Below are 55,885 nucleotides of genomic sequence, written 5' to 3'. Positions count from 1 at the left end.
CGTCCATGTAGGCGGACCAGTCGGCGGGCAGAGGTTCGATGGTCGGGCTGATGCCGCCCAGCACGTCCAACAGCTGTGCGAACAGCTCCTCGCTGCGCTGCTGCGCATGGAAGTGGATCCGGACGATGGCGCGGGGGCGGTAAACCGGCGGTGTGCTGCTCAACCCGCGCTCCCTTGGCTCCGGTGGCCCAGGCGGGTGAGGTCGGCGGAACGGGTGCCGGCGGGCTGGAGATCCGCGTAGGGGTGGAGCCGCGCCCCGGCGGTTCCGTCGGGGATCGTGCGTGCTGGTGTCGGCTGGGCGGGTGTGGGTGCGGGGGTCTGGCCGAGGATGTCGAGGACGGCCTGGGGCCCGTGGGTGGCGCGGGTGGTGGCGAGGGAGTCGAGGTCCCAGGCCATCTCGCCGACCACGGTGCGGCGGGGACCGCGGGCTTCGACGGTGCCGCGGACGAGGAGCAGTCCGTTGTGAAAGATGGTGTGGGCGCACTGCTCGTGGGAGTCCTCGAAGAAAGCGAGATCGACCAGGCCGGAGCCGTCTTCGAGGGTGACGAAGATGATCCTTTTCCCGGACGCGATGGGTGGGGTCTGGGTGGAGGCCCGTACGCCGGCGACGAGGACTTTCTGTCCCGGGTGCATGGCTTTGAGGTGGGCGGCGTCGGTGGCGCCGATCTCGCGCAGGAGGCGGTGGTGGTCCTCCATGAGGTGGCGCGAGACGTCGATCTTGAGTACGCCGAGCTCGGCCTCCAGTTTCTCGCGGGCGGTCATCTCTCTCAGCCCGGCCGGCCCGGCGGTCACCAGGGTGGTGTCAAGCGGGAGTTGGCCGGTGCCGGGGCGGGTGCGGGTCTGGCGGTGCAGCTCGGTCGCCTGCAGCAGCAGGTCCCGCCGTGACGCCTCTCCCTTGAACTGGTCGAGTGCGCCGATCCTGATCAGGCGTTCGACGGTCGGCAGCTTCGGCCGGGCGCGGGCCCAGAAGTCCTGGAGCGAGGTGTAGGGCTGTGCTGCGGCGATCCTGACGACCTCCTCTTCGCTGATGCCGTGTACCGAGGACAGGGAGATCCGCACGCCCCAGCTGTCCGGCGTCTCCTCGACCGTGTACGCGGGCTTGGAGTGGTTGATGTCGACGGGGAGGACGGGGACGTTGTGGCGGCGGGCGTCGGCGACGATGACGCGCAGCGGCCACATGCCGGGGTCGTGCTCCAGCAAGCCGGCGTAGAGGGCGGCGGGGTGGTGGGCTTTGAGCCACGCGGACTGAAGGGCTGGGACGGCGAACGCGACGGCGTGGGCGCGGCAGAATCCGTATGCTCCGAACGACGAGACGATCTCCCAGACTTCGTCGAGAACGCTGTGCGTGTAGCCACGGGCGCCGGCCAGTTTCCGGAACCACGACTCGATCTTCGGCAGGCGCTCTTCGTCGCCGAGGGCGCGGCGGGCGACCTCGGCGAGGGCTCTGTCGCAGCCGGTCATGACGGCGAAGATGTCGATGATCTGTTCATGCCAGATCGTCACTCCGTAGGTATCGGCGAGGACCGGCTCGAGGTCGGGGTGGGGGTAGGTGGGTTCGGCGCCGTGGCGGGCGGCGATGTAAAGGGCGGGCATGCCGCCGGCGACCGGTCCCGGACGGAAGAGGGAGATGTCGGCGATGACGTCCTGGGGGCCGCGGGGCTGCAGGCGGCCGACCAGGTCCTGCTGGCCGGGCGACTCGAGCTGGAACATGCCGACGGTGTCGCTGGCCTGGATGAGCGCGAAGGCGAACCGGTCGTCGAGGGGGGCGTGGTCGGGGTTGTCGAGGTCGATCTGCCGGCCGGTCGTGCGGCGGATCTCCTTCACCGCGTGGGCCATCGCGGACTGCATCCGCACCCCCAGGACGTCGAGCTTGAGCAGGCCGAGGTCCTCGACGTCTTCCTTGTCGGCCTGGACCATCGGGTACTCGCCACCGGGCGTGGGCTGCACGGGCAGGCGGTTCAGCAGGGTGGAGTTGGAGAGGATGACGCCGCAGGGATGCATGGCGATCCCGCGCGGCAGCTTGTCCAGGCCCTCGGCGAGCTCCCACAGCGGGCCGAAGTTCTCGGCTTCCGCGGCCAGGCCGCGCAATTCCGGGAGTTCTGCGAGTGCTCCGCGGATGTCGGCGGCGCGGATGTGGGGGAAGGACTTCGCGATCCGGTCGACGGTGGCCGGCGGCAGGCCGAGTGCGAGGCCGGTATCACGCAAGGCGTGGCGGGCGCGGTAGGTCTCGGGCATGCCGGTGACTGCGACGCGTTCTGTGCCGAAGCGGGCGATGATCCGGTCGTAGACCTCCAGTCGGCGCGCGGATTCGACGTCGATGTCGATGTCCGGGAGCGAAGCTCGCCGCTCACTCAGGAAACGCTCAAAAAGAAGAGAGTGCGACAAAGGGTTTGCGGTCGCCACAAAAAGCGCGTGGTTGACCATCGAGCCGGCACCGGAGCCGCGCGCGGCGACCCGGATGCCCATCGCGCGGACGTCGGCGACGACCTGGGCGACGGCGAGGAAGTAGGCCTCGTAGCCGAGCCGTCCGATGATGCCGAGCTCGTAGTGCAGCTGGTCCATTGCGCGCCGGTCGAGGTCGAGGCCGCGAGCGACCATCCCGGCCTCGCACCGCTGCCGCAGCAGTCGCATCGCGCCGCCCGGCACCGGCTCCGCACCCACCACTTCGGGCTCGGGAAAATGCGGGGTGCCCAGCCCGAGGTCCCGTACGGCGTCCAGGGTGCAGGCGTCGGCGACGGTAAGCGTGTCGGCGATGAGGCGCTCCGACCGCCGGCCGTCGGCACCGGCTGCCGCCGCGACCCGCTGTGCGATCGCCGTCATGTCGCCGGCGGGCTTGAGCCAGCGCTCGCCGCAGTCCAGCCGTCGCCGGTCCACAGGGCGTAGCAGCCGCGCGGCGTCCAGCACGTCCGCGATCCGGTGCTGGCCCGCGTCGGCGTAGCGGACGGCGTTGGTCAGGACGGCCGGGATGGCGAGGCGGTCGGCAAGCATGAGGGTGTGCGCGGCAAGGCGTACGGAGCCGGGTCCGGTCCCAGGCAGGCCCCAGCACACGACCTCCAACCGCAGACCTTCGCCCGCGGCCTGCCGCCACGGCTCCAGGAGCTGTTCGGCGATGTCCGCACGGCCTGCAGAGAGGGCGCGCAGCGGTTCGGAGGCAGGGCCGAGCATCACCACCAGGCCGCTGCCCGCGTACTGGCGCAGGTGCTCCCACGACGCCGCCGGCGGAGCGCCGGCGGCAAACGCGGCGGCGTGAGTGGCGGACACCAGCCGGCACAGCCGCGCCCACCCGTCGGGGTCCTGGGCCAGGAAGGTCGCCCGGAACGGTGCTTCGGCTACGTGCGCGCCGCCCCGCACCGGAGTGCGGCGGCGGGCGGCCGGAGCGGCGGGAGTGCAGGCGGCGACCCCGAGGTCCACACCGAACAGCGGGCGGATCCCCTCGGCCGCGGCGGCCTTCGCGAAACGGACGGTCCCGGTGACCATGTCCCGGTCGGTCAACGCCAGCGTCCCGATGCCGCGCTCGGCGGCCCGGGTGGCGAGATCGCTTGGATGTGAGGCGCCGTAGCGGGCCGAAAACCCGCTCGCCACATGCAGGTGAGGAAGCCCTCCGCGCATGCCACCCTCCGCCCGAATACCCCCAAACCGGTACTAACCGACTCTCTCCGCTTCGACTCTATCGAACATTAATTCGAACATGCGAGTTTCGGACACCGCGGACCAGCCATCTGGCTGCCGCGACAGGAGGCCGGCTCGGGTGAAGGCGGTGCCGAGGCCGCGGCGGTGCGGCCGCCGCGATAGGGCTCTTGGGCCTGCGGCAGCGTGCTCCCCGGGCCTCGCCCGCCCCGGCTGGGCCCCGCCGAGTACCCCTGCCCGAGGCGGTCATCGGGGACAGACTGTGCGCGGGCGAGCGGGGTGCGAAGAGCGTAGGACTGGACGGGTGCACCTTTCACCGCCGGTCGAGCCGATGCTGGCACGCTCCGTGACGACTCTGCCGCCGTCCGGGCCCAGGCCCATGCTCTTCGAGCAGAAGGCCGACGGGTTCCGTGTCCTTGTGTTCACCGGTCCCGAGCCGTACCTCCAGTCCAGGCGAGGCGCCGACCTTCGCCCGGCCTTCCCGGAGATCGCCCGTGCCGCGGCCGCGCTCGGGGTCGAGGCAGTCGTCGACGCCGAGCTGGTGGTCTGGCGCGACGGCAGGCTGGACTTCACGGCCCTTCAGCACCGAGCCCGGCTCCGCGGGCCCCGGGCAGAGCGCGCCGCCCGCGATCAGTCCGCCCACCTGATCACCTTCGATCTGCTTGAGGTCTCCGGCGCCGTCCTCATGGACCAGCCCCTGCATCAGCGCAGGAGGGCACTGGAGAGCCATTTCGCATCCCTGGAGCTCGCAGCGCCCTGGGTGCTGTGCCCACAGACCGCCGACGCCGCAACGGCCCGCACATGGCTGGATCCGGCCTGGGGAGCAGCCGGCGTCGAGGGCCTCATGATCAAGGATTCCGGTTCCCGGTACCGGCCTGGGGAGCGCGGGTGGCTGAAGCTGAGGACGCGCATGACGGCGGAAGGGATCATCGGTGCGGTCACTGGCACCGCGCACGCCCCCCTCAGCCTCTTGCTCGGCCGGCTCGACGCGACCGGCCGTCTCCGGCTGATCGCCCGCTCCACACCGTTGTCCCGCACGGCGGCGATCGAGCTGGGTGCGGTCCTGCGCCCGGCGGGAGCCGACCACCCTTGGTGGGGCCGGGAGTTCTCGGCAGGATGGGGAACGAAGGAGCTGCTGGTCTTCCAGCCCGTCGTGCCCGAGCACATCGCCGAAGTCGACACCGACACAGCGCTTGACCTGGGCCGACACCGCCACCCGGTGCGCTACCTGAGGCTGCGGGACGACATGGCTCCCGGCGACATACGGGAGTGAGCGCCGCTCGCCGGAACGCTCTCGTGCTGCGCCGTCGGGTCGGAGAGTGAGAGCCGGGTCACAGCCGTAGCGCCCAATCGTGGACTATGGCGCGCCTCTCACCTGGTCATGATCAGAACTCCACTCGCGACCAGGAGGAGTTCCGCTGTGCCGGTCCTGCGCCAGATCACCACATGCACCGCGCCGTCGACCGTCGTCGTCGAACGCCGCACCCGGGCACGGGACCGGCCGGTGGACTACCGGCTTGAGGTCTGCCATCGCCACCGGTGGCTGGCGAGCAACTGGACCGGGCGGCGCGGTGCCGACGGAGCGGGAGGCAGGTGTGGCACCGTCACGGACTACCGGGCTTTCGACACGATCGTGCAGTCCCACGCCGACCTGTGGCTCCGGGCGTTAACCACGAATGGTCCCGAGGACCACGACGGTGACCTCGCGGCCGCGCTCCGCGCGGGCTTCGAGTGGCTGACCGCACACAGGGAACCGACCGGCGTGGCGATGGCACTGGAGCACGCGGCCCGGGTCGCCGAGGCGACCGCGGCCGGCACCCTCAAGCTGGCAGAGGGCCAGGTGCAGGTCCTGGCCGCGCTCAGCCTGGCGGAAACGCTCGACGCCGGCTCACGGGGAGCATGAGCCGGCGGCCGTACGACGGAACGTGTCATCGGTTCCCGCCGGGCCCGGCGCTCAGGGCAGGGGACCCGTGGAGGCGGGCCGGTGGGGGTCGTCGCGGCGGGCCGTAGGGTCGAAGCCGACCGGCCCGTCACGGGGAGGCCGGGCTGCACGTAGGAGTCTCCTTTGTCCGTCCTCAGCGTTGCCCTGATCGCCGCCGTCGGAGCGCTGGCCGGCGCTGCGGCACGCCCGGTGGTCTTCGCCCGCTCCGTCCCGGCGGCCGCGTCCGCACGCAGTGACTGCCCGCACTGCGGCAGCGGCGTCCTCGGACGCCGGCTCCCGGTGCTGCCTGCCTCCGGGCGCTGCCCGGCGTGCGCACAGGCGATCGGACCGCACGCCTTCACGCCGGAGGCGGCAGCCGCCGTGGCGTTCGCCGTGATCGCGGCGGGCGGCGCGAGCGGCTGGTTCGCCGCTGCCCAGTACTGGATCGCCGCATGCGGTGTCGCACTCGCCCTGATCGACGTCGCCGTGCAACGGCTCCCTGACGTGCTCACCCTTCCCGCCTTGTGCGGGACGTTCCTCCTGCTCACCGCGGCCCAGGTGGCGGGCGAGCCCGGGAGTCTGGGCCGCGCGGCCGCCGCTGCTGCCGTGCTCACCGCCGTCTTCCTCCTCATCGCGTTCACCGGCGCCATGGGGATCGGAGACGTCAAGCTCGCACCGGCCATCGGGGCGCTCCTGGGCTGGAGCAGCTGGACAGCCCTGTTCTGGGGAGCAGCCGCGGGCTTCGTCGTCGGCGCGGTCCTGGAGGTGGCGCGGATGGCAGTCGGCCGTGCCCGCCGCACGCACGTGTCTTTCGGCCCCTACATGGTCATCGGGGCCCTCGCCGTTTCGGTCACTGCGGCCTGACCGCGCTGCGCATTCCCGGAAATACCGCTTCCTGTAATTCCTTTTCCTGCACACCGCGTTCCGGAACGGCTCATACCTGACCCCGCCGTTCCGGAACGCGGATTCACGGAATAAACCGAGCCTGGTCAACTCCTCGGCGCAGAAAGAAGATCGAGTCCGGAACGAAGACGAACCTGTCACGTTCCCGATCTTCTTCGCCCTCCTCACTGTCTATCAGCACCGCGATGAGGAAGTCAGACGGGCGAGGAATTCCGGCCGACGACACCAGGAAGAGCCGCACATGCACACCCTCACCCGCCGCGTAGCGACCGTGGCAACCACCGGCGCTCTGCTCCTCGGCGGCGCCGTCGCCACCGCCTCCACCGCCAGCGCCGCGACCGTCGGCAGCGGAGCCTGCACCCACCAGATCAAGCTCAACACCGACGTGTACGCGACGGTGAAGTTCCGCACCGGCCCGGGCACCGGCTACACCGCCACCGGCCAGCTCTCCAAGGGCACCGACGTGTACTGGCAGTGCAACAAGGGCGACAACGGCAAGCCCGGCGCCTGGGGCTACGTCACCGTGAAGTCCGGTGCCCACAAGGGCAAGAAGGGCTGGGTCGCCGCCCAGTACATCAACGTGCCCATGCAGCTGGACTGAGCCCCATCCCCGGCCGGCAGAGACGACCTGACCCGAGCTCTCCCGGCCCCTCCCACGCCTGAGCCGTCACTTCGTACAGGCTCAGGACGACGCGACGGCGGCCCGGCCCACTGTGACCCCGGGCCGCCGTCGGCGTACCCGCAACCGGAACCCGGCACTCACCCCGCCGCTGGCCTGGCGCCACCCCCGCTCCGCCGGCCCGGCCCCGAGAGCCGCCGCCCGGGCGATCGAGCCCCAGGACAGGCACCTTGAACCTCACTTCCTCGTCACCCGGCGCCCCGGCATCCCGCCTCGAGCAGGCCCTGGCCAACGCCCGCGGACAAGGCCGGGCCGCCCTCGCCGCCTACCTACCCGCCGGCTACCCCACGCTCGATCAGAGCCTCGACGCCCTGCACCTGCTCGCAACCACCGCCGACGTGATCGAGATCGGCCTGCCGTTCACCGACCCCCTCATGGACGGTCCGGTCATCCAACGCGCCGCCGAACAAGCCCTCCGGGCCGGATTCCGCACCGAGCACCTCTTCACAACCGTCCGCGAGCTCGCTGCGGCCTCCAGCACCGCGCTCGTCGTCATGACCTACTGGCAGCCCGTCCACCACTACGGCCCGAGCCGATTCGCCCAGCGCCTCGCCGCAGCCGGCGGGGCCGGCGTCATCATCCCCGACCTGCCCATCGAAGAAGCCGCCGACTGGCTCAGCGCCGCCCACGAACACCACCTGGACACCGTGTTCGTTGTCGCGCCGAACGCCACCGACCAGCGCCTGGCCAGCGTATGCGCCGCCGCCAGCGGCATGGTCTACGCCCCCGCAACCACCGGTGTCACCGGCAGCCAAGGCCCCCTCCACCCCGGCCTACCCGCCTTCGTCGACCGCTTGCGCACCCTCACCCACCTCCCCGTCGGCGTCGGCATCGGCGTCTCCACCGCCCAACAAGCGGCCCTCGTCGGCACCTACGCCGACGCCGTCATCGTCGGATCCGCATTCATTCGCGCGATCGAGGCCACTCCCGGACCCGCCGGCGCCCTCCAGGCCGCCCTCCTCGCCCAGCACCTCGCCGACGGGCTCCTGCGCTCACGGCCCGCCGCAGCCTGACACCCGCGCCCTGACGGACCACCGGATAGTGCTGCCAAGCATCCCGCCACCTGCCAGCACGGCTCATACAACGATCCGGACCCAGAGCACATAGAACGTGTACCTACCAGGCAGTAGACGTCTAAGGTGCGGACGGGACACCAGACTGCCGACCGCTCACGGACGAGCACACAGGAGCGGACCGCATGCTCACGATGCGCCCAGCCATTCCGGACGACCAACCCGGCCTCGCCACGATGATCCAGGCTCGCTCCGACTGGATGAAGGCTAACCAGCTCCCCGGCTGGCGCAACTGGGGAAAGCACGTCCACGAGCTGGCCGACAACTGCACGCGCCACCCAATCGAGATGTGGGTCCTGACGGAATACGGCGACCGGATCCTGGGCTGTACCACGATCCTCCGGACATCCGCGCCCTGGACCTGGACCGCGGCCGAAGCCGCCGACACCGCCTACTACCTCAACGGCACCGTCACCGACCCCGCCGAACGCCACCGCAAGCTCGGCACACTCATCGCCGACTGGGCCGTCGACCGCGCGGCACGCGAGGGCATCAGCCGCGTACGTCGCGACTGCAGCTCCCCCGCTCTCGCCGAGTACTACCAGCAGCAGAACTTCCAGCTCATCCGAAAGGTCTCGACCCCCGGAGGGCACACTTCGTACGCCTTAGAACGCAAGGCAGAAGAAATCCCCGAGCTCGCCAGCTGGCTTATCCCCGACATTGCCCCTCCGGGAATCTCTGGAAGGTGGAGGACGCCTCTCGCCGAGAGCGCGAGATCGAATATGGCGGGAGCAATGGGATACTTCTCACGCTCGTTCCGCGGTGCGGCCGAAGTATCCCTTTCGGTGTAGGACGCTCCACTGCAGTGAGGCAGTTGAAACGAGAGCGGCCTGTCTTCCCTGCGATGTCGGCAGAGAGGGCAGGCCGCAATTTCTCTCACCGGGGTTGAGGTTCGCTTCAGTGAGATGCAAAGCGGCCGAACACCTGGGTGAGGCCGCCGTCTACTCGCCCTTCGGCCGCCCTGCGGCCAGCCCAGGGGCAAGCCGCGCGCAGCGGGCTGCGTAGGCGGCGAGATGCCGGGCTTCGAATTCCGTGGCATCCCAGTCATCCACTCGTACATCGCCTCCAGGCCATATGTACGCCCAACCCCACCGCCCGTTGGACAGCGGCAACTCTCGCAGCTCGTATCGAGCGTCCTCGAACGCGTCGAGGATGCGCCACTCCTGGTTGCTCAGGTCGGTCAGGACCACCCCGGAGGCAACGTCGGCGGACGTTCCAGCGACGAGGCCTGGGTAGACGCGGCCTTCGAGCGCGGCAGCGCGGTAGCCCGGCGCGGATGCCGGAGACTGCTGCGGGACTCGGCCCAGCAGGGCCCGGAGGACGGCGTCGAAACGGAGCGTGCCGTAGCAGAACAGCACGTCGGGGCGTTGCGAGAGTCGGTCCCGGCGCCCAGTGGCTTCCGGGGCCGAGGTGGTTATGGTTTGCGTCATGTGCTTTCCGGTCTTAGTGGGAGGTCAGGTACATCGCGTCGTAGACGGGTGATTCTGGGGCGTGCTTGATCTGGCCCAGGATCGTGTACCCCCACCGGAGATAGGCACTGCGTGCGGGCTCATTGTCCTCGATGCACGTCAGGGCTGTGACGTTCTCCTCCCGGCCGGAGATGACCGTGTCGTGGATCTGCCGTCCGAGACCGCGATTCTGGTGCGCGGGCAGCACCATCAGCTCCCGCAGCCAGAAGATGCCGCCAGAGTCGGCGAGTTCCTGCAGCCAGGCTGGGCGCTGGGTGCCGAGGGACGTCCACCAGGGCTTGTCGTGGGGCAGGGTGGCACCGTGGACGTATCCGACGATTCGACCGTCCAGCCGGGCTGTCACCGTCTCGAAGCCTTGGGTGTCGAAGGCAGCCTCGAGTCGGCTCCGGAAGGAGTCGACGGAGAAGAAGGGGTCACCGATGTAGGGGGGCGTGTCGTACACCGTGGCGTAGACGTCGACCAGTTCGGTGAGTATCGCCTTCGCTGACTGCGCATCGTGCCGCTGGAACTCCGGGTCCACCGTCTGCACTCTCCTTTGCTTGCTCACGCGACGTGAGTACGGATCTGTTCGAGTAGGTCCCCCACGCCGCGGGCGCGTCGATGGGGAATCAAGCCGTCATGAACGATCGTCAACTGCGCGGTCGTTCGCGTGGAAGACATCCCGCTCTCCACGAGTCGGAGTGCCTGTGTCGCGGCGGCCAGACCGTGGTCGACGTCGCCGTTCTGTACGGCCGCAACCGAGAGCCGGCCGAGGCACATTCCGCGGTTCCTGGAGTGGGCGACATCCTGAAGCGCCTCAGACCGTGCGAGAAGGTCTTGGGCTCGGGCCACCTGGCCGAGGTCGAGCCGGCACATGCCCTCCAGACACGTCAGCTCGGCAAGGTTGAGGAAGTGCGCCCAGTCCGGGTCCAGTTCGTGGTCTCCGTGCTCCCATTCCTGCCAGGCGCGTTTGATGGCGGCCTCGCAGTTGAAGACGTCCCCGACGCGTGCGTGTCCCTGAGCCTCCCGGATAGCCAGAAGTGCGGTGACGCGGCTGGGTGCGTTCCAGAGTTCGGCGTGCCGCTGTCCGAGCTTGGCGAAGCGCACGGCTTCGCGTCCCTTGTTCAGGTCGACGGCTTGTCTGGCCATGTTGCTGAGGGTGCGGCTGGCCAGCACGTCGTCGCTGGTGTAGTTGGCCGCGTTGAGGGCCTCGGAGAAGTACTGGCGGGCCTGGGTCTGCAGCCCCGCGTCGTAGCAGAACCATCCGAGCGACGTTGTGAGCTTCCCGGCGAGTGCGTGCAGCCGCTGTCCCAGAGCGTCGTCGTAGATACCGCGGTCGATCATGTGATGGGTCCAGAGCAGATGAGCCCGGGTCGGTCGCCATAGTCGATTCGCGCCGAACTGCTGGTCGATCGCATAGTTGTCGTCGGCGGCGCCAGACAGCAGTTCGACTTCCTCCGGCGAGATTCGCCACTCGCCGGCGCGGTTGGCGCTCGTGGTCGTCTCGGCCAGCCATGGGGGCGGCGCCTCGTCGGTGAGAGGACTGGAGCCGGCCGCGACCAGGAGGGGGCCAGGTGACGCCTGGCTGATCATGGGCACCGGTGTGAGAACCAGAGGGCCGCCGCGGTCCCCATCCGTTGGAGGGCGGAACCCCAGTTCCTCGACGGGGCACTTCCAGTAGGCGGCCAGCACCGCCCGACTGTCGGGGTGCGGCCAGGGCGGAGGTTCGGCGTTCTCCCACTTGGAGTACTGGCGGAGCGTGAAGGTGGGCGCCTTGCTCAAGCGTCCCTCTGCATGAAGGCGTCGGGCAAGAGCGGAGAGTTCCTGGACGACCTCTTCCTGCGTGCGGTTCGCACGGGTGCGTAACCGCTTGAGTTCACGCATGGCCACCTCCTCACCGTCTGGATGGCCTCACGGTAGCGACTTCGACGGCCTTGCGTGTGGGTTCGTCAACTGAATGCCCTGGTCAGAGGGAAAGGGCTGGCGAAAGGGCGGCCAAAGGGCATGTAAGAGGCGGCCAGAGTTCCGGGTAAAAGACCTGTTCACCGCTCCAGCCCTTCGCTGCACTAGGTCACGTTGCAGACACCCTGCGTTTGGTCGTGATGCTGGAGGGCTCATGGAGACCGGCGAGATGGCTGACGCCGAGAGCGCGGCTCTGTCCGTGTGGTTCTCCGCGGCTACGCCGTGCCCGGCTACGTCGACGGGCTTGTGGCGGACGAACCCGCACCTTCCGCGACGACTTGAGTGCGGCGTCACCTTCGACATCGTGCTGGCGGACCGGCATCTGATCGAGGCGGCCTATCGGCTCCTTGCCGAGTACGAACAGCCTCTCGGGCCCGCTGTGGCGTTCACCAGCCTTCGCTCTGCCGCCGTGCTCGTGCCGTGCGGCACGAGCGAGAGCTGGAGCAGTTTGATGGCGGCCTCCCAGTGGCCGGGCAGGCTTCCCCGGCCGGCCTGCCTCGGCAAGCGCCACGCCATTCTTGTACCCGCCCCGGCCCCACGATCGGGAGCCGGAGTCGCACGATGGCTTGTCCCACCCGATGACGAGCAGGTGATCGGCGGGACGCCGCTGCTGACGAGCCCTGCTCCCCTCGCCCGCTGCCTTGCGGAGGCTCTTGCCCTTCATCTGCCTTTGGAGCGATCGCCTCTGAGCCGTGCCATGACAGCGGTCAGGTCCGTGCTGCCATCAACCAGGAGGCCGTGATGGCGACGGCACTCGCGCACGTGCTGCGCGCGGCTCCATTCGGGCAAGTGACTGGGAAGCAGGACGGCTCAGGGGCGCTCGTCTGCTCGCTTCCAGTAGTTCCGAAGCATGTCAGTGGGCCATTTCGGCTGGTGCACGGGTCCGCGGGGCAGCATCTCCTGGAAGACCGGCGCCAGGTCGATGACGGGAGTCCCAGCGTCCGCGTCCAGGTCCGTGACGTGCAGATCCCGTCCCTCGACTCGCAGCAGTCGCGGGTAGGAGATGCCGATTCGGGCCGGCCGCCTGTGATTGCGGTGGACGAGTCCTCCGGTGGCCGGCCAGTCCGGATTTCCGCGGGGGCTCCGCGGCTCAAGCTCGACGTCGTTGTCCGACCCAAGGCTGAAGTGCCAGACGACCTCCAGGTGGCTGAACTCCTCGATGCCCTGGAGGGCACTCTCCGGGATGCTCGGCACGAGACGGATGATCGACTCGACTCCGCCTTTGTAGTCGTCAAGTCGGCCGGTCTGGCCTCCTACGACCGTGGCGATCACCGGCAGCTGGATGTGCTGGTCGAACACGCTTCCCCTCTCGTGGGTCTTCTCCCTCGACGCCGAGAGATGGGCTCTCTGCGCCGGATTTGCTTACCGTACGGGTCACTTGTCCGCGAGGACCGCTCGGGCTCGCGCGTCGAGGTCTGCGGCTGGCCCACCGCCTCGGCGGAGGACGGGACTCAGTGCTCGGCGCATCTGCACGACGGTCTGCCGTGCCCGCCCGGACTGGACGCCGGTCATCGTGTCGAGCGCTTGGTGCCACGTCGCGCAGGCCGCATCGAGTTGCCCTTGCCGGACCTGAACCTCACCCAGGTATCCCAAGGTCACGGAGTGAGTCCTCTTGAACTGCCTCCGACGGGTGCGGACACTGCGCTTGAACTCGCGTTCGGCGCCCTTCAGGTCGCCCAGATCCCGCAGCGCTGCTGCGGTTTCATGGGCGAGACTTGCCTCTCCGAAAAACCACACCCGGGCGGGCTCGTTGCCGCTGTCGCTGGCGCGGCCCAGGTCGGACTCCGCGCGGTTGAGCGCGACCGCGGCCCGCTTCTTGTCGCCGGCGGCGGCAAGCCCTCGAGCGTGGACGACACCCAGCAGGGCTTTCTCCCGCCAGCAGGCTTCGGTGTAACGGCGGCTGGAGAGGGATCCTTCGGCCAGGCGTACGGCTTCCGCCGGCTGGTGCAGGTCAACAGCCTGGTGGGCCATGGCCCGCAGTACGTGCCCGGCGAGCGGCGCGTCGCCGGCCTCCTCGGCCAGCTGCGTTGCGAGGGTCAGCCACCGCAGCGCAATGGGGTGCTCCCCGGCGTCGAAACTCGTCCAGCCCGCGAGGTAGGCCAGTTCGGCAGCGGCCGACGTCATGTCCAAGCGCAGACTGTCGGAGGGGAATCGTGCGGCCAGGAGCTCGGCAACGTCGGTGCGAAGGTAAGCGACCAGGGCGGCGCGTCCCACACCGCGGCCGCCGCGCTGCTGGTCCCGCTGAGACAAGAAGGCCGTCATCTCGCGCACGCTTGCGACGTCCTCGGCCGTGACCGTGTGCTGCGACAGCGGCTTGCGAGTGCGTGCGCGATCGGCGGCCTCCTGCCACCAGGTCTCGGAGGGCAGGGCCAGGCCGGCGACCGAGTAGGCCGACTGTGCCAGCACCTGGCGCCGAGCTATGTCCATGTCCGTGCTCCCGAGGGTCGCCAGCGTCGCGAGTGTGTCGACGCTCCACGCCGGCGCCTGCGGGTCGGCGGCGTCGTCCGGTGCCAGCCCAATGTCGGTCAGCGTGATGGTGCGACCGAGGCCGCGGGAGAGCGTCTCGGCCAAGATATGCGCTGCTCGGCCCTCCGGGATGGCGCCGCCGATCCAGCGAGCGATGCGGGACTGGTCGTAGCGCAGAAGTTCAGTTGCACCGTTCTCCGCGGCGACAGCCCGGAAGCGAGCAGCCAGTTGCCGCTGCGACACGCCCCATTCCTGGATGACGGCTTCCAGCCGGGTGTTGCGTGTGCGCCCCATGGGTGTGCGCCCCCATCCCCGAAACGATCTTGCATCACGTGCATCGCTTTGCCGAGCCTGCCTGCATTCCCACCGGCCCCGGCGCGCGGTTGTCTCGTGAAGACGATATTCCTCCAACTCCCAGGCGGCGTACCGGAATCGGCCACGTCATGCCCACGATCTCGGACGGTGACCGGAATTGGCCCCAGCCGGGGCCGGGAAAGGCAGCTGATGAACGTGCAGTACCCGATGGGCGGCCTTCGTGGGGCGCGCACCATTTCGGTGGTGCGCGGCGGCCGGAAAGCGATCGCCCCTCCGTCCGAAAGCGACAGCACCCCGACCTGCCGGACCCGTGACTTCCAGATGGCGACAGAGATCCCAGCCCAGGCGGAGGCCGTCGCCGGAGCGCGTCATCAGCTCGGCACGCTGCTCGAGCGCTCCGGACTGTCCGAATGCGCTGACACAGTCATGCTCGTCACCCAGGAACTGATGGTGAACGCCATGGTCCACGGGTGCGGAAACAAGCCGGCGCTCCGATTCGCCGTACGGGCCACGCATGGGCACGGATGTCTGCGGGTGGAGGTGGAGGACCCCTCGATCGAGCAACCTCATCCGCGGCCGCCGTCTGCGGATGAAGAGGGCGGCCGCGGGCTGCACCTGGTCGATTCCCTGGTCACCCGATGGGGAACCGACAGCTCCGCGCCGGGGCCTGGCAAGACAGTCTGGTTCGAGCTGGACCTGGCTCCCGAGGAGGCCGCGTCGTGAGTCTCCTCCGCCTCGGCCGTCGCCCGGCCTCCTCCCCCTCCGTCAGTCCCCGGTCGGTGATCGCCGCTGCGGAGGAGACGTTGTCGATGGTGTTGTCGGACGGCGCACCGACTCCCGAGACCGACCAGGACATTCACGACTTGATGCTGCGGCTACGGGGTCACCTCATGCAGCTGGGGGCGATGGCGCCCGACCGGTCCCGTGCTGTGGCCGAGGTGATGAAGATGGCCCGACAGCGTGAGGTCGAAGTGCCGGACAGCTGCGCCCGGGCCCTGATGCCCCTGGCGAAGTTCGCGACGGCCGTGCGCACGGTGCTCTGGACCCTTCGAGCAGAAGGGGCGTTGTGCGAGCACTCGACCCCGTGCCCGCCGGCCAGCGCAGCCGATCACCTGGCGGCAAGCGTCTTGATCGGCCACCCCGGGGCCGGCTGGAGTGTGCTGTGCAACGGCGTGATCCTTTTCGAGGACACGGGATGCCTCCTGCCAACGGGCGGCGCTGTCGGCCCGCGACGGCCTCTACCAGGTGGGGCGGTGACGACATGACCCCGTCACCCCCGTCCCCTGTCCAGCAGCTGGACGTACGGATTCTCCCCGCGACGGCCGCCTGCGACTACGAGTTCTGGGAGGCCAGACTCATCAGCCCCCATCTCCTGCGTGACGCGGTGGCCGTGGCGCTGCACCGCCTCCCGCTACTGGCAGTACCGGTCGGCGCAGACCGCCGCAGTGGTCACATGGACATGCTCGACCCGGGCTTCGCCCAAGTACTCGCGCACGCTCTGCGGGGACGTCCCGGATTCGAGCGGCCTGTCGCCTCCGGCCAGCTCGTGCGTTGGGGCGATCCGATGCCGGACAACCTCGCCCCGGACGCACACCGCCGATTCCAGGGCCTGCGTGAGCATCCCAGGCGCCCGGCTTCCATACGGCCCCCCGCCGGACACGGGGGGCACGACTTGGGTCTTCCCCCGCCCAAGTCGCCGCCCGGAAGACAGCCCACTCCTCCCCGGGCCGTCGTCCAGGCAGGCGCCGCGCCCACCCCCTGACGCTCGCGGCGCCCCGTCCCGTTCTGGTGCCGCACCGGCCCCCTACGGCGCGGCACCAGAACACCCCTCACTCACTGGAGCCACCCTCATGACCTTAGGTAGTGACTTTCCGTGGAACATCGCTCTCAGCGAGCGCCCGCCTTCCGTGGTTCCGTCGGATGCTGGCGTGGTGCGCGTGGGCCTGGCGCTCGGCCTGCGCGCGATCGACGCCCTGGTTGCTGACGGCTCGGATGTCGGGCCGGTGAAGTACTGCCTGCTCCACCACAGGCTCCTGGTGCCGGTGGAACCCGGCTCAGTCCACCGGTGGAGGGCCGCGCACTCCGACTGCGTCCCCGCACCCAGGTCCTGGGGCTGTGACGCCAGCGGCTACCGCGGCTGTTCGGGCCTATGGGTTACCCGCCCCGGAACACCCCTGATCGAAGCCACCTCAGCCGAGGCGCTGCACGATGCACTCAGCCGGACCCGCGCCGGCCTGAGTTCAGCCCTCAGCACGCCCTACCCGCGTCACCGGCAGGTGTGCCGTGCCTAAACCTGTGTCGAGGAGCAAGCGCTGGTCGGCCTGGCGTCCCAGCCGTGGTCAGCTGCGCATCCTCACCTTCACCCTCGCGATGGCCACCGTCATCTGTGCCGCATCCGCCCCGAGGCAGTGATGGCTCCCACCGGATTGGCGCGCTGATCGTGACCGCCATGGGCGCGCTGGCGCACCTCGACCCCAGGCGAACCGCTCGGCGAATCCCGCCCACGCCCGGAGACCGCCCGCCGTCCCCGCCACATGCCCCCTCCTGACCTGCCCGAACACTCCACGCAAGGACCACTCCGCCATGCTTTACGCTGCTCCGTCGCCACCGGCCGAGGCTCCGCAGCCTCCTGCCCGGATCGTGACGGGCCTCTACCTGCGGTACCTGCGCGAGACGAAGGGCATCACGCTGGAGGCCGCGGCCGACGCCATCAGGATGTCCACATCAGCCGTCAGCCGGTGGGAGCGGGCCCAGTCCCCTATACGGCCGGACGTGCTGCGCACGCTCCTACGGCTGTACGGCGTTGCGGGCGATCACACGGACTTCCTGGTGAGCAGCCTGCCGCCGCGGGCCTACACCCGCAGCGGGCGCGAGGAACGAGGCTACGTCCGGCGTGCCCCGCACGACTGCTGGGCGGATGTGGCCCGTGACGAGGCGGCGGCCCGCTACATCGCCGTGATGCGGACGGCGAGCGAGGTCACCCAGTTCTGCATGATGGCCCCGGCGGGCTTGCGAACCCAGGAATACGCGCGGGCGGTTCTTGCCCCCGAGGTGTGTGCCACCCCCGATGAGCCCGTGTTGGGACTTCCGTCGTGGGTGCACCGCGTCCCGTGGGTCGCAGAACAGCGGCGGACCGTGCTCCTGGACGAGACCGTGCTCACCAGGGGAGGCCGCCAGGCAGCGGTGATCGCCGAGCAGCTTCGGCATCTGGCCGGCCTCGTGAGCCGGGAGGAGCCCGGCCGCGGCCTGGCTGTCCGCATCCTGCCGATGAACCCGGTCCTGTTCATCCACACCATCGGCCCGGTCGCCGAGGTGACCGTCCATGGGCACCGCATGGTGGCCGGCGTCGGCCTTTTCCCCAGCTACGAGACCGGCTCCCGTGTCGCCCACCTTGTCAGCGCCGGCCTGCGGGAAGCCGTGGACGCCGCTTGGACCCGCGAACAGACCCGCGAGGAGCTCGCGTGCGCGGCTGAGGCCATGGAGCGGAGGGCCGCTTCATGAACGTCGCCCGACTGCTCGCGGCCCTGCTCGGCACGGCCCCGCCTGATGAGCCCATGGCCCGGCTGCTCGTCCTCGATGAGGAGGCCTTCACCCAGCGCGTCCGCCTCCCGTACCCCGCCGACGGCGCGGACACCACGGGCGACCTGCTCCGCTCCTGGACGCTGCTGGAGACCAACGGGCCCGTGACCGCCGCATCCTGGCGTCGCCCCGCTCCCTTGCACGAACGCATCGACCACTCCCACGCCTACGCCATCCTCGCCTCGCCTGGAGACCGCACTTCATGACCACCGTGACGCCGATCCCCCTCGCACCGTCGGTGCGCCGTCCGCGCATCGAGGACTACGCCCTCATCGGAGACATGCAGACCGCTGCCCTGGTCTGCCGGGACGGCAGTGTCGACTGGCTGTGCCTGCCGCGCTTCGACTCGGCCGCCGTCTTCGCCGGCCTACTCGGCACGGACGAGCACGGGTTCTGGCGGATAGGCCCAACCGTTCCTGCGGGCGAGCCCGCCGCGCACGCGAACCGCCGCCGCTACCGCGGGCAGACGCTGATCCTCGAGTCCGAGTGGGACACTGCGACCGGCACGGTCCGCGTGCTCGACCTGATGCCGCTGCGTCACGAGCACGGTCCGCAGCTAATCCGGATCGTGGAGGGCGTCTCCGGCACGCTGGAGATGACGTCGACAATGAGCCCACGTGTCGGCTACGGCCGGCGCACGCCGTGGATCTACGACACGGACGGGCGGACGGCCGCGGTGTCCGGACCCGACGCGCTCTGGCTCGATACGTCCGTGCCGGGAACGGAGAAGGACGGTGCGGTCCACCACCGCTTCACCGTCACGGCCGGCGCGTGGGTGGCCTTCACCCTGAGCTGGCAACCGTCCCACGCTCCCGCGTCCGAGGTTCCCGATGCCGAGGCGGCGCTCACGCAGACAAGCGCATTCTGGGAAGCCTGGGCCGAGCAGCTGGTCTACGACGGCCCGCACCGCGAGCCGGTGATCCGGTCTCTGATCACGCTGAAGGCGCTCACCTACGCCCCCACCGGGGGAATCGTCGCTGCCCCGACGACCTCCCTGCCCGAAGAACTCGGCGGGGAGCGCAACTTCGACTACCGCTACGTGTGGCTGCGGGACGCCGCGGTCACGCTGTCCGCGCTGCTGCGGACCGGATGCCGCGACGAGGCGATCGCGTGGCGGCGGTGGCTGCTGCGCACACTCGGCGGCGATCCGGAGAACCTGCAGATCATGTACCGCCTTGACGGCCGCCGCGACATGCCCGAGCGGGAGCTGCACTGGCTGTCCGGTTACGAAGGCTCGAGTCCGGTCCGTGTCGGCAACGGCGCACGAGACCAGCTGCAGTTGGACGTGCCCGGTGAGGTCATCGAGACGCTGGCTCTGGCGCACGAGCACGGCGTAGCCCGGTGCGAGAACACCGAGAGCTTGATCATGAAGCTCGTCGACTTCGTCCGACGGCACTGGCGCAAGCCGGACGACGGGATCTGGGAGGTCCGCGGCGGCCGACGGCACTTCACGCACTCCAAGATCATGTGCTGGGCGGCCATCGACCACGCGGTTCGGCTCGCCGACCAGGGAGTACTCGACGCCGACCTGGCCGAGCTGGTGAGTCTGCGTGAGGAGATCCACGCCGAGGTGTGTGCGCGCGCCTTCGACTCGCAGCGCAACACGTTCACTCAGTCGTACGGCTCCAAGGAACTGGACGCCTCGCTCCTCTTGCTGCCCCGCACCGGGTTCCTGCCGGCCGACGACCCGCGGGTGGTCGGCACGGTCGACGCTGTCCGCAGGGAACTCGCCTCCGACGGCGTCCTGGTCCACCGCTACCGCACGGACGGCCGGCATGTGGGCATGGACGGGTTCTCGGGCGACGAGGGCGCGTTCCTTCTGTGCTCGTTCTGGCTGGTCGACGCGCTCGCCCTCACCGGCCGACTGGATGAGGCCGAGGCCCTGTTCGAGCAACTGTTGTCGCTGCGCAGCGACCTGGGCCTGCTCGCCGAGGAGTACGACCCTGTCGCGAATCGGCAGTTGGGCAACTTCCCTCAGGCGTACTCGATGCTCGGGCTCACCAACAGCGCCGTCCTGCTGGCCGAGATCCGCAAGACGGCGGCCGCGCCGGTGATCGCCGCGTGAGCACACCGACGAGCGTCGCCGGTCCGGGCTCCTGGTCGTCTTGGCCCGGTCAGCTCACAGGCCGCACGCCAGTTCTCCAGCCGCGTCTCTGCGCTGCCGCGCGCCGCCCACAGCCGACCCCGACGTGTGAGGAATCCCCATGCTCGATCCGCAGGTGACCACGGCCATATTCGGTGTCGGCTTCGCCGCCACGTCAGCCGGTCTCTTCGCGCAGACCCGCGCCAAGCGTCTTCTGGCTTCGCGCTGCGCGGGGCTGGAGAAGCAGCACGAAGCCGACGGCACGCGCATTGCCGCGCTGGAGACGGAGGTTCGTTACTTCGCCGAGGTGACGATGCCCGCTCTGGTGGACGTCCTGGCGCGCGGGCACCGCGGTGTGCCGGTCCCCGGGCTCAGCCAGGAGCAGCTCGCTGGCACCGTCGTCGACCACGCGCACCAGGCCGTGAGACGGCTGCTGCAGGAGGCTGTGGCCGTCACGCGCGAGCAGATCGGGCGCGCGGCCAGGTCTTCGGTGCGCGACATGATCGACGAGGCGCAGACCGGTCTACACCGCTGCCAGATGCGTGTCGTTGAGGAGATGGAGCGCCATCCCGACGGCACGGCGTACCACCAGAGCCTGATGAACTTCGATCACCTGGTCACCCAGTCGCTGCACACGCTGCAGCGCATGCGGATCCTGACCGGATCGTGGCCGGGGCTACAGCGCGCGGACTGCACGGTTCGCGAGGTTGTGGAGTCGGCTCGCGGGCGGATCAGCGACTACCTGCGGGTCAGCTACACGTACGAGCCGCGCACCGGGGAGACCTGGCTGGAGGGGCGGGTCGTCGAGCCGGTCACCGTCGCGCTCACGGAGCTGCTGTCCAACGCCACGGCGTTCTCCGACGGCAAGGTGTTCGTCGAAGTGCAAGCGTTCCAGACCGGGTACTGCATCGTCGTCGACGACGGCGGCCTGAACATGAACCGCTTCCAGCGTGAGGAAGCGAGCCGGATGCTGGGGCAGCGCGATGTCCTGGACGTCACCACCGTGCAGGACACCGGCCAGCTCGGATTTGCGGTCATCGGCCGTCTCACTGGCGAATACGGCTTCTCTGCGGACGTCACCAGCACCTCCCCGTACGGCGGTGTGCGGGCGGTACTTCGAATCCCGCTGGAGCTGTGCGGGCACGGCCCGACCGACGAGGAGATCGAGGCCAACCGCCACGCGGCCGCGTCCCTTGCCGGGCACACACCCCTCCCCATGGGGGCTGCTGCGGCCGCCGGACCGACAGATGCAACTCCTTTGGAGCCAACGGCTCCTGGAGGTCTGCCCCAGCGGCGGCGGCGCACGCCGGTTGCCACCGCGCCGACCCGGGCCAGCGAGCCCGCACCGGCGGACGACCCCGATGCGTTCTCCGCCAGCCTTGCCCAGCTCGGGCGGACCATCCACGACACCGAGAACACCCCTGAAGGAGACCAACTCCATGACTGAGCAGCAGCAGCCGACCGCCGACACCCACGACATGACCTGGGTGCTCAACCGCCTCGCCGGCTCGAAGGGCGTCGAGCACGCCGTCCTGTTCACCAGCGACGGCCTAGTGCTGGCGCACTCCGAGGGACTGCACCGCGACGTGGCCGACCGGACCGCCGCCAGCTCCTCCAGCCTGTTCTCGCTGGGCCGCGGCGTCGGCGAGTTCGCGCCCACGCCCGACGACACGATCCCCCGCAAGATCATCATCGATCTTCCCGGAGCGTGCGTCCTCGTCTTCGCCGCCGGCCACAACTCGGTGCTCGCCGTCTCGGTCGGTGCGGAGATGACCGACGCCGAGGTAGCGGTCGCGTCCGCTGAGACGATCAAGGCCATCAAGGGCCTGGCCCCCGCGCTGTCCGCGCGCGCGAGGGCCCGGACCTCGTGACGCCCCGCGGCCGCCGGCGCGCCGGGATGGTACGGCCCTACACCCCCACCGGGGGCAGGGCCGTACCCACCCGTCGCACCCTGGACGTGGCCACGCTGTTGATCGCCGATCCGAACAAGCCGCTGGCCGGACTGGACGCTCACTCCCACCGCCTGATGCAGCACTGCCTGCCCGGCGTGCTGTCGCTGGCCGAGGTGAGCGCCGATCTGCAGTTGCCGGCCGCCGTGACGAAGGTCTTGGTCGCCTCCCTCGTCGACAGTGGCCACCTCCTCAGCCGCAGCCCTGTCCCCGCCGCGCAGCAGACCGACCGTCATCTGCTGGAGAGGATTCTCGATGCGCTTGAAAAGCTCTGAGGGCCACTACCTGGCGCCTGGGGTCAACCAGTCCGTGAAGGTGGTCGTGCTCGGGCCGTTCGCTGTCGGTAAGACCACCCTCGTCGGCGCCGTGTCCGAGATCCGTCCCGCCTCGACCGAAGAGCGCATGACGAAAGCTGGCGAGGCGGTTGACACCCTGCGCGGCCTGTCGGACAAGACCACCACCACCGTTGCGCTTGACTTCGGCCGGCTCACCCTGACCGACGACATCGTGCTCTACCTGTTCGGCGGCCCCGGCCAGCCCAGGTTCAGCTTCATGGTCGACGAGCTGATGCAGGGCGCACTGGGCGGCGTGGTCCTGGTCGACACCGCACGGATCACCGAGTCCTGGGACGCCATGGGACGCATGGAGGAAGCTGGCCTGCCCTACGTGGTCGCCGTCAACACCTTCGACAACTCCCCACGCTACGGCGAAGCCGAACTGCGACGCGCCCTGGACCTCGCCCCTTCCACGCCCCTGGTCGAGTGCGACGTCCGGCACAGGGAGTCGGCAAAGAGGCCGCTGATCGCGCTCATCTCTCACCTGCTGTCCCGCCCCAGCCTGGAGCCCGCCTCATGACCACGCCGCCCCCGCTCGCCACCAGTGGCTGCCCCATGCTGCACGGCGCCGCATTCGCCGCCCGCCCAAGCGCCGTCTACGATCAGCTGCGCGCCCAAGGCCCGGCCGGATGGGCCGAGATCGCCCCCGGCGTGCACGCCCTGGTCGTCACCAACCACCGGGCCGCCGTCACACTTCTCAACGACACCGCCGTCTACTCCAAGGACTCGCGGCTGTGGGCTGCCCTGGCACAGGGGCAGGTCCCCCCGGACAGTCCGGTGCTCGGCATGATGGCCTGGCGGCCCTCCGTCCTCTACACCGATGGTGACGAGCACGCCCGCCTGCGCTGGGCCATGGACGACTGCATCGCCCGGATCAGCCCCCACCGGCTCAGGGAGATCACCCGGCGCAGCGCGCTGACGCTGATAGCCCGGGTCATCGCCCGCGGTCAGGCCGACCTGATGGCCGATTTCGCCGACATGGTGCCCATGCTCGTCTTCGCCGATCTCCTTGGCTGCCCGCCCGAGAAGACCGACCAGATGGTGCGCGCCTGCCAGGACCTCATCAGCGCTGGCCCCGAAGCCGCCCAGGGCGCCGCGGACTTCGCGGGACTGCTTTTCGAACTCATCCAGCTGCGCCGGGCGCGGCCCGGCCAGGACCTCACCTCCTGGATGATCAACCATGGCGCGGCGCTCAGCGACGACGAGGCGCTCAACCAGCTGTTCTGCGTCACCGGCGCCGGCCTCATCCCTGCCGCTGCCGCCACCGCCTGGACTCTGCACCTGCTGCTGCGGGACGACGAGTACGCCGGCAGCCTCGCCGCCGGCACGCTGACCGTGCGCCGGGCCCTGAGCAAGGCGCTGTGGGAGCGCGCGCCCATGGCGAACTTCTCCGTCCATTTCGCCCGATATGACACCTACCTCCACGGTGTTCCTGTACCGGGCGGTGTCCCGGTCCTGATCTCCCACGCCGCCGCGAACACCGACCCCGCACTGCCGAGCGGCCTCAGCTACGACAGCCAGGCGCACCTCGCCTGGTCGGCCGGGCCGCACCGCTGCCCCGCGATCTCCCAGGCCACCACGATCGTGCAGACCGCCGTCGAGACGATCCTCGACCAGCTGTGGGACATGGCGCTGACCGATGAGAGCGCCAAACCTCTGCTGCGGCACGGCCCCTTCCACCAGTGCCCGCAGACGATGCCCGTCACCTTCCGCCCCAAGTCCGCCGACCGCATCCCCGCCACTGCTATTGCAGGAGGAACCTCGTGACCAGCAGCACCTCCCCTACCGCGGCCGTCACCCTCGACAGCAGTGGCGGCCGCGCCCTGTTCGCCCAAGCCGACATGCTCCGTGCCGCCGGACCCGCTGTCCGCGTCCGTCTGCCTGGCGCCGTGAGTGCCTGGGCCGTCACCCGCGGCGCCGTCGCCAAGGTGCTCCTTACCCACGACAACGTGTCCAAGGACGCCCGCAAGTCCTGGCCCTCCCACACCCCCGGCTCCATACCGTGGCTGTACCCGTGGGTGGACGTCGTGTCGATGTTCACCTCCGACGGCGCCGACCACCAGCGCCTGCGCCGGCTGGTCGACCGCGCGTTCACGCCCGCCCGCATCGAGGCCATGCGCCCCGCCATCCACGAGATCGTCACCGACCTCCTCGATCACCTGGAGACGCTCGCCCCCACCAGCCCCGTCGACCTGCGCGCGCACTTCTCCTACCCGATCCCGACCCGGGTGATCTGCGACCTCTTCGGCGTGCCCGCTGAACAGCGGCCCGAGATGCTGCGCGTGATCGACTCCGTGCTCGCCACGGACGTCGCACCTAAAGAGGCTGAGGCCATCAAGCGTGATCTCGGCAAGGCCATGCAGGCCCTGATCGACACCAAGCGCAGCCACCCGGGCGAGGACATGACCAGCCTGCTGCTGGCCACCCACGAGGAGGACGGCGACCGCCTCAGCCACACCGAGCTCATCTCCACCCTCATCCTGATGATCGGCGCCGGCAGCGAGACCGCCGTCGCCCTCATCAACGCCGCCGTCCGCGAACTCCTCGCCCACCCCGACCAGCTCGCCGCCGTGCTGGCCGAGCCGGCGCGCTGGAGCGACGTCATCGACGAAGCCCTCCGCCTACACCCCCCGATCATGTACATGCCGCTGCGATACGCCACGGCGGACATCGACCTGGGCGACGGCGTCGTCATCCGTCAGGGGGACGCGATCATCATCGGCTTCGGCGCCCACGGCCGTGACCCGGACATCCACCAGAACCCCGAGGCCTTCCGCGTCGACCGGGAGGACAAGCAGCACCTGGCCTTCGGCTACGGCATTCACTACTGCCTGGGCGCCCGCCTCGCCAAGCTCGAAGCCGAGGTTGCCCTCCCGGCCCTGTTCCAGCGCTTCCCCCAGCTCGCCCTGACCGGCGACGTCAACGACCTCGAGCCGCAGCGGTCCTTCATCGGCACTGACGTCACCGCACTGTCCGTCGCACTGCATCCCACGCCGTAACGGCACCCAGGCGCGTGCCGGGGAGCCCTCGCCCCGGTACGCGCCGCCCCCTTCGACAACCCACCCGCCCTCCCCCTGTCTCAGGACCGCCGATGACCACCACCGACACCCCGCCCTCGCCCGCCCTCCTCACTCACGACCAGCAGCGCGTCGCCGCACGACTCGTCTACGGAGCCTCCAACCAACTGATAGCTCGCCAGGTCAACTTGACCGTGTTCACGGTGGCCAGCCACCTCGCCGCTGCCCGCCGCAAGCTCGACGTCCCGAACTCCTCGCGCGCCGTCCTCACCCATGCCCTGCTCACGGCTCGGGAAGTGCCGCCGCCCTCCACCACCGGGCCGGCACCGGAATTCACCGAGCACGACCGGCAGGTCATCCGCGCGGTCGCCGAGCACACGCTCAACAGCGACATCGGTGGTGCGATTGGAGTGCGCGCAGACGACGCGCGCGCGGAGATCGACGCCGTCGTAGCCAAGGCGGGCGCCCACAACGCGGTCCACCTCGTCGGCCTGGCCCGCGCCTGGGGCATCCTCACAGACACTGCCCCGCCCCGCCTCCGCAGCCAGCCCGTGCCCGCCGCGGCCGCGGCCACGGCAGGAGCAGCGTGATGGCCACCGTCGGCAAACCGGCGTACGCGATGCTTCCGGTCCGCACCGGCGCGGCAAGAGCCGAGGCCGCGGCACTCGCCCAGGAGACCACCCGCAGACTCGCCGAGCAAGGCATCGACCATCCTGCTGATCCGCTGGTCGCCCTCATCCGGTCGCAGGCCACCGTCACCGGCCTCTACGACGACGGCGAACTCGCCGGATGTCTCGTCGTGCACCCCGGCGCGGCTCTACCGCACTGGAGCCACGGCTGCTCGGGCCCCGGGATCTGGGTGTCCCTGGTCCCGCCGGTGCCGGGACACGACGACCAGGCGGCGCGACTGCTCACGCTGTGGCTCGCCGACCACGCGGCACAGCACGGCTTGGAGTGGGTCTGGTGGGAGATCCCAAGTGACTCCCAGACCCGCGCGACGTTGCTGGCCCTGCTCCGTGATCTTGGATGGGAGGACCTGCCGCCTGTCCGCCGCGCCGACGGCGAACGCATCACGCCTCTGCGACTGCGCGCCGAGCCGCGCCCCGCTCCCACCGTGGCGATCTCCGCTGCTGACGACGCACTCCCCTTGCCGGAGGTGAGCGCCCGATGAACACCCATGCACCCACCCTGTCTGCCGCTGCCGCTGCCGACCCGCGCCAGCGGCCGCCCGACGGTGTCCGGACCCTCACCCCTCGGGCCCGCAGCCAGCGCCCCGCACCCGTGCCGCCGTGGCGCCCCGCAGGAGCGCAGGCTCTCGCTCGGCAGAGGACCGCCATCAACCAGGCCGCACTGCGGCAAGTCGACGGGCCGCCGCACGTGGTCCTGTATGCCCTCACCCGTGCAGACCTGGACCCGCACGACGACCTCGCCGCCGCCCAGGGACACGCCGCCCGGCACTCCTTCACCGTCGCCGACCGGATCGTCGACACGCTCGACGGCCACGGGGACGGCGACGACCCCACCCTGCGGCGCGGCTACGCCCGTGCGCTGCGCCTCCTCGCCGACCCGGCCTCGCCCGTCCGCGGCGTCATCGCCGTCAGCCGCACTTCGGTATCCCCCATCGACCGGATCTACGAAGCCCAGCTGCATTGGATTGCCGCTCGGTCGGGCGGGCTGTGGCTGGTGCGCGCCGAGACCGACATCTGACCAGCCGGACCAATCGAGAGGCAGACGCATCACGATGACTACGCCCGGCAGCCCGCCCAACTGGCCCGCCATCGGCCGCGACCTAACCACGCGGGCCGAGATCGCCAGGGAGTCGTGGCGCACGCCCGCCCACCGCCGGTCCGCCACGCCTGCGGACGTGTTCGCGGCGGCCCGGAAGGCAGACGCCGACAACGCCCTCTTCCTAGGGGAGATCGTGGTCCGGTACGGCTGGCCAGGGCGGTCCCAGGTCGGTGAGAACGGATGCCAGGCCGCAGTGGCCATTGCTGTTCACGCCGATCAGGACCGCCAGCTTCAGAGCCGGTTCCTCGCCGCCTTGCACGAAGCGGCGCAGCAAGGCGAGGCGACGCCTGCCCAGTGGGCCCACGTGCGGGATCGGATGCTCGTCAACAGCGGGCAGGCGCAGCTGTACGGAACCCAGCATTGGTACCGCCCCGACGGGCTCCTCGAACCGCACCCGATCACCGATCCCGCCCAGCTCGACGCCCGCCGGGCCGACGCGGGCCTGCCGCCGTACACCGAACAGGCCCGCCGTTTGCGTGAGCGGCACGGGCCAATCGCATCCTTATCCGCCCCCGCTGCGGTGGGGCCCGCACCTGCACCCGACGCACGCGCGGCGTGACCGCGCCACCACCCCAGCCCGAGTCGGTCTGAGCCCCAACCCGCCCAAGGAGATGCCCTCTTGTCCCTTGCAGAGCCCACCTTCGACAACGAAATCCGCATCGTGTGCTGGAACGTCGAGCACAACGGCCGCGGTCGGCATGGAGGGGAAGACCATCGCGAACTGGCCCGCGACATCCTCGTCTCCATCAAACCGCACGTCGTGCTGCGCCAGGAGCTGACCGGCGCGTGGGACCGAGGAAAGGCGGACCTGTACGCCGAGGCCAATCGGCTCGGCGGCCTCACGCCGTTCATGGCCGCCCCGCGGGAAGGACGCAGCCGTAACCCGGTCGGCGTGATGGTCGACCCCAACCTTTTCTTCGTCGACGGCGAGTTCGAGCACGACATGCCGTGGAAGCCGATCTGCAATCCCCGCGTCCGCCTCAAGGGCTGCGCGAAGCCGATCGACCTCGCCTCGGCGCACCTGTGCCACTTCGACCCGGACCTGCGCGCGACCGAGGCGCGGCGGCTCACCACCCTCGCCGACAACTCCCGCAGCGCCCTGGTCGGGATGGACGCCAACAGCTACCCGCACCGCACGGACCTGGAATCCGTGGCGCTCCCGGACTGGGACAAGGTCGAGGACCGCGTGCACTCCCAGCACCGCACCATCGAGCGCGCCAGCCGACGTGTCTCGGACACTCGACCGGACGAGATCCTCTCCGGCGGCAACCCGGTCTTCACCGACCTCGGCCTGCACGCCGCCACGGCCCTCGGCCAGCCCGGCGCGCTCGCGGCTACGGCGAGCCTGAAGCGCACCGACCAAGGGCCCGCCCAGCGCATTGACCGCATGTACTGCACCCCCGACCTCGCGCCGGCCCTGACCGCCTTCGAGGTCCTGGCGAACGACGACGTGCGAGCGCTCTCCGACCACGCCCTGCTTCTCGCTCGGTTCGACCTCGACGTCCTCCGCCGAGCCCTCACGCCCACCCGCTGACACCTCTACCTCCGGGGAGACCTTCGTGCTCATCAACGCGGCGATCTGCAATTTCGAGAACAACGGCGGCGGCGACCGCGACCTGTGGCAGCGCATGCACGACCGCCTGGCCTCGCTCGACCTGCACCTGCTCCTGCGGCAGGAGATGTGGGGCGCCCACGACAACGGCAACGCGCTCGCGGACGCGGCCGAAGCCGTGCTGGGTATGGTCGGTTCCATCGGCCGCGAGTGCTGCACCGCCATCTACCACGAACCGAAACTCTTCATCCCGGTCAGCGAGTACCCGAATACCGGTCCCGTGTGGGCGCTCCCGCCGACCGTGTGCAGCTTCCAGCTCGCCGGAACGGCCCCCGACGCCACCCCGCTGATCGTCGGCTCCTACCACCTCAACTACTGCTCCACCACGACGCGCCTGGCGGAGGCCGAGTGGCTGACCAAGTGGAATGACAAGTGGGTGAAGGACGGCGACCGGTACGTCCACTACCCTGCGCTGCTCGGCGGCGACAACAACAGCTACCCCGCCGTCGGCACTCCGGGAGACCCCGCCCTGCCCGTCCTGGAGGAGATCCGCGACGAACCCCACCAGGCGCACCGTTCCTACCTCGGGCCGGACGGCGTGCGCCGGATGGACGACCGCCCGGACGACACCCTGCGCACCGCCGGCCTCCAGGACGTCGCCCGGCACCTCGTCGCGGCCACGGGTGACACCAGCGCGGTCGCGCCCACGGTCGACGCCTGCGACACCCACGGCCCGGACGCGCGCATCGACCGGATCTACGCCAGCCAGCAGCTCTTGCCCGCCGTCCGCGAGGTCGAGGTCGTCGACATGAAGGGCCTGTCCGACCACCACACGGTCGTGGTGCGCCTGGACCGGGACACCCTCACCGAAATCCTCAACCACCCGCTCATCCGGGCGGCGTGACCGATGTCTACGATGCGAGGCCCGCGCCTTCTATGCCCCGCTTCCCGCTGGCGCACATCGCCGCTCCGCTCTGCCGCCCCTCACCCGAAGAGTGCGCTGCGGACTACGCCTGGTTCTGGGAACGCCTCGCCGACCCGGACCTCGGACGGCGCGGTTGGTGTGAAGGTGGACGGCGCCGCACTCCTTGCGGTGCCCGCCGGCAGCAGCCGCCACGGCGGCTACCTGTCGGTGGACACCGTGCCCGATGCCGTGCGCATCTGGGCGGCCCTGCGGGGCCGGCCCGGGTTACGCGACGGCGTGCAGCAGTTCAGGCACGCCCTGCGCCGTGCGGTAGGGGGTGAAGGCGGGGGCGAGATCGCGGACGAGCTGAACGCATCGCGGGGCCCCGATCCGTTCGGCCAGGTGGAGCGCTTCGAGGGCGTCGGCGGCTGCTGCTTCGGGTTCGCGACGGCTGAGATGGCCCTGCGCCCGGTACGCAAGGAAAACCCCGCGCGTCTTGTCGCGGCTGGCCGGCAGGAGCGCTTGGCCCTCGGCGATGAGGCGGTGCGCCTGTGTGGTGTCACCGAGGTCGAGCAGGCAGCGGCCAGAGTCGACCGCGAGGTCGGCGGTCGACATCCACGAGCACCAAGCGGGGGTGTCGTCTGTGTCCCCGGCGTTGAGCAGGCGTTCTGCCGCGTTCAGGGAGCGCAGGGTGGCGCTGCGTTCGCCGAGCGCGGCTTGGGCGCGTGCCAGTCGCAGGTGCAGCAGCGAGCCGGCGGCGGGGTGGGTGGTGCGGCTGAGGGCCTTGGTGAGGATGCCGGCGGCGGTGGTGGGGTCATCCCGCCAGGAGGCCTGGTAGGCGAGGTCGCTGAGGAGGGCCGCGCCCATGTCCCGGTCGTTGCCGGCGTGAGCGTTGTGCAACCCGGCGATCCAGTACCGGCTGGCGGCGCCATGCTGGCCATGGTCGAAGCGGATCCAGGCGACCGTCTGGGAGAGGCTCGCGGCGAGCTTGTGCAGGCGTACGCCCAGGAGGCGCGTATAGCGCTGCCCTTCGATCAGGTCGGTGACGCGGGCGAGGTGGGCGTCGTAGAGCGGCGCGATGTGCTGGCGCTGCTCGGTGGCCAGTGTGTTGAGGCGGGCGCTGGTCTCCTCCAGCAGGGCGACGACGTCTTCGCCCACCGCGGCGCCCGGGCGGGAGGGGCCGGCGGCGAGGGCCACGGGCTGGGTGCCGGCCCAGCTTCCGGCCAGGATGACGAGCGCGGATCCGGGGATGGCGCTGAGGAGGGTTCGGCGGTCCATGGTGTGCAGGGCCTCTCGCAGAGCGGGCACGATGTTGGCGGGGCCGAGCGGCACGACACCCTGGTCGACGCGGGGAAGCCAGGCGGGCCAGGCAGCAGGGTCGACGTCACCGGCCGGGATGCCCAGGACTTCCGCGATGTAGGTCTGGGAGACGGCATCGGGCCGTACGCCGTTGACCTCCCACTTGCGCACCCGGGCCTTGTCGACGCCGGAGCGAAGTCCGCGACGGCGAGCAGCGCCGTGCATCGCCTCGGCGAACTCCACACGGTTGAACCCGCGTGCCATGCGAACCGCGGCCAGCGGGTGAGGTGTGCGCTCATCCTCGTCCACGACGAAATCCAATCAGGCAGGCACGGCCTGAGCGTACTGCCGCAGGCGGCGGGACTCCCGCGGGACTCCCGCCAACCTCTTTGGCAGCACGCACAGTTGGCCGACACTCGATCACCCCGGCGATCTCTCGGTCGCTGTGGCGCATCACCTCGGCTCCATCTTCACGGCGCCCCTGTGCGCCAGAGCCCGCCCCTGCTGGACCTGGCTCTGTGGGAATTCCTCTGGCGGCTGGAGCCGCCCACCACGCGACTCACGAAGGGTGATCATGGACCTCGGTTCCGTTCCGCTTCCGACCGGTGGCTTCACCATCGGCAAGAAGTTCGACTTCGAGGCTGGGCACCGCCTTCCCGGGCTGCCGCCTGACCACAAGTGCGCGCGCCAGCACGGCCACAGCTACGAGGTGGAGGTCGTCTTGACCGCCCCCGCTCTGGAGGGGCCCGGCTTCGTCACGGACTTCGGCGCGCTCGCGCCGTTCAAGGAGTTTCTGGACACCCAACTGGACCACCGAAACCTGCACGAGATCCTGCCGTTCGAACCGACCTCGGAGCGCTTGGCCCAGTTCCTCGCCGGCTGGTTCATCCAGAACCTCCAGCCGTCGATGCCGGGCCGCCTGGCCGCAGTCCTCGTCCGCGAGACGATGAGCAGCTGGGCCCGCTTCGACGTGGAGGGGCGATGACGGCCGCCGGGCCGACCGGCGCCGACCTGACGGCGGGCGACGCTGCACTCCGGCTGATCGTCATGGAGTGCTTCGGTGTCGAGGTGCCGACCTTCCAAGGCGAAGGCCCGAGCTGCGGGCATCCTGCCCTGTTCATCCGGCTGTCCCGGTGCAACCTGAGCTGCGCAAAGTGTGACACGAAGGAGAGCTGGGACACGTCCCGGTTCGACCTGCGCGAGTGGTCATCAAAGCGGACGGTGGAGGACCTCGTGGCCTGGGCCACGTCCTCGCCGGTGAAGCTGGTGGTGATCACTGGCGGCGAGCCGCTGCTCCAACAGGCCCGCTTGGTTCCGCTCGTCGAGGCGCTGCTGGCCGCCGGGAAGAGGGTGGAGTTCGAGACGAACGGCACGATCGCGCCGATGCCGGAGCTGCTAGTTGACGGGGTCCGCTTCAATGTCTCGCCCAAGATCGCCAGCTTCGGCATGGACGAGGCGGAGAGCCTGGTGCCCGCCGTGCTTGAGGTGTTCGTGGCGTCCGGGCGAGCAGCTTTCAAGTTCGTCGCGTCCTCGGTGGCCGACCTCGACCGCGTCGCCGAGCTCGCCGACGCCCACCAACTCGCGCCGGTATGGGTGATGCCCGAGGGCACCACCGCCGATGCGATCACGGCCACAACCCGGGTTCTCGCGGACGCGGTCGCAGCCCGGCACTGGCATCTCACCACCCGGCTGCACGTGCTCGCCTTCGCAGACGCACGAGGCCGCTGATCTCCCGTTCCGTCCCCTCCGTTCCCCAGTCCCCGGAAGCGAGAGAAGCCCATGACGACCTCCACGGCCAGCCCCGAGACCCCTCTGGGCGCCGCCCTCCCCGTTCCCGGCCGGCCCGCCGCGGACATCGACACCGCCCGGGTCAGCTACCTGGTCCGCCAGCTCCTGATCGCGCTGGGCGAGGATCCCGCCCGCGAGGGGCTCATCGGCACCCCCGAGCGCGTCGCGGCCTGGTGGAGCAACTTCCTGTCCCCGGACGACGCCACGTCGGTCACCTGTTTCAGCGAGCCCCTGCTGAGCGACCAGCTGGTTGTCGTGGGCGGCATGAGCGTGTGGGCGCTCTGCGAGCACCACATGCTGCCCATGAACTTGGAGGTCACTGCCGGATATGTGCCCGACGGCGAGGTGGTTGGCCTGTCGAAGTTCGGACGTATCGCCGCGCACTTCGCGGGGCGTCTCCAGGTCCAGGAACGCTTCACCAAGCAGGTCGCTGAGTACCTCACCGGCGTGATCGGGCGCAAGGACGTCGCCGTCGCCGTACGCGGGCTGCACCTGTGCATGAGCATGCGCGGCGTGCGGATGGAGGCCGCCCGCACCACCACGCTGCACGCCGGAGGCCGGTTCGGCACTGACCCGGTGCTCAACCAGCAGTTCCTCGCCGCGGCCCAGTGGAACGCGGCCTGAACGCGAACCGGCAAGCAGACCAGGAAGGAGGTGAGCTGATGTCCACGTCACCGGCTGCGGAAGACGACCTGCCGCGCGCTGAGACGCGGACAGGCCCTACGGCAGGATCCGTGCTGTCCGCGGTCGCCGGGCAGGTTGAGGCCCGCGGCCACGCCTGCGCTGTGCGCTCGGCGGACGAGAGGGTGACCTACGGGGAGCTGTGGGAGCGGGCGGGGCGGGTGGCCGCCGTCGTCTCGGCCGCCGCCCGTGGCGGCGGAGAGCTGCGGGTCGCGATCGGCTTGGCGCCTGGCGCCGACTGGGTGGGATGCCTGCTGGGCATCTGGCGGGCCGGGGCGGCGGCGGTGCCGGTCAACCTCGACCACCCGCCGGCCCGGCTGCGCCTGCTGGCCGGCAGTGCGGACCTCCTGGTCCACCGCGGCGGGGCGATTCCGAGCTGGTGGCCTGAGGACATACCGGCCGTCACCTTCCCGGAGGCGGAGGCGGGTCACCTGCCCGGACCGCGCGCGGAGTACGCCTCGACTGCTGGTGGCCGGACCGCGTGCATTCTGCACACCTCCGGTTCGACGGGCGCGCCGAAACCCGTGGTGCTCCCCCACAGCGGACTGGCCCATCGGATCACCGCCTTCGCCGATCTGTACCGGATCACCGCGAAGGACCGGATCGCTCAGTTGGCCGCGGCCTCGGTCGATGTCGTGCTCTGGGAAACGTTGCTGGCCCTGACCATCGGCGGAACCCTGTGCGTGCCCCAGGGCCGTCAGCGGGTTCCCGGGATCGGACTGGTCCGGTGGCTCGCCGCAGAACAGGTCACCGTGGCCACGCTGACCCCGACCATGCTCGCGGCCTTACCGGAGGTGACGCTGCCCGACCTGCGGCTGCTCGTCGCCGGCGGCGAGGCGCTAGACCCGGCCCGCTTCGCCTACTGGATCGGCCGGCACCAGGTCGCCAACGCGTACGGTCCGACCGAGGCGACCATCGCCACCCACGTCGCACCGCACATCACGGCCGACGACCAGCCCGCTCCGCTCGGTCGGCCGGTGCCCGGGGTGGAGGACTTCCTCCTCGACGAGCACGACCAGCCCGTGCCCGACGGGCAGCGCGGTCACCTGCACCTCGCTGGTGTCGGTCTGGCCGACGGTTACGCGGGCCTGCCCGACCGTACGGCCCACGCCTTCCCCACGCTCACGATCAGCGGCCGGGCGGTACGCGTGTACCGGACCGGCGACCGGGCCTGGCGGCGCCCGGACGGACAGTTGGTGTACGCGGGCCGGATCGACCGGCAGCTCAACCTCGGCGGCGTGCGCCTGGAGCCGGAGGAAGTCGAAGCCGCCGCGCTGGCCCTCGACGGTGTGACCGCGGCAGCGGCGCTCGCCGAGCCGGCCGAGGGCCGGGACGTCCTCACCCTGCACGCGGCTGTCCCCGGCGGCCAGATCACCGAGGCGGCACTGCGCGCGCACCTGGCCGGCCTGCTTCCCTCGACGGCCGTTCCGGCCCGCATCCACCTTCACCCCTCGCTCCCGCTGACCGGATACGGCAAACCCGATGTGCAGGCGATCGCCGCCCTGGCCTTCCCCGGCGCCGGTCCGGCCGCCGAGCCGGACGAGATCGCCCCGGCAGCAGCCGTGGACGGCCCGCCCGTGGAGCTGCCGGACACGGTCCGGATGTGGTGGCGGCAAGCCACCGGCGCCGAACCGGCCACCACGACGACCGACTTCTTCTCGAGCGGCGGGGACTCCCTGGCCTGCGTGGAGCTCCTGCACCGCATCAACGAGACCTTCGGACTCGAGATCCTGCTCACGCACTTCACCGCCCAACCGACGCCCGCGTTCCTCGCCCGCGCGCTGGCTTCCACCGCCCGGGAGCCGTCATGAGCACGCGCGTGGGCGCCGCCCTGTTCGACCTGGGCGGAGTCCTTCTGCACTTCCGCGGCAACGGCCGTGCCGAAGCGGAGAAGGCGGTCGGCCTGCCGCCGGGCACGCTGCGCCGCATCGCCTACAAGGATGCGTTCGCGCTGGCCAACTACGGCGTCTACACCCACCAGGACTGGCTGGAGGCCGTCCGGGACGAACTCGTGGCTGAGTTCGGTCCCGACGCGGGGGCCGCCGTGGACGTGTGGGCGCAAGATCCCGGGGAGCTGGACGAGGACGCGGTGGCCGTCCTCAAGGCCGTCCGCGCCCAGGGCATCCCCGTCGGCATCTTCACCAACAACACCAGCGGACTGGAGGCGGATCTGGCCCGTCTCGGGTTCGACGCGTTCGACACGCTGATCAACTCGGCGGACCTCGGCGTGATCAAGCCCTCCCCGGTGGCCTACCGGCTGGCCATCGAGGCCATGGGCGTGGCCGCCGAAGAGATCTTCTTCGCCGACGACAACCACACCAACGTCATCGCCGCCCGGCATGTCGGGCTGCACGCGGTCGACTTCCTCTCCGTCCCCGGGCTCATCGCCGACCTCGCCGCATGCGGCATCACCCTGCCCGCACCCACGCCGGACACGAAGGGAGAACACCGCGGATGACCACCCCCGACCCGGTCACGGACCCAGAACTGCCCAACGGATTCTGCTGGGCCGACGACCTCACCTCCTGGGGCGAGCACCTGGACAACGGGCGGATCGCGCTGCTGCGGCCGGCCGACCCGCAGCGGGCCGCCCGCTGGGCGAACGTGGCTACCTTCTACGGCGCCCAGCTGCCCCTCGCCCCCGCACCCGGCCCGACCGGCGAACGCCTCGTGGTCGGCGTCGGCTCGGCCAGCCCGCTCGCCCGGAGCGCCGCCCGAGTCCTGGGCCGCGGCTTCGTACCGGTCGACGAGCTGAGCGGCGCCGGCCCGGTGCCGGTCCCGGACGGCGGCAGCGTGCTGATCACCGCCCCGGCCAGCGAATGCTCCCTGGCCGCCCTGACCCCTCTCCTGCACACCTGGTCCGAGCGCTCGGTCCGCGTGGGGCTGCTGACCGGCATCGACCTTCCGGGCGTCGCCTTCTCGCTCGCCAAGATCCTCGCCGCCCGCACCCCGCAACCCGAGGAGACCGATGTACTGCTCGACGGGCTCACCGGAACCGCCCGCACCGGGCGCCACCTCGACGAGCGCACCACCCTGGACACCGCCGTCGGCGGCCGGTGGCGCTCCGCCGTGGTGGAGGCCCACGGCTCCGGATCGCACGCGCTCCTCGGCCCCTACAGCGTGTGCGGGCTGACCGGGGATCGGGAACTCGCCGTCTCGGGCGAGCCGGTGCCGGGCGGCTGCACCCCGGAGCGGTGCCGGGCGGGCGGCGCGCTCACCCCGCTGCTGCTGCGTGACCTGGCGTGCCGGACGCTCGCGCTGTTCGTGTGCACCGCGCTCATCCTCGACCCGCACGAGCACTACCCCTCCAGCGTGTCCCTCGCCCACGCCGCGCTGGAAGGGCATCCGGCCGCGGTGATCGGGATGGTGCACCAGGACCTGCCCGTAAACGCGGAGCCGCGCCTGACCGGCCGACTGCTCGCCGCCGCCCGCCCGGCCGGTGCCGTCACCGCCGACCTCAACGACACCGCAGGGCGGGCAAGCGGATACCTGCTGCTCGGCGATCCCGAGCAGACCTTCGCTCTCGCGCCCGCGCCCGGCACGGCGCCGGTCCTCACCCCCTGGCCCGGCGGGCGCCCGGTCTTCCTCGCCCTCCCCGGCCCCGGCGGGCCGCCGGGGCTGCTGACCCGGGACGGGATCTGGCACGAACCCGAGGACCTGGTGGCCGTCGCCGACGCGCACGGGGCGGCGCTCGGGCTGCGTACGGAGCTGACCGGCTGGCTGACCTCCCTCGACGCCGGCGCTCTGTTCGAGGACAACCTGCGTGCCTGGGCCATGGCGGCCGATCGCCCCAAGACCCGCGTGGTCGAAGGGCTCAAGGTGATGCGGCGTCATCGCGAAGCCGCTCGGGAGAGCGCCCTCGCCGCGCTGTACCTCGTCCAGAAGTCGCTGCGCGCCGGGTACGGTCCCCTGCCCAGCCTGCCCGATGCGCTCGACCGGCACGCCACCGGCTGGGCCAAGGCCCTGTCCGAGATGAGCGAGCGCTCCCGCTTCGGCATGCTCGACCAGTTCACCGACGCCGCGACCGCCGCCCACACCCCGGCCCACGGGCCGACGGGCGCCGGCCGGTGCGGATACTGCCGCGGCCCGCTCGAACGGACCGTATGGTCCGGGCCCGTGCCCGGCGCCGTGGAGCGGATCCGCGTGGCCTGCTCGCGCTGCGGCCTGGTGGCCGACCGTCCCACCACGCTCGCCCACACGGCTGTCCGCCTTCACACGCCGAACGAGCTCGTACCCGGCCAGGCCCTGCGGGTCAGCGTGGACCTGCCCGGGACGGCGCCGGGGGTGTGGCTGACCGTGCAGCTGCGTGACCGCGGCCGGCACGCCCTCGCCGCCCACCACCTCCCCGGCGCCGTCGGCGCGGCCGAGGTGGAGATGACCGTCCCCGCCAACGTTCAGCCCGAGGTCCACCGCGTCTGGGCCCTGATCGTCGACCGCTTCCTGCCCGCCTGGCACCAGGTCCGCGTGCCCAGCACGCCGGGCGTCCACCCTGAGGAGCAGCTTCCGTGACCACCACAACCATCCCGCCCGTCACCACACCGGCGCCCATACGGCTGGCCTGGAGCGGTATCGAGGCGTTCACCCGCGACCTCGCCGAGCAGACGAGCGGCGACGGCCTGCCGGAAACCGTCGTCGGGATCATGCGCGGCGGCATGATCCCGGCCGTGATGATCGCCCATCAGCTCGGCATCCGCGATGTCCGGACGATCGAGGTCACGCACACCGAGACGGACGGCGTCAACGCGGCCAAGACCAGCGCCCCGGCCACCAAGAACCCCGCCTCCCTCGGCGATCTGGCCGGGCGGGACGTCCTGCTGGTCGACGACATCGCCGGCAGCGGAGCGACGCTGGAGCGCACCCGCCGGATGGTCGAGGCGCTCGGCGTCCGGCGGCTGCGCACGGCGGTGCTGACCGTCAACCGCTCCAACTGGCCCGGCCCGGCCGCCCCCGAGGAGCGCATCGACTACATCGCCGAGCACACCGACACCTGGGTGATCTTCCCCTGGGAGACGGAGAAGGGGCCGAAGGCCCCCGCCCCCACAACCACCCCGACGGCCGAAGACGACCCGGCGCCCGAACAGGGCGCGGCCTCCCCGTCCGAACGCGACCAGGGCTGAAAGGGGAAGACCCGATGAGCGACGAGGGCAAGTCGATCCTTCTGTACTCCGCCGGCCTGGACTCCTTCCCGGCCTGGCACTACCTGGGCAAACCGCCCGCGGTGTACTTCGACATCCGCCACCACTTCCGCGAAGCCGAGCTGGAGTGCGTTCGTGAGCTCGCCGAGCGGTACGGCATCGACCTCACGGTCAGCACCGCGCTGGACCTGTCCGCCTGGGACACCCGCCCGCTCATCCCGTTCCGCAACATCTACTTCGCGATGCTCGCCTCCAACTACGAGGCGGACACCATCTGGTGCGTCGGCGTCAGGGGTGACCACACGCTCGACAAGAGCCCCGACGCCTTCGCACGTATGAGCGAAGTCCTCTCGGAGTTCGCCGGCCGCCCGATCAAGGTCGACAGCCCCTTCTGGGACATGACCAAGACCGACATCGTGCGCTGGTACGTCGAGGCCGGCCTGCCCGTACGAGACCTGCTGGACACCCTCTCCTGCTTCGAACCGAGCGGGCGGCGCGTCCACTGCGGGCGCTGCTCCAGCTGCCTTCGCCGCTGGATCGCCCTGGCCAACAACCAGATCACCGGCGAGTTCGCCGCCAACCCATGGGAGTGGGAGCGCGTGCAGAGCTACTACCTGCGGGCCATGCGCGATGGCACCTACCCCGAGCACCGGGCCGAGGAGTTCTTCGCCGCCCTCAAGACGGTCGGCGCCCCGACCTGACCGCAAAGCTCGCCCATCCCTTCCCCCAGACCTGCACGGCGGCTCGCCGTGCAACCACCGGACGGAGACCGACCACGATGAACACCGGCACCCTGAACTTCGCCGCGAACCTGTCCATGCTCTACGGCCACCTGCCGCTCCTTCAGCGCCCCGCTGCCGCGGCCGCCGCCGGATTCACGGCCGCCGAGATCTGGTGGCCCTTCGACTCCCCCCTTCCGGCCGACCGCGACGTCGACGCCCTGGCCCGCGCCCTGAGCGACGCCGGCCTGCAGCTGGTCGCGATGAACTTCATCGAGGGCGACATGCGCGCCGGTGACCGCGGGCTGCTGTCCGTACCCGGCCGCGCGGCCGAGTTCCGCGACAGCATCGACACCACCGTCGCCTTCGCCGACCGGACCGGCTGCCGCGTCCTGAACGCCCTCTACGGCAACCGGCAGCCGGACACCGACCCCGGCGCCCAGGACGAGCTTGCCCTGGAGAGCCTGGTCCTGGCGGCCCGCGCCGCCCACCAGGTGGGGGCGTCGGTCGTCCTGGAGACCATCAGCCGCCAGGAGGCCCCCGACTACCCGCTCGGCAACGCCGACGCGACGGTCGCCATGGCCGACCGCGTGAACGACGCCTCTGGCCTGTCGAACACCGGGTTCCTGTGCGACCTGTACCACCACGGCCGCAACGGTGAGGACATCCCCGACCTGCTGAAGCGCCACGCCGGGCGCATCGTGCACTTCCAGATCGCGGATACCCCCGGACGCGGGCGCCCCGGCTCCGGGGTCCTCGACTACCCGGACTTCTTCTCGCGCATCGACGCCTCCGGCTACGACGGCTGGATCGGCCTGGAGTACGAGCCGACCCGCGACCCGGCCGTCGACTTCGACTGGCTGCCCTCCCTGACCGCCCGCAGCTGACCCCACCGCATCCCGTCCCAACCACCTGGAGAGGAGACCCGATGCGCCCCGGCACGCAAGGCAGCGCCGTCGGCCCCCCGCACCATGCCGCCCCCGCCACACTGGCCGGCCCGCCCGGCCCGTCCGCCGGCCGCGCCCCCGTGTGGCGGCTCGACGGCCCGCGCGGGCTCCTGGTCAGCACCGAAGGAGTCTGGGGAGCGGGCAAGACCACGACCGCCGAACTGGCCGGGGAACAGCTGCGGGCCACGGGCTTCACGGTGGCCGTCCTCCACTACGGGCCCCGCCCCGGCACGATCGGCCGGCTCTCCGAGGTCCTCGAAGCCCAGCCCCTGCGCTCCCGCACCGGCGCCGGCGGCTACGCACACGCCCACCACGCCACCGTCGACGTCCTGCTGCGCCTGTGCCGCGAAGCCCACCAGCACCAAACGTTCTACGAGCCGGCCCTGGCCGAGCACGACGTCGTCATCATCGACCACGGCGTCTACTCCAAGATCGCCTGGGCGCTGACCGTCCTGACCGAGACCCAGCCCAACCCGCCCGCCGACGAGACCCTGCAGCGTCTGCTCGACATCGTGGCGCCCTGGTTCCTCCACCCCGACCTGGCCGTCTTCCTCAACACCCCCTGGCCGCTGGCCCGCGAACGCGCCATCGCCCGCGGCCGGGGAGGCGGCAACCCCGCCGCGATCGAGCGCCTGCTGTTCCTCCCCCGCTACTCGGCGGCCTACCGGCGGGTGCTCGACGCCCACCACCCCCGCGTCCTGCCCATCCGGGTGGACCTGCGCGAAGCACCGGAGGTGGCCGCCGAGATGGCCGCCGCGATCACCGGCCGGCTCTGCGCCCCGCTGCCCGCACCCCGTCCCCGCGACCTCGACGAGATGAGTGCCCTGTGTCCTTCCTGACCGACCGCCCGCGCGAGCGGACGATCATCGACGCCTCCTTGTGGTCCGCCGACCTGGGCGCGCTGACCGCCGAGGTCGAGCGGATCGGCCCGTACGCCGACTCCTTCCACATCGACGCCTCCGACACCTCCTTCACCCCCGACGCGATCTTCTTCCCCGACCTGGTCCGTACCCTGCGCCCCCGCACCGAGGTTCCGTTCCACGTCCACCTGATGGCGCACCGTCCGGCCGAGCTGGCCGCGGCGTTCGCCGACGCCGGCGCGAACCTGATCACCGTCCACGCCGAAGCCGACGGAGCGCTGGAGGCGATCACCCGCATCCGTGCCGGAGGCCAGGCGGCCGGCCTCGCGCTCACCCTGGACCTGGCCCCCGAGCACGTCGAGGACCTCCTCGAATCCGTCGACGCCGTCACCATGGTGGGCACCCCGCTGGGTACCAAGGGCACCGGCATGGTCCCCGAGGCCCTGGACCGCATGCGGGTCATCCGCCAGATCCTCGACCGGCGCGGCACGGACATCCCCCTCCTGGCCGACGGCGGGATCCGCGAGCACACGGTGCCCGACCTCGTCGCCGCCGGTGCCACCGGCGTCGTGGCGGGTTCGCTGCTCTTCGGCAGCGACGACCCGGCCGCGATCGCCGCGTGGATCCGCAGCCAGCCCACCTCCACGTGTCCGCACGGAGATGCCCGGTGACCGGCTCCGTGCTGCCCCTGGCGGGGTGGACGGTCAGCCTCGACCTGTGGGGCACCCTCATCACCCACGGGGACCGGAAGGCCGCGGACGCCTGGCGGATCACGGAGTTCGACCGCGTCCTTCACGCCTACGGCCACCACCCGGCGCCGGAGCAGCTGAGCGAGATCGTGGGCCGCACCCGGGCCGAGGCGGCGCACCAGCAGCGGACGGCCGGAGCGCAGCCCGGCGTCGAGGCTCAGGTCGGGGCGGTGCTCGACGAGCTCGGCATCGACCGGGATGCGCCCGATCTGCTGAAGCTGCTGCTCGCCGTGCACACGCACGCGGTGCTGCGGGCCTGCCCGCAGCCGATCCCCGGGGCGCGCGAGGCCCTAGACGCGATCAAGGCCGCGGGAGGGCGCCTGGTGCTGACGTCCAACACCCTGGCCACGCCGTCGGACGTCCACCGGCTGCTGCTGTCCGATCTCGGCCTGCTCGACCGGTTCGACGACCTGCTGTTCTCCGGCGACTTGGGAGTGGCCAAGCCCCGACCCGAGGTGTTCGCCACCGTCGCCGAGCGGGCCGTCATGCCGCCCGGTCGCGTCGTCCATGTCGGCGACGACCTGCTCACCGATGTGGACGGTGCCCTGGTCGCCGGATGCCGGGCCATCCACTACAACCCCCGCCGCGAGGCCGCCCGGCCCCACGTCCCCGACTTCGCCGATCTCGCCGAGCTGCCGGACCTGCTGGTCTCCTCGTGCAGCGCGGCCGCCGCAGAGCTGATCTCACGGAGTGTTTCCCATGACTGACCTGGCCACCGGCCCCGGCCCCGCCGCGGGCACGGCCCTCCTGAGCGCCGCGGGCGACGGAGTGGACCGGCACCTGTCCGACCTGCTCGCCACCGCGGCGAACGGGGCGCCGGCCTGCTACCTGGCCGACCCCGGCGCCGCCCGCGCCGCCTGCGAGGGAGGGAGTGACCCGGTGCTCTACACCGCGCACCGCGACATCCTCCCGCCCACCCGGGCCCTGGGCGCCGAGTGGTTCGCCGACCTCTGCGTCTATCGGCCCGGCCGGCTGCCCGGCGGCGAACTCAACCGCTCGATCGGCCACTGGAACACCCCGGCCCAGCTCGAGGTGTTCGAGGTCCTGTCCGGGCGCGTGCTGATGATCACCGCCTGGCACGACCCGTCCGGCACCCCGGTGCTGAACTGGGAGGCGTGCGAGCCCGGCGACCTGGTCGCCGTGCCGTTCGGGGCCTGGCACCAGACCTCGGTCCTGGACGGCCCCGCCACCGTGTTCAACATCTACACCGACCTGCCCGGCACCGAGCAGCAGCACACCAGCCGGCACGCCGCCCAGCACGCCGAGGTCAAGTACCGCTCCAGCGCACCGGTGGAGATCACCGCGATCCGGGCCGGGACCGGCTTCACCCTCACCGGGTCCCGGCGCGGCCGCGACCACTGGGGGCGCGGTGTGCGGGCCGTCGAGCCGGCGTGGTTGCGCGAGGCGGTCGGCCCCAAGGGCCTCGTCGCCCTCCACACCTCCGCCTGCGCCGACCGGATGTCCCGGCTGGTGGACGCGGCCCGCACGCACCTGCCCCAGGCACAGCCCCGGCCAGAAGGAGACCGCCCGTGACGGCCCCCACCAACGACCAGGTCCCCGCCCGGCAGCCGGGCCCTCTCTGGGAGACCACGTTCACTCAGGCCGAGGCCAGCGTCTGCCTGCGCACCAACTCGAAGGCCGCCTTCACCCACGCCACGGGCACCCTGTACGCCTACGAGCAGACCGGCCCGGCCTTCGCGCACTGGCAGATCAACCTCCTGGTCGACGGCGGCCCGGCGTACGAAGAGGTCGAGGGCTTCACCGACGCGCCCACGGTCGAGATCGGGCCCCGCCTTACGGCCGCCGTCCTCGCGCGGCCCGGCGGCCGCGCCTTCTGGGTGGAGGCGCTGCACACCCTGATCGTGACCGACACCCAGCAGGCGACGATCACCGTGCGCTGCGCGAAGGAGGCGGCGGCGCTGCACTGGGCGGCGCGGCTGCCCCGGCAGGCCATCACCGCCCAGCTCCTGGAGAACGGCGCGGTCTACGCGCACACCGCGGCCTTCTCCCTGGGCGGGCGCGGCGTCGTCATCGCCGGACACCGCGGCCGCGGCAAGACCACCACCCTGCTCGCCGGCCTCCACCGCCTCGGCGCCAACTACGTCACCAACGACCGGCTGCTGCTGCGCGCCGAGGAGGAGGGCGGGCTCGCCGGGTACGTGTGGCCCGCGCGGCTGCGGGCCGGCATCGGCACACTGGCCGCCCTGCCGCACCTGGCCGGCCTCGTCCCCGAAGCCCAGCGCACAGTGCCCGCCGAACAGCGGTGGTCGAGCCGGCCCAAGGTGCCCATCGAGCCGTGGGACTTCGACCGGCTGCTGTCCGGCGACGGCCAGGTCCTCGGCTCGGTCCGCCCGGCCATGCTGCTCTTCCCCCGGCTCGACCTCGAGCGGACCACGGTGAGCGCCGAGCCGGTCGCGGGCGCCGAGGCCCGCGACGAGCTGCTGCACACACGCCTGTTCATGACCGACCCCGGCCGCGGGCCCAGCTCCCACATCAACCACTGGCTCTGGCCCGCACCCGACCCGGCCATCACCGACGGCAACCTGAGCCGCGTGGTCGACGCCCTGGCCGAACTGCCCTGCTACCGGATCCACGCCGGTGCCGACCCGGCCGCCCTCGCCGACACCGTCGGCCGCCTCCTCGGCACTGGAGCGGAGGTACACGGGTGAACGCCCCCGCCAGGCCCACCGCCGCGACGCCGCCGCTGCCCGCGGGAGACGGGCCGGCCGCAGCGGCCCTGCGGTGGCTGTGCGATCCCCACCCGGACATCCGCCCGTCCGCGCCGGCTTCCGTCCCGCTCGGCACGGTGCTGGAGGCAGCGATCGACGCCAAGCTGGTCTGCCTGCTGGCCCACCGTCTCCTGAGCGGCCCCCCGGACGCGAGCCTTTCCCGTCCGATGCGCTCCGTCCTCGGCCAGATCGCGCGCGCCAACACGCTGCACAACCAGCTCCACCGCAACGAAGCCGTCCGAATCGTGCGGGCGCTCACCGGCCGGGGCGTGCCCGTCGCGGTGCTGAACGGACTCGCGTACGACACCGCCCTGTACCCGCCCGGCGGGCTCCGGCAGTTCACCGACATCGACCTCCTGGTCGACGCCGCCGACCGGGACGCGGCCCTGGATGTGCTGGCTGAACTCGGCTTCACCCAGCCGGGCCGCGGTGCGCACACACGCCGGCGATCCACCGGGGACGCGCTGACGCCCACTGTGAGCATCGACATCACCACCGGTCTGGGCCACACCGCCGACCCGGCGGACGTACGGGCGGCTCTTGCCCGGACCGAGGCCGCAGGCGACGGCGACGGCGACGGCGGAGAGGCGTTGCCCGTGCTCGCCCAGGCGGACGCGCTGGCGCACGCTCTCGCCCGTCTCGCCGCACGCCCGCGCTGGTCCGGCCTGGCCGACGCCGCCCGCCTCGCCCTGGCCGCCCCGGACTCCTCCCACGAAGCCGCGGCGGCGGTTCCGGAGCCGCTCCGCGCAGGATGGGCGGTGCTGCACAGCCGCCTGCCCGACCTGGTTCCCGGCCCGCCGCCGGTGGCCTGCGGGCCGGGTCGAGAAGAGGTCGCCCGGTGATCGTGCAACTGGCCGGCCTGCCCGGGACCGGCAAGACCACCCTCGGTCGGGAACTGACCCGCGCGCTCGGTCCGAAGACCCTGCTGCTCGACAAGGACCGGATCCGCGACGCGCTGTTCGGCCCGCACCTGGTCGCCTACACCCGGGAACAGGACGACTTCTGCGTCCACGTCATGCACCTGACGGCCGGACGGCACCTCGGTGAACACCCGGACGGGGCCGTCGTCCTCGACGGGCGCACCTGCTCACGCCGCTACCAGGTCGAGGACGTGCAGCGGTTGGCCAAGGAGACCGGCCGGCCGCTGCGCATCATCGAATGCGTCTGCCGCGACGACGTCGCCGCCGCCCGCCTGTACCGAGACGTGCAGGCGGGCACCCACCCGGCCGCCAACCGCGACCCCGACCTCTACCGACGACTCAAGGCCTCCGCGGAGCCGATCACCGTCCCCGCGCTGCGCCTGGACACCAGCGCCCCCGTCCCGGACTGCACCCGTACCGCCCTGGCCTACCTGATGGCCGAGCACCCGCCCACCCGAACCGTCCCGAAGGGAGCCCTCACCGCATGAGCCCCGAACTCCCGGCGCTGCTCGACCTCGCCCGCTCGGTCACCGAACGGGCCGAGCAGCAGCTGCGCGACCTCACCCCGGACCTGATCACCGCCAAGGGCGACCGCGACATGGTCACCAACGTCGATCTCGCCATCGAACGCGAGGCCCGAAAGTCCCTCCTGGACGGGGCCCCCGGCATCGGATTCGTCGGCGAGGAAGAGGGCGGCGACACCGACGCCGACACCCACTGGATCATCGACCCGGTCGACGGCACCGCGAACTTCATCCGCGGCCTGCCGCTGTGCGGGATCTCCCTCGCCCTCGTCCACCACAGCGTGCCCGTCCTCGGCGTCATCCACCTGCCCCTGATCGGGCGCCGCTACTGGGCAGCCCAGGGCCTGGGCGCCTTCCGCGACGGCCAGCGCATCAGCGCCGCCGTCACCAGGACGCTGCCCGAGGCGATGATCGCCGTCGGCGACTACGGAACGGGACCCGATGGCCCCGAGCGCAACCGCGTCGCCCTCGCCATCCAGGCCCACCTCGCCGAGAAGGCCCAGCGCGTGCGCATGCTCGGGTCCGCCGCCGTGGATCTGGCCTTCGTCGCCGACGGCACCCTCGACGCCACCATCACCCTGGGCAACCACGACTGGGACATGGCCGCGGGCGTCGTCCTCGCCCGCGAGGCCGGCGCCGTCGTCATGGACACCGACGGCAGCCCGCACACCCCCGACTCGCTCACCACCATCGCGACGGCGCCCGGCCTGCGCGACGCCGTTCTCGACATCGTCGCGGCCACCACCACGGGCACCCCGTGGGCGGCCACAGCGGGGAGCCCGGCATGCTGATCGCGTTCGAGGGTCTTCCCGGCGCCGGGAAGACCACGCAGTCCCGGCTCCTCGCCGACCACCTCACCCGCGAGCAGGTGCCGGTCAACTACCTGCCCGACAACCTGACCCGCACCGAGGACACCCTGGGCAGCACGCTCCTGGACCTCTTCGCCAGCGGGGACCCCTTCTCCCGGCACGGCAACATCGTCACCGACACGATGCTCGCCACCGCGATCCGCACCAACACCGTCGCCACGCACATAGCCCCGGCCCTCAGCGTCGGGCAGACGGTCATCGAGGACCGCGGCATCCACACCATCCAGTCGTACAGCCTCGCCACCCTCCTGCAGAAGCACCCCGGCCGGCCTGCGGACGGCATCGGGTGGCTGCGGTCCGTCTCCGCGATGTCCGGGCCGCCGGCCGACGTGGCCGTGTGGCTGCGCCTGCCCGCCGACGAGGCCATCACCCGGGCCGCCCAGCGTGAGGGCCAGCCCTACACCGCCGAGCAGCACGCCTTCCTGCGCCATGTCCACGACGCCTACGGCCACCTCGCCGCCGACGACCCCGGTCTGGTCACCGTCGACGTCCTCGGACTCACACCTGACCAGGTCCACCAGGCCGTCGTCGACGCGATCGCCGAACGCGTCCCGATACCCGCCCCGGCCGAACACAGTTCTTCCATGCAGTAGAGCGAACCGACCCGTTCTTCCCGTACCGCCGACCACCAGACGTCACGGAGTACCCCGCATGCACCCCACGCGCCTCGCCCCGCCCGCCGAGCTCCTCACCGACCTGCGCGGCGCCCGCACCGGCAGCGAGATCCGCCTCAAGGAAGTGCTCGCCGGCCACGGCCTGCGCCCGCTCACCGGCGGCTTCCAGAACCACGTCTACGCCTGGGACGACCCCGAGGCCGGGCCCATCTGCGTCAAGCTCTACGCCAAGGGCAACCACCGCCGGCGCGTGGACCGCGAGTGGGCGGCCCTGACCCTGCTCGCCGAGCACCAGGCCGACGACGTCCCCCGCCCGCTGTGGCTCGACCAGCACGACGAGGTCCCCGCCATCGGCATGACGCTGCTGAAGGGCACGCCGCTGCTGGAGAGCCCCGACCTGGAAGCCGCCCTCAAGGGCCTGGCCCAGACCACCGAGCGCCTCCACGCCGTGCCCCTGTCCGGGCTGATGGCCGAACTGGAGCGCATCGACTCCGGCTCCCACTACATGCTGCGCCTGACCGGCAGCTGGCCCGAACTCCTCGCCGGCCACGAGGACGACCCGCTGACCGCCGACATGCGCGCCCTGCTCACCGCCTGGCACGCCAGCGGCGACGTCGAACTCGTCGACGACACCTCCGCCCCGGCCGTGCTCTCCCGAGGCGACTCCAACCTCAACAACTGGCTGCGCGACGAAGCCTCCAGCCCCTGCGTCGACTTCGAGTACAGCGGGCACAGCACCGTCCACTTCGACGCCGCCGACCTGATCGAACACATCAGCGCCCGCGAGATCCCCGACAGCACCTGGATCACGCTCCTGCCCGACCTCGGCATCACCCCCGCCAACCGCCACCTCTTCCTCGCCGCCCAGCGCACCTGTGCCCTGCGCTGGCTCGCCGTGCTGTGGAAGCAGCGGCACACCCGCGCTGACGAATTCGCCACCCAGCACGCCCGCGTACGGCTCCTGCAGAGCCCCGACAACCCCTGGCACGGCTGAACCACCCGTCGAACCAGCCGACCGAGCAGCGGCGGCCGCCCGCGCGCGGCCGCCCCGCTCCGACTACGTGAGGGAAGACCATGACCGCGATACCGAGGACCGTCAGCCTGCTGTGGGCGCTGCGTTCCTACTGCGGCTCGCACCAGTGCAAGCCCTGCTACTTCACCTGGCTCGACGAGCAGCGCGTCGACAAGACCCCCGGCCTGCTGTCGCACTTCTCGCCCCACGACCTACCCACCGAGCAGGTGATGGCCTTCGCCCGCACCCTGGCCGACTCGGCCGTACGACGGGTCTTCCTCGCCGGCGGCGAGCCGCTCACGTGGCGGCCCATCCTCGACCTCATCGAGATCCTCAAGGGCGGAGGGCTCGAGGTCGTGGTGTGCACCAGCGGCGTGGCCCTCAACCAGCCGGACATGGCCCGCCGCCTGGTGGAGCTGGGCGTGGACGGTTTCTCCGTCTCGCTGGACTCCACCGACCCCGACTACAACGACACCTGGCGCCCGCCCCGCAAGGACGGTGACGGCTGGGAGGGCGTCGTCAGCGGCATCAAGGCCCTGCTGGCCGCCCGCGGCCCGCAGGCCCGGCCCCGCGTCGGCCTTTACACCGTCATCACCAAGCTCAACCTGCCGGACGTCCTCGGCGTGCCGCAGCTGGCCGCCGACCTCGGCTGCGACTACGCCGTGCCCCAGCCCGTCGCCCTGCCCGAGGGGCACAGCCTCTACGACACCCTGGTCCTCACCGACGCCGAACTGCCGCTCCTGGAAGAACAGTTCGACCGTCTCTACGCCGCCGACCTCCCCCTCCAGCTCCCGCCCCGGACCTACCCCGGCCAGGTCGCCTCCGCCATCCACCACCTCACCGGAGCCGTCGAGGGCTGCTTCGGCGGGGACACCCTGTACTTCGCCGAGCCCGACGGTTCGCTCTGGGACTGCCCGTCCTCCCTGAAGATGGCCGCCACACCCACCGAGCGCCACCGCACCATCAAGGGCGCCGACGCGGCCGAACTGTTCGGCAAGCCCTCCGGCTGCGGAAGCGACTGCGCCCTGTTCAGCGTCGACTGCGTGAACATGTGGCCCCTGATGGACTTCGACCGGGTGCTGGGCACCACGACCTCCGGGAGCCCCGCGTGACGACGACCTCCCACGCCCTGGACGCGCTGAAGGCGTCCATCGGCCGCATGCCGGACCCGGCCGGCCGCGCCGAGGCCGCCGCCCTGGAAGCCGAACTCGCCACGGTCCACGGAGTCCGGCACGCCATCGCGGTCTCCTCCGGCACGGCGGCGCTGCACACCGCGCTGGTCGCCTGCGGCGTCGGCCCCGGCGACGAGGTCCTCCTCCCCGCCGCCACCGTGATCATGACGGTGTCCGCCGTGACCGCCGTCGGCGCCCGTCCGGTCTTCGTCGACGCCGCCGAGGACGGGCGCGGCATGGACCTGGCCGACGTGGCCGCCAAGACCACCGAGCGCACCCGCGCGATCGTCCCCGTCCACCTCGCCGGACGGACCGACGGCCTGATCGACCTCGTCGCGTACGCGCAGTCGGCCGGCCTGCACGTCGTGGAGGACGCCTGCCAGGCCCAGGGCAGCACCACTCGGGGGCGCACGGCCGGCACGGTCGGCAGCATCGGCTGCTTCTCCCTCAAGGACGGCAAGATCATCTCCTGTGGGGAGGGCGGCTACCTCCTCACCGACGAAGACGACCTCGCCGCCCGCGCCGCCGCGTACCGCACGCACTGGCTCACACCCGCCCCCGGCGCACCGGCCGCCAGCCGACGCGGGATGAACTACCGCCTGGCAGAACCCCTCGCCGCGCTCGCCCGGCACAACCTGAAGGCCCTGGACCAGGCCGTGGCCCGGCGCCGCGAGCAGGCCCGCCAGCTCTACGACCTCGTCGGCGACACCCCGGGGCTCACCGTGCACGCCCCTGCTCCCGGCGACGCCCCCAACGGGTACAGCGCCCTGTGGCGCGTCGATCTCGACCGCCCCCGGGACTTCAGCACCCGCCTGGCCGAGGCCGGGGTGGCCAACTCCGTCGGCACCTACCGGCTCCGGGCGGCACACCAGCACCCGGCCTGCCAGGACCTGAGCCCGGCCGACTGCCCGCGCGCCGCCGAGACCGTGGACCGGATGCTGGCCGTCACCCTTCAGCAGCAGACCACCGAGGCCGACCTGCACCGCTTCGCTGAAACCATCCAGCGCGCGGCCAAAAGCTGGGCGGAGGGACGATGACCGTGAACCTCCCGCCGCAGCCCGTCCCGGCGGCCGACCCCACGGTGGACGAGCTGCTCCAGGACGTCGACGGCGTCGTCGTCGACTGGGACGGCACCGTCGTCGACAACGCCGAGATCCGGCTGAGCGCGCTCCAGCAGGCTCTTGCCTCGTACGGCGTGGACGTCGACCCGCAGTGGTACGCCCTGAACTGCGGGCTGCCCATCCGCGAGGTCATCGTCCGCCTCGCGGGCCCGCGCACGCTCCCGGTCGAGGAGATCGTGCCCGCCAGCCGGCGCCTGCTGCTCAACGGGCCGCCGCCGCGGCTGATCGACAGCACGATGAACCTGCTGCGGCGGGCCGAGGCTCTGGGTCTGCCGCGGGCCGTCGCCTCCGCCGCGGCCGGAGTTCTCATCCATCCCCTCATCGACCGGCTTGACCTCGGCGAGCTCCTGCCGGTCGTGGTGACGGCCGAATCGGTGGCGCGCGGGAAGCCGGCCCCCGACGCGTACCTGGAGGCCGCCCGGCTGATCGGGCGAGCGCCCTCCCGGTGCCTGGCCGTCGACGACGCGCCGGACGGCATCACGTCCGCATTGGAGGCCGGCATGCGGGTCCTCGCCGTCCGTGACGGCCTGCTCGTTCCCGTGCCCGGCCTCATCCCGGGGTGACCCGCGCGGTGCCCCTGTCCATGCCCGTGGACGGGGCGCCGCGCGCACCAGCCAGAGTTCCACCGTCCCGTCCTCTTGCGCCCTCGGAGTGCCATGCCCCGCGCCCAAGCCGTACCCGATCAAGAACCTTGGTGGATCACCAACTACCGTGGCCGCGGCCCCCACCAGCGCTACAGCCACCACAACCACGCCAAGACCCGCCGCAGTGTCGGTTTCTTCATCCACCATATGGGCCTTCGGCCCAGCCAGGCGATCCTCGATCTGTGCTGCGCCTTCGGCCGTCACACGCACGAATTCACCCGGCGCGGCTTCCCCCGCACCGTCGGGGTGGACCTGTCCCCCGACATGCTCGCGCACGCCGCCTCGTCGGCAGGCGCCAACGGCCGGCGCCCCCGTTTCGTACGCGCCGACGTCCGGGCGCTGCCCTTCCGCAACGCCTCGGCCGACGCCGTCTTGATGCTGCGGAGCTTCGGGTTCCTCGATACCCCCGAGGAAGACCTCGTCGTGTTGAAGGAGGCCGCCCGTGTCCTGCGGCCCGGCGCCCTCCTGGGGATGGATCACTTCCCGCCCAACAGCGCCACGGCCAAGGTGGGCACCCGGATCCTGAAAGGTCCTGAGGCGACGACCACCGTGCACACCACCTGGGACCCGGCGACCGCCCGGCTCAACAGCCGCATGTCCACCCGCTACGAGGACGGCCACGTCGAACCGTTCCACAGCTCCTCGCGCCTCTACACCCCAGAGGAGCTCCGGGGGGCGTTCGCCGAAGCCGGGTTCACGGTTCACGGCACGTTCGGCGGGTATGACGGCAGCCCTCTCACCGGCGACAGCACGCGATGCATCGTCGTCGCACGCCGGGCATGACCGGCCCGACCCCGGGGCCCGGGCCGGAACCGGGGCCGTCAGCCGAACAGCGAGCCCTGGACCGTGGGCGGCGCAAGGAACTTCTCCTCGACCGGCTTCGCCGCGGTCCCGGCGATCTCCTCCAGCTGAGCGAAGGTCGACCACCGGCCCGCGGCCGCACCGCGCTCGACCGCGTGTCGAAACACCTGGGCCACCGCCCAGGCCTCCTGGGTGGCTGGCCGGGGTCCCGGAGGCAGCCGCACACCCAGATACCGGGCGAGATCCTCGAACCCTCCCTCGACGCCGGGACAGGCTGTTCGAGCGAGCTCCACCGCGTCCCAGCGGGTGAGGGAGGCCAGACGCGGGCACGCGGCCCGCTCGGTGTGCAGCAGCGAGGCCTCGATAAGGCCCAGCGCGGCGACGATCCGATGCGGCTGCGCCGTGACATGCCGCTCGATCTCCCGCAGGGCGAGTCCCGCGGACCCCTCGGGGAGTTCGTGAGGCAGTCGAGGCGGCCGCGGCGTCTTCCAGGAGGAATGAAGCTCCTCGCGGATCTCCTGGTGAACCCGCCACAAGGGCTGGAAGTCCGCCCCGCTGAGAGCGAGGGCGGCTACGGCCGCCGGAACAAGGCCGCCGGGCTGGCGACGCATCTCCACATCGACGACCACGAAGGTCGTGGAACCGAACTCGGCATCCATCATCCGCACCGGCACCACGATATCGACCCCGTGCGGCGGCGCGCGGCCATTGCGGCGTTGCTGCGGCCAGCCCACCAGGCCACACCCGCCCGCCGGTGCGAACCTCGGCGATTCGGCCAACCACGCAGCTCGGCAGACCTGTTGCGCCGGACGGGTTCGTGCATCTTCCACGTGCCGCCACCCGCTCTATCTCGGGAAATCGGGAGCGACTGAAACACGCCAGTTCGATATCTCGGCCAGCTCGTTGAGCATCACGGACCAGCCGTGACCGACAGATCGGGGGACAGCTTGAGCACAAGCAGTACATCCGAGCAGCAAGGCGAGAGCGTATCGGAGGCGGGCCCTCCGGAAGATGCTGTGAGCACGCCGCAGGAGGAGGAGTTCCTCTACCGGGATACCTCTCGGCTTCAGGCTGGTGCGCAGATGACGACCGTCACGATGGCGCGGCGCCTGCCCGCGCTGGTGCTGCGGTCCCTGAAGCTGGCCTGGCGGGTCGACCGGGTCGCGACGGCCGGCCTGCTGGCCTGCCAGGTCGGCACCGGCGTGCTCGCGGCCTTGGGCCTGCTGGCCGTCACCGGGACCCTGACCGCGCTGATCTCCTCCGGCGACATCTCCGACCGGCTGTGGGAGGCGGCCCCACAGCTGGCCGTCATCGCAGCGGCGACCGGCCTTCGCGCTCTGCTGGGCATCACGGTGACGTGGCTGACCGGGCGGCTGCGGCCCTTCCTGGCCCGGGCCGCGGAACTCACCATGATCGAGGCGGCGCTCGGCGCCGAGCTCGCCGCGAACAATCAGCCCGGCTACAACGACTTCTACGACATCGCCGACCGCGGCTCCCAGGTCACCCCAGACCTCGTGGAGGAAGCCCAAGACGTGCTGGCCGCCACCGCGACCCTCGCGGCCGGAGCCACCGTCCTCGCCGTGATCCACCCGCTCCTCCTCCCCTTGCTGCTGCTGGCGTGCCTGCCCCAGGCGGCCGCCTACGTGCGGGCCGCACGCGTGGTGTACCTGGCCGGTTTGGAGACCTCGGGTCGGCGCCGGATGCTGCACAAGCTGCGCTGGCACATGGCCTACATGGAGTCCAGCGAGGAGATGCGCGCCTGCCTGGCCGGCCCGTTCCTCCTCGGCCGGTATCGGCGGCTCGCCGCCTCGGTCAACGCCGCCGAACGCAAGGCCGCGGATACGGGCGCGTGGATGGGCCTCGCGGGCGCGGCCGCCGGCGGGGTGGCCTCGGCCGCGGTGTGGGCTGCGCTGCTGTGGCTCTTGGCCTCCGGGCGCATGGACCTGGCGGCCGGAGGAGGCGCGGTCTTCGCCCTCCAGACGGCGACCGGATCCGTCCGCGGCATCATCAACGGCGGCGCCCGGCTGGTGCGCACCGGCTGGTACGTGCAGGACTGGCAGAACTTCCTCGACAACGCCCACGGCCAGGCCATGGCCGGCTCTCGCGGGACGAAGACGCTGTCCGCGGCCCCGGAGCGGTTCGAGGTCCGCGACGTCACCTACCGATACGACGGCGCCGAGCGGGACAGCCTGAGCGGGGTGTCGCTGCAGGTACGGCGCGGAGAGATCGTGGCCCTGGTCGGAGAGAACGGATCGGGGAAGTCCACGCTGTCCCGGCTGATCTGCGGCCTGCTCCTGCCCACCTCCGGCGAGGTGGCCTGGGACCACACGACCACGACCGAGATGGAGCCCTGGAAGGCTTGGAAACACGTGGCCTTGGCCCCGCAGAGGTACACGTACCTGCCGCTGACCCTGCGGGACAACATCACCTTCGGGCAGGGCGACCGCAGTGACGCCGCCGTCCTGGCGGCCTGCACGGCGTCCGGAGCCGCCGACATGCTGCCCGCTCTCCGGTCCGGCCTCGACACCCTGTTGACCTCCGAGTGGTTCGGCGGCCAGCAGCTGTCCGGCGGGCAGTGGCAGCGCGTCGTGCTCACCCGGGCCTTCCACCGCGATGCGGCCCTGCTGGTGATGGACGAGCCCACGGCCGCCCTCGACGCCCGAGCTGAGCACCACGTCTTCACCGGACTGCGGGAGCTGGCCAAGGACCGGGCCATTCTCCTGATCACGCACCGGCTCACCAATGTCGCTGTGGCCGACCGCATCGTCGTCCTCGACGAGGGACGCCTGGTGCAGGAGGGGACCTATGCGCAGCTCACCCGCGAGCCGGGGCTGTTCCGCTCTCTGTGGGAACTCCAGCAGCGCACCACCGGGGAGGCAGCATGATCCCCGACCCCCCTCAGGCCCAGTCCGCGCACTCGCCAGCCAGCAGCGCCTGGCCAACGGACTTCACCGCGCACCGGGTCGGCGCTGGCTGCCCGATGTGCCAGAACGACTTCGACGCCGACGACATCGGCTGGGGCCTGCTTGTACGGCGCGGGGAGGTCAGCAACGCCTACCTGTGGCGCAGCGGCCACGTCCGCGGGTATGCCGTCGTGATCTACACCGGCCGTCATATCGCCGAACCCACCGAGCTGGACGAGGAGGAGACGGCCGCCTTCTGGCGCGACGTCCTGGCCCTGGGCCGCGCGGTGGAGGCGCTCTACGAGCCGCTGAAGATGAACTACCTGCTGCTGGGGAACCAGATCCCGCACGCCCACTGGCACTGCGTTCCGCGACGTGAAGCCGGAACGGATCCAGCGCCGGGCGGCCCGCTCCCCTTCGACGCGCTCGATCTCGGACAGCAGGACGAGGAGCAGTTGCAGGCCGATGCCCGAGCACTGCGCCAGCTGCTGCATCCCTCCGGCCACCCGGGGGCGCCGCGATGAACGCCTCAGAGTCGGACGTGATGGTCGTGGCGGGGATCCTGACGCTGTTCTACCGGATCGTCCCGACCTTGGTCGGCGAAGGTCCTGCGGGGACCGCCACTCGCAACTACGTGGCCCGGGACAGCGACGGAGCCCGGTGGTTCGTGAAGGCCTACCCGGCGGGCACCGATCTGGACGCGGAGCGCCAGGCGCTCGAGCTCGGCGAGTTCGCGCGGCTCGGCCGGATCCCGGTGCCGGTAGTACGCAAGACCCTGGAAGGTGACCTCATCGCGG

Annotated in this window: 59 protein-coding genes and 1 pseudogene (2 of these 60 cut by a window edge); 51 read left to right on the top strand and 9 right to left on the bottom strand. The window is 71.3% G+C overall.

Translation table 11 applies throughout. The features are described from left to right. On the bottom strand, window positions 1–163 hold the 5' portion of the coding sequence (locus tag JEQ17_RS49230; protein ID WP_200402266.1) for a DNA polymerase Y family protein. Its footprint begins 857 nt before the window's first position; only the first 163 of its 1,020 coding nucleotides appear in the window; it begins with the start codon at window positions 161–163; its stop codon lies off the left edge, out of view. Beyond that, window positions 160–3,609: a DNA polymerase III subunit alpha gene (locus tag JEQ17_RS49225; RefSeq protein WP_200402265.1), complete on the bottom strand. Its 3,450-nt coding sequence runs from the start codon at window positions 3,607–3,609 to the stop codon at window positions 160–162. Before JEQ17_RS49225 ends, JEQ17_RS49230 begins: the two co-directional genes overlap by 4 nt. A gap of 322 nt (window positions 3,610–3,931) precedes the next feature. On the opposite strand from JEQ17_RS49225, the gene JEQ17_RS49220 reads away from it, so the two are divergent. From JEQ17_RS49220 to JEQ17_RS49195, 6 genes are all read left to right on the top strand, one after another. Beyond that, window positions 3,932–4,900: an ATP-dependent DNA ligase gene (locus tag JEQ17_RS49220; RefSeq protein ID WP_200402264.1), complete on the top strand. Its 969-nt coding sequence runs from the start codon at window positions 3,932–3,934 to the stop codon at window positions 4,898–4,900. Window positions 4,901–5,047: 147 nt separating this feature from the next. After that, window positions 5,048–5,530: a hypothetical protein gene (locus JEQ17_RS49215; RefSeq protein ID WP_234048897.1), complete on the top strand. Its 483-nt coding sequence runs from the start codon at window positions 5,048–5,050 to the stop codon at window positions 5,528–5,530. Window positions 5,531–5,692: 162 nt separating this feature from the next. After that, window positions 5,693–6,412: a prepilin peptidase gene (locus JEQ17_RS49210; RefSeq protein WP_200402262.1), complete on the top strand. Its 720-nt coding sequence runs from the start codon at window positions 5,693–5,695 to the stop codon at window positions 6,410–6,412. Window positions 6,413–6,692: 280 nt separating this feature from the next. Next, window positions 6,693–7,052, top strand: a complete 360-nt coding sequence (locus tag JEQ17_RS49205; RefSeq protein WP_234048896.1) for an SH3 domain-containing protein — start codon at window positions 6,693–6,695, stop codon at window positions 7,050–7,052. A 248-nt stretch (window positions 7,053–7,300) separates the two neighbouring features. Further along, window positions 7,301–8,143: a tryptophan synthase subunit alpha gene (gene trpA / locus JEQ17_RS49200; RefSeq protein ID WP_200402261.1), complete on the top strand. Its 843-nt coding sequence runs from the start codon at window positions 7,301–7,303 to the stop codon at window positions 8,141–8,143. Between the two features lie 185 nt (window positions 8,144–8,328). Then, window positions 8,329–8,994, top strand: coding sequence for a GNAT family N-acetyltransferase (locus JEQ17_RS49195; protein ID WP_024126750.1), 666 nt, complete (start codon window positions 8,329–8,331; stop codon window positions 8,992–8,994). 150 nt (window positions 8,995–9,144) lie between these two features. On the opposite strand, the gene JEQ17_RS49190 is transcribed toward JEQ17_RS49195, so the two are convergent. The 5 genes from JEQ17_RS49190 to JEQ17_RS49170 all read right to left on the bottom strand — a co-directional run bounded on the left by JEQ17_RS49190 (window position 9,145) and on the right by JEQ17_RS49170 (window position 14,373). Then, complete coding sequence (locus JEQ17_RS49190; protein WP_181411934.1) at window positions 9,145–9,633, bottom strand: gamma-glutamylcyclotransferase family protein; 489 nt, start codon at window positions 9,631–9,633, stop codon at window positions 9,145–9,147. Between the two features lie 13 nt (window positions 9,634–9,646). Continuing rightward, window positions 9,647–10,219 carry a GNAT family N-acetyltransferase gene (locus JEQ17_RS49185; RefSeq protein ID WP_200402260.1) on the bottom strand — a complete coding sequence of 191 codons (573 nt, stop codon included), beginning with the start codon at window positions 10,217–10,219 and terminating at the stop codon, window positions 9,647–9,649. Further along, a complete protein-coding gene (locus JEQ17_RS49180) occupies window positions 10,216–11,244 on the bottom strand; it encodes a hypothetical protein (RefSeq protein WP_200402259.1) in 1,029 nt (342 codons plus the stop codon). The genes JEQ17_RS49185 and JEQ17_RS49180 overlap by 4 nt, the downstream gene beginning before the upstream one ends. A 1,179-nt stretch (window positions 11,245–12,423) precedes the next feature. Then, complete coding sequence (locus tag JEQ17_RS49175) at window positions 12,424–12,912, bottom strand: TrmO family methyltransferase domain-containing protein (RefSeq protein ID WP_200402258.1); 489 nt, start codon at window positions 12,910–12,912, stop codon at window positions 12,424–12,426. Window positions 12,913–12,987: 75 nt separating this feature from the next. Further along, complete coding sequence (locus JEQ17_RS49170) at window positions 12,988–14,373, bottom strand: Tat pathway signal protein (protein WP_200402257.1); 1,386 nt, start codon at window positions 14,371–14,373, stop codon at window positions 12,988–12,990. Between the two features lie 210 nt (window positions 14,374–14,583). On the opposite strand from JEQ17_RS49170, the gene JEQ17_RS49165 reads away from it, so the two are divergent. From JEQ17_RS49165 to JEQ17_RS51005, 19 genes and pseudogenes are all read left to right on the top strand, one after another. Next, window positions 14,584–15,117 (top strand): ATP-binding protein, encoded by a 534-nt coding sequence (locus JEQ17_RS49165; protein WP_024126757.1) that lies wholly within the window; start codon window positions 14,584–14,586, stop codon window positions 15,115–15,117. A gap of 56 nt (window positions 15,118–15,173) precedes the next feature. Then, window positions 15,174–15,659, top strand: a complete 486-nt coding sequence (locus tag JEQ17_RS51015) for a DUF5999 family protein (RefSeq protein ID WP_234048895.1) — start codon at window positions 15,174–15,176, stop codon at window positions 15,657–15,659. Then, window positions 15,656–16,156 carry a DUF6302 family protein gene (locus JEQ17_RS49155; protein WP_200402256.1) on the top strand — a complete coding sequence of 167 codons (501 nt, stop codon included), beginning with the start codon at window positions 15,656–15,658 and terminating at the stop codon, window positions 16,154–16,156. Before JEQ17_RS51015 ends, JEQ17_RS49155 begins: the two co-directional genes overlap by 4 nt. Window positions 16,157–16,977: 821 nt before the next feature. Then, window positions 16,978–17,895 (top strand): Scr1 family TA system antitoxin-like transcriptional regulator, encoded by a 918-nt coding sequence (locus JEQ17_RS49150; RefSeq protein WP_200402255.1) that lies wholly within the window; start codon window positions 16,978–16,980, stop codon window positions 17,893–17,895. Beyond that, the gene (locus JEQ17_RS49145) at window positions 17,892–18,179 is read left to right on the top strand and encodes a hypothetical protein (RefSeq protein WP_200402254.1); all 288 of its coding nucleotides are present in this window, start codon (window positions 17,892–17,894) and stop codon (window positions 18,177–18,179) included. The genes JEQ17_RS49150 and JEQ17_RS49145 overlap by 4 nt, the downstream gene beginning before the upstream one ends. Then, on the top strand, window positions 18,176–20,038 hold the full coding sequence (locus JEQ17_RS49140; protein WP_200402253.1) for a glycoside hydrolase family 15 protein: 1,863 nt from the start codon (window positions 18,176–18,178) through the stop codon (window positions 20,036–20,038). The genes JEQ17_RS49145 and JEQ17_RS49140 overlap by 4 nt, the downstream gene beginning before the upstream one ends. Window positions 20,039–20,177: 139 nt before the next feature. Further along, window positions 20,178–21,503: a histidine kinase gene (locus JEQ17_RS49135; RefSeq protein ID WP_200402252.1), complete on the top strand. Its 1,326-nt coding sequence runs from the start codon at window positions 20,178–20,180 to the stop codon at window positions 21,501–21,503. After that, window positions 21,496–21,927: a roadblock/LC7 domain-containing protein gene (locus tag JEQ17_RS49130; RefSeq protein ID WP_024126765.1), complete on the top strand. Its 432-nt coding sequence runs from the start codon at window positions 21,496–21,498 to the stop codon at window positions 21,925–21,927. Before JEQ17_RS49135 ends, JEQ17_RS49130 begins: the two co-directional genes overlap by 8 nt. A gap of 26 nt (window positions 21,928–21,953) precedes the next feature. Continuing rightward, window positions 21,954–22,280: a DUF742 domain-containing protein gene (locus tag JEQ17_RS49125; protein WP_024126766.1), complete on the top strand. Its 327-nt coding sequence runs from the start codon at window positions 21,954–21,956 to the stop codon at window positions 22,278–22,280. Then, window positions 22,261–22,860, top strand: coding sequence for a GTP-binding protein (locus JEQ17_RS49120; RefSeq protein ID WP_200402251.1), 600 nt, complete (start codon window positions 22,261–22,263; stop codon window positions 22,858–22,860). The genes JEQ17_RS49125 and JEQ17_RS49120 overlap by 20 nt, the downstream gene beginning before the upstream one ends. Then, the gene (locus tag JEQ17_RS49115) at window positions 22,857–24,107 is read left to right on the top strand and encodes a cytochrome P450 family protein (RefSeq protein ID WP_062193345.1); all 1,251 of its coding nucleotides are present in this window, start codon (window positions 22,857–22,859) and stop codon (window positions 24,105–24,107) included. The genes JEQ17_RS49120 and JEQ17_RS49115 overlap by 4 nt, the downstream gene beginning before the upstream one ends. Window positions 24,108–24,181: 74 nt before the next feature. After that, window positions 24,182–25,339, top strand: a complete 1,158-nt coding sequence (locus JEQ17_RS49110; protein ID WP_200402336.1) for a cytochrome P450 family protein — start codon at window positions 24,182–24,184, stop codon at window positions 25,337–25,339. A gap of 92 nt (window positions 25,340–25,431) precedes the next feature. Then, window positions 25,432–25,947, top strand: coding sequence for a LuxR C-terminal-related transcriptional regulator (locus JEQ17_RS49105; protein ID WP_200402250.1), 516 nt, complete (start codon window positions 25,432–25,434; stop codon window positions 25,945–25,947). Beyond that, entirely contained in the window at window positions 25,947–26,528 is a 582-nt protein-coding gene (locus JEQ17_RS49100) for a hypothetical protein (protein WP_200402249.1), read from the top strand. The genes JEQ17_RS49105 and JEQ17_RS49100 overlap by 1 nt, the downstream gene beginning before the upstream one ends. After that, on the top strand, window positions 26,525–27,064 hold the full coding sequence (locus tag JEQ17_RS49095) for a hypothetical protein (RefSeq protein ID WP_200402248.1): 540 nt from the start codon (window positions 26,525–26,527) through the stop codon (window positions 27,062–27,064). The genes JEQ17_RS49100 and JEQ17_RS49095 overlap by 4 nt, the downstream gene beginning before the upstream one ends. 34 nt (window positions 27,065–27,098) lie before the next feature. Continuing rightward, window positions 27,099–27,704 carry a DUF6624 domain-containing protein gene (locus JEQ17_RS51010; protein WP_407700182.1) on the top strand — a complete coding sequence of 202 codons (606 nt, stop codon included), beginning with the start codon at window positions 27,099–27,101 and terminating at the stop codon, window positions 27,702–27,704. A gap of 60 nt (window positions 27,705–27,764) precedes the next feature. Further along, window positions 27,765–28,679 (top strand): endonuclease/exonuclease/phosphatase family protein, encoded by a 915-nt coding sequence (locus JEQ17_RS49085; protein WP_234048893.1) that lies wholly within the window; start codon window positions 27,765–27,767, stop codon window positions 28,677–28,679. Between the two features lie 25 nt (window positions 28,680–28,704). After that, complete coding sequence (locus JEQ17_RS49080) at window positions 28,705–29,601, top strand: endonuclease/exonuclease/phosphatase family protein (protein ID WP_200402246.1); 897 nt, start codon at window positions 28,705–28,707, stop codon at window positions 29,599–29,601. Between the two features lie 3 nt (window positions 29,602–29,604). After that, a pseudogene (locus JEQ17_RS51005) lies at window positions 29,605–29,835 on the top strand (DUF6302 family protein); the annotation flags it as partial. 51 nt (window positions 29,836–29,886) lie between these two features. Here the strand turns inward: JEQ17_RS51005 and JEQ17_RS49075 are convergent. Continuing rightward, on the bottom strand, window positions 29,887–31,209 hold the full coding sequence (locus JEQ17_RS49075; protein WP_234048892.1) for an XRE family transcriptional regulator: 1,323 nt from the start codon (window positions 31,207–31,209) through the stop codon (window positions 29,887–29,889). Between the two features lie 265 nt (window positions 31,210–31,474). On the opposite strand from JEQ17_RS49075, the gene JEQ17_RS49070 reads away from it, so the two are divergent. From JEQ17_RS49070 to JEQ17_RS48960, 23 genes are all read left to right on the top strand, one after another. After that, window positions 31,475–31,885: a 6-pyruvoyl trahydropterin synthase family protein gene (locus JEQ17_RS49070; RefSeq protein WP_200402245.1), complete on the top strand. Its 411-nt coding sequence runs from the start codon at window positions 31,475–31,477 to the stop codon at window positions 31,883–31,885. After that, window positions 31,882–32,628: a 7-carboxy-7-deazaguanine synthase QueE gene (locus JEQ17_RS49065; RefSeq protein ID WP_200402244.1), complete on the top strand. Its 747-nt coding sequence runs from the start codon at window positions 31,882–31,884 to the stop codon at window positions 32,626–32,628. The genes JEQ17_RS49070 and JEQ17_RS49065 overlap by 4 nt, the downstream gene beginning before the upstream one ends. 51 nt (window positions 32,629–32,679) lie before the next feature. Next, the gene (folE, locus tag JEQ17_RS49060) at window positions 32,680–33,312 is read left to right on the top strand and encodes a GTP cyclohydrolase I (RefSeq protein WP_200402243.1); all 633 of its coding nucleotides are present in this window, start codon (window positions 32,680–32,682) and stop codon (window positions 33,310–33,312) included. A 38-nt stretch (window positions 33,313–33,350) separates the two neighbouring features. After that, window positions 33,351–35,180, top strand: a complete 1,830-nt coding sequence (locus JEQ17_RS49055) for a non-ribosomal peptide synthetase (protein ID WP_200402242.1) — start codon at window positions 33,351–33,353, stop codon at window positions 35,178–35,180. Then, the gene (locus JEQ17_RS49050) at window positions 35,177–35,827 is read left to right on the top strand and encodes an HAD family hydrolase (protein ID WP_200402241.1); all 651 of its coding nucleotides are present in this window, start codon (window positions 35,177–35,179) and stop codon (window positions 35,825–35,827) included. Before JEQ17_RS49055 ends, JEQ17_RS49050 begins: the two co-directional genes overlap by 4 nt. Further along, a complete protein-coding gene (locus tag JEQ17_RS49045; protein ID WP_200402240.1) occupies window positions 35,824–37,878 on the top strand; it encodes a hypothetical protein in 2,055 nt (684 codons plus the stop codon). The genes JEQ17_RS49050 and JEQ17_RS49045 overlap by 4 nt, the downstream gene beginning before the upstream one ends. Continuing rightward, entirely contained in the window at window positions 37,875–38,486 is a 612-nt protein-coding gene (locus JEQ17_RS49040; protein ID WP_200402239.1) for a phosphoribosyltransferase, read from the top strand. The genes JEQ17_RS49045 and JEQ17_RS49040 overlap by 4 nt, the downstream gene beginning before the upstream one ends. Before the next feature lie 14 nt (window positions 38,487–38,500). Continuing rightward, window positions 38,501–39,205, top strand: coding sequence for a 7-cyano-7-deazaguanine synthase (locus JEQ17_RS49035; protein WP_200402238.1), 705 nt, complete (start codon window positions 38,501–38,503; stop codon window positions 39,203–39,205). A 77-nt stretch (window positions 39,206–39,282) separates the two neighbouring features. After that, entirely contained in the window at window positions 39,283–40,110 is an 828-nt protein-coding gene (locus tag JEQ17_RS49030; protein WP_200402237.1) for a hydroxypyruvate isomerase family protein, read from the top strand. A gap of 41 nt (window positions 40,111–40,151) precedes the next feature. Further along, the gene (locus JEQ17_RS49025; protein ID WP_200402236.1) at window positions 40,152–41,009 is read left to right on the top strand and encodes a nucleoside/nucleotide kinase family protein; all 858 of its coding nucleotides are present in this window, start codon (window positions 40,152–40,154) and stop codon (window positions 41,007–41,009) included. Next, window positions 40,997–41,701, top strand: a complete 705-nt coding sequence (locus tag JEQ17_RS49020; protein WP_200402235.1) for a ribulose-phosphate 3-epimerase — start codon at window positions 40,997–40,999, stop codon at window positions 41,699–41,701. Before JEQ17_RS49025 ends, JEQ17_RS49020 begins: the two co-directional genes overlap by 13 nt. After that, window positions 41,698–42,486 carry an HAD family hydrolase gene (locus JEQ17_RS49015; protein ID WP_234048891.1) on the top strand — a complete coding sequence of 263 codons (789 nt, stop codon included), beginning with the start codon at window positions 41,698–41,700 and terminating at the stop codon, window positions 42,484–42,486. The genes JEQ17_RS49020 and JEQ17_RS49015 overlap by 4 nt, the downstream gene beginning before the upstream one ends. Continuing rightward, window positions 42,479–43,312, top strand: coding sequence for a cupin domain-containing protein (locus JEQ17_RS49010; RefSeq protein WP_200402234.1), 834 nt, complete (start codon window positions 42,479–42,481; stop codon window positions 43,310–43,312). The genes JEQ17_RS49015 and JEQ17_RS49010 overlap by 8 nt, the downstream gene beginning before the upstream one ends. Next, window positions 43,309–44,448, top strand: coding sequence for a hypothetical protein (locus tag JEQ17_RS49005; RefSeq protein WP_200402233.1), 1,140 nt, complete (start codon window positions 43,309–43,311; stop codon window positions 44,446–44,448). The genes JEQ17_RS49010 and JEQ17_RS49005 overlap by 4 nt, the downstream gene beginning before the upstream one ends. Further along, the gene (locus JEQ17_RS49000; RefSeq protein ID WP_200402232.1) at window positions 44,445–45,350 is read left to right on the top strand and encodes a nucleotidyltransferase family protein; all 906 of its coding nucleotides are present in this window, start codon (window positions 44,445–44,447) and stop codon (window positions 45,348–45,350) included. The genes JEQ17_RS49005 and JEQ17_RS49000 overlap by 4 nt, the downstream gene beginning before the upstream one ends. After that, window positions 45,347–45,916, top strand: a complete 570-nt coding sequence (locus JEQ17_RS48995; RefSeq protein ID WP_200402231.1) for an AAA family ATPase — start codon at window positions 45,347–45,349, stop codon at window positions 45,914–45,916. Before JEQ17_RS49000 ends, JEQ17_RS48995 begins: the two co-directional genes overlap by 4 nt. Beyond that, window positions 45,913–46,743: an inositol monophosphatase family protein gene (locus JEQ17_RS48990; RefSeq protein WP_200402230.1), complete on the top strand. Its 831-nt coding sequence runs from the start codon at window positions 45,913–45,915 to the stop codon at window positions 46,741–46,743. Before JEQ17_RS48995 ends, JEQ17_RS48990 begins: the two co-directional genes overlap by 4 nt. Further along, window positions 46,737–47,414: a dTMP kinase gene (locus JEQ17_RS48985; protein WP_200402229.1), complete on the top strand. Its 678-nt coding sequence runs from the start codon at window positions 46,737–46,739 to the stop codon at window positions 47,412–47,414. Before JEQ17_RS48990 ends, JEQ17_RS48985 begins: the two co-directional genes overlap by 7 nt. Before the next feature lie 58 nt (window positions 47,415–47,472). Then, window positions 47,473–48,429 carry an aminoglycoside phosphotransferase family protein gene (locus tag JEQ17_RS48980; RefSeq protein ID WP_200402228.1) on the top strand — a complete coding sequence of 319 codons (957 nt, stop codon included), beginning with the start codon at window positions 47,473–47,475 and terminating at the stop codon, window positions 48,427–48,429. Window positions 48,430–48,509: 80 nt separating this feature from the next. After that, window positions 48,510–49,559 (top strand): radical SAM protein, encoded by a 1,050-nt coding sequence (locus JEQ17_RS48975; RefSeq protein WP_200402227.1) that lies wholly within the window; start codon window positions 48,510–48,512, stop codon window positions 49,557–49,559. Next, a complete protein-coding gene (locus tag JEQ17_RS48970) occupies window positions 49,556–50,656 on the top strand; it encodes a DegT/DnrJ/EryC1/StrS family aminotransferase (protein WP_234048890.1) in 1,101 nt (366 codons plus the stop codon). Before JEQ17_RS48975 ends, JEQ17_RS48970 begins: the two co-directional genes overlap by 4 nt. After that, window positions 50,653–51,303, top strand: coding sequence for an HAD family hydrolase (locus JEQ17_RS48965; RefSeq protein ID WP_200402226.1), 651 nt, complete (start codon window positions 50,653–50,655; stop codon window positions 51,301–51,303). The genes JEQ17_RS48970 and JEQ17_RS48965 overlap by 4 nt, the downstream gene beginning before the upstream one ends. Window positions 51,304–51,396: 93 nt before the next feature. After that, the gene (locus JEQ17_RS48960; protein ID WP_200402225.1) at window positions 51,397–52,167 is read left to right on the top strand and encodes a class I SAM-dependent methyltransferase; all 771 of its coding nucleotides are present in this window, start codon (window positions 51,397–51,399) and stop codon (window positions 52,165–52,167) included. A gap of 38 nt (window positions 52,168–52,205) precedes the next feature. Here JEQ17_RS48960 and JEQ17_RS48955 read toward each other — a convergent pair whose 3' ends face one another. After that, window positions 52,206–52,853, bottom strand: a complete 648-nt coding sequence (locus JEQ17_RS48955; RefSeq protein ID WP_200402224.1) for a hypothetical protein — start codon at window positions 52,851–52,853, stop codon at window positions 52,206–52,208. A gap of 348 nt (window positions 52,854–53,201) precedes the next feature. Between JEQ17_RS48955 and JEQ17_RS48950 the strand changes: the two genes are divergently transcribed. The 3 genes in view from JEQ17_RS48950 to JEQ17_RS48940 are tightly spaced (each overlapping or abutting the next) and all read left to right on the top strand, a layout consistent with a single transcriptional unit that may run on beyond the window. Then, a complete protein-coding gene (locus tag JEQ17_RS48950; RefSeq protein ID WP_407700181.1) occupies window positions 53,202–55,070 on the top strand; it encodes an ATP-binding cassette domain-containing protein in 1,869 nt (622 codons plus the stop codon). Beyond that, window positions 55,067–55,612 (top strand): HIT family protein, encoded by a 546-nt coding sequence (locus JEQ17_RS48945; RefSeq protein ID WP_234048889.1) that lies wholly within the window; start codon window positions 55,067–55,069, stop codon window positions 55,610–55,612. Before JEQ17_RS48950 ends, JEQ17_RS48945 begins: the two co-directional genes overlap by 4 nt. Beyond that, window positions 55,609–55,885 carry the beginning of a phosphotransferase enzyme family protein gene (locus JEQ17_RS48940; RefSeq protein ID WP_200402222.1) on the top strand. It continues 761 nt past the right edge of the window, so only the first 277 of its 1,038 coding nucleotides appear in the window; the start codon lies at window positions 55,609–55,611; the stop codon falls past the right edge of the window. Before JEQ17_RS48945 ends, JEQ17_RS48940 begins: the two co-directional genes overlap by 4 nt.

This window comes from Streptomyces liliifuscus (assembly GCF_016598615.1).
GTDB classification, from domain to species: domain Bacteria; phylum Actinomycetota; class Actinomycetes; order Streptomycetales; family Streptomycetaceae; genus Streptomyces; species Streptomyces liliifuscus.
Note: the sequence above shows the minus strand (reverse complement) of the source record. Positions and strands in the feature narration are given on the sequence as shown.

Coding starts and splice junctions, on each gene's coding strand:
- JEQ17_RS49010 (WP_200402234.1), top strand. CDS start 42,479: ATGACTGACCTGGCCACCGGCCCCGGCCCCGCCGCGGGCACGGCCCTC.
- JEQ17_RS49150 (WP_200402255.1), top strand. CDS start 16,978: ATGCTTTACGCTGCTCCGTCGCCACCGGCCGAGGCTCCGCAGCCTCCT.
- JEQ17_RS49070 (WP_200402245.1), top strand. CDS start 31,475: ATGGACCTCGGTTCCGTTCCGCTTCCGACCGGTGGCTTCACCATCGGC.
- JEQ17_RS49140 (WP_200402253.1), top strand. CDS start 18,176: ATGACCACCGTGACGCCGATCCCCCTCGCACCGTCGGTGCGCCGTCCG.
- folE (WP_200402243.1), top strand. CDS start 32,680: ATGACGACCTCCACGGCCAGCCCCGAGACCCCTCTGGGCGCCGCCCTC.
- JEQ17_RS49050 (WP_200402241.1), top strand. CDS start 35,177: ATGAGCACGCGCGTGGGCGCCGCCCTGTTCGACCTGGGCGGAGTCCTT.
- JEQ17_RS49135 (WP_200402252.1), top strand. CDS start 20,178: ATGCTCGATCCGCAGGTGACCACGGCCATATTCGGTGTCGGCTTCGCC.
- JEQ17_RS49065 (WP_200402244.1), top strand. CDS start 31,882: ATGACGGCCGCCGGGCCGACCGGCGCCGACCTGACGGCGGGCGACGCT.
- JEQ17_RS49120 (WP_200402251.1), top strand. CDS start 22,261: ATGCGCTTGAAAAGCTCTGAGGGCCACTACCTGGCGCCTGGGGTCAAC.
- JEQ17_RS48975 (WP_200402227.1), top strand. CDS start 48,510: ATGACCGCGATACCGAGGACCGTCAGCCTGCTGTGGGCGCTGCGTTCC.
- JEQ17_RS49190 (WP_181411934.1), bottom strand. CDS start 9,633: ATGACGCAAACCATAACCACCTCGGCCCCGGAAGCCACTGGGCGCCGG.
- JEQ17_RS49195 (WP_024126750.1), top strand. CDS start 8,329: ATGCTCACGATGCGCCCAGCCATTCCGGACGACCAACCCGGCCTCGCC.
- JEQ17_RS49055 (WP_200402242.1), top strand. CDS start 33,351: ATGTCCACGTCACCGGCTGCGGAAGACGACCTGCCGCGCGCTGAGACG.
- JEQ17_RS49115 (WP_062193345.1), top strand. CDS start 22,857: ATGACCACGCCGCCCCCGCTCGCCACCAGTGGCTGCCCCATGCTGCAC.
- JEQ17_RS49225 (WP_200402265.1), bottom strand. CDS start 3,609: ATGCGCGGAGGGCTTCCTCACCTGCATGTGGCGAGCGGGTTTTCGGCC.
- JEQ17_RS49170 (WP_200402257.1), bottom strand. CDS start 14,373: ATGGGGCGCACACGCAACACCCGGCTGGAAGCCGTCATCCAGGAATGG.
- JEQ17_RS48980 (WP_200402228.1), top strand. CDS start 47,473: ATGCACCCCACGCGCCTCGCCCCGCCCGCCGAGCTCCTCACCGACCTG.
- JEQ17_RS49045 (WP_200402240.1), top strand. CDS start 35,824: ATGACCACCCCCGACCCGGTCACGGACCCAGAACTGCCCAACGGATTC.
- JEQ17_RS48945 (WP_234048889.1), top strand. CDS start 55,067: ATGATCCCCGACCCCCCTCAGGCCCAGTCCGCGCACTCGCCAGCCAGC.
- JEQ17_RS49025 (WP_200402236.1), top strand. CDS start 40,152: ATGCGCCCCGGCACGCAAGGCAGCGCCGTCGGCCCCCCGCACCATGCC.
- JEQ17_RS48985 (WP_200402229.1), top strand. CDS start 46,737: ATGCTGATCGCGTTCGAGGGTCTTCCCGGCGCCGGGAAGACCACGCAG.
- JEQ17_RS51010 (WP_407700182.1), top strand. CDS start 27,099: ATGACTACGCCCGGCAGCCCGCCCAACTGGCCCGCCATCGGCCGCGAC.
- JEQ17_RS48990 (WP_200402230.1), top strand. CDS start 45,913: ATGAGCCCCGAACTCCCGGCGCTGCTCGACCTCGCCCGCTCGGTCACC.
- JEQ17_RS49180 (WP_200402259.1), bottom strand. CDS start 11,244: ATGATCAGCCAGGCGTCACCTGGCCCCCTCCTGGTCGCGGCCGGCTCC.
- JEQ17_RS49130 (WP_024126765.1), top strand. CDS start 21,496: ATGACTGAGCAGCAGCAGCCGACCGCCGACACCCACGACATGACCTGG.
- JEQ17_RS49100 (WP_200402249.1), top strand. CDS start 25,947: ATGGCCACCGTCGGCAAACCGGCGTACGCGATGCTTCCGGTCCGCACC.
- JEQ17_RS49155 (WP_200402256.1), top strand. CDS start 15,656: ATGACCCCGTCACCCCCGTCCCCTGTCCAGCAGCTGGACGTACGGATT.
- JEQ17_RS49035 (WP_200402238.1), top strand. CDS start 38,501: ATGAGCGACGAGGGCAAGTCGATCCTTCTGTACTCCGCCGGCCTGGAC.
- JEQ17_RS49105 (WP_200402250.1), top strand. CDS start 25,432: ATGACCACCACCGACACCCCGCCCTCGCCCGCCCTCCTCACTCACGAC.
- JEQ17_RS49165 (WP_024126757.1), top strand. CDS start 14,584: ATGAACGTGCAGTACCCGATGGGCGGCCTTCGTGGGGCGCGCACCATT.
- JEQ17_RS48960 (WP_200402225.1), top strand. CDS start 51,397: ATGCCCCGCGCCCAAGCCGTACCCGATCAAGAACCTTGGTGGATCACC.
- JEQ17_RS48965 (WP_200402226.1), top strand. CDS start 50,653: ATGACCGTGAACCTCCCGCCGCAGCCCGTCCCGGCGGCCGACCCCACG.
- JEQ17_RS49030 (WP_200402237.1), top strand. CDS start 39,283: ATGAACACCGGCACCCTGAACTTCGCCGCGAACCTGTCCATGCTCTAC.
- JEQ17_RS49125 (WP_024126766.1), top strand. CDS start 21,954: ATGGTACGGCCCTACACCCCCACCGGGGGCAGGGCCGTACCCACCCGT.
- JEQ17_RS49145 (WP_200402254.1), top strand. CDS start 17,892: ATGAACGTCGCCCGACTGCTCGCGGCCCTGCTCGGCACGGCCCCGCCT.
- JEQ17_RS49095 (WP_200402248.1), top strand. CDS start 26,525: ATGAACACCCATGCACCCACCCTGTCTGCCGCTGCCGCTGCCGACCCG.
- JEQ17_RS49205 (WP_234048896.1), top strand. CDS start 6,693: ATGCACACCCTCACCCGCCGCGTAGCGACCGTGGCAACCACCGGCGCT.
- JEQ17_RS49110 (WP_200402336.1), top strand. CDS start 24,182: ATGCTCCGTGCCGCCGGACCCGCTGTCCGCGTCCGTCTGCCTGGCGCC.